This is a genomic window from Janthinobacterium sp. AD80, assembly GCF_002878455.1.
Classification (GTDB): Bacteria; Pseudomonadota; Gammaproteobacteria; order Burkholderiales; family Burkholderiaceae_D; genus Janthinobacterium.
In genome coordinates, this window is record NZ_NRDQ01000015.1 from 1 (window position 1) to 51,854 (window position 51,854).

The 51,854-nt window shown below is 63.2% G+C and carries 56 protein-coding genes and 1 other RNA gene; 35 read left to right on the forward strand and 22 right to left on the reverse strand.

Annotation, left to right across the window (positions count from 1 at the left end; translation table 11 throughout):
* Positions 1 to 434 (reverse strand): PhzF family phenazine biosynthesis protein (locus tag JaAD80_RS03285; protein WP_146012242.1); only part of this gene is annotated, 434 nt, incomplete at its 3' end.
* Positions 435 to 451: 17 nt separating this feature from the next.
* Positions 452 to 1,855 carry an MATE family efflux transporter gene (locus JaAD80_RS03290; protein WP_102292860.1) on the reverse strand — a complete coding sequence of 468 codons (1,404 nt, stop codon included), beginning with the start codon at positions 1,853 to 1,855 and terminating at the stop codon, positions 452 to 454.
* A 190-nt stretch (positions 1,856 to 2,045) separates the two neighbouring features.
* On the opposite strand from JaAD80_RS03290, the gene JaAD80_RS03295 reads away from it, so the two are divergent.
* From JaAD80_RS03295 to JaAD80_RS03320, 6 genes are all read left to right on the forward strand, one after another.
* The gene (locus tag JaAD80_RS03295; RefSeq protein ID WP_180979275.1) at positions 2,046 to 2,729 is read left to right on the forward strand and encodes a beta/gamma crystallin-related protein; all 684 of its coding nucleotides are present in this window, start codon (positions 2,046 to 2,048) and stop codon (positions 2,727 to 2,729) included.
* A gap of 177 nt (positions 2,730 to 2,906) precedes the next feature.
* Positions 2,907 to 3,860 (forward strand): beta/gamma crystallin-related protein, encoded by a 954-nt coding sequence (locus JaAD80_RS03300; protein WP_102292862.1) that lies wholly within the window; start codon positions 2,907 to 2,909, stop codon positions 3,858 to 3,860.
* A 51-nt stretch (positions 3,861 to 3,911) separates the two neighbouring features.
* Positions 3,912 to 4,886 (forward strand): beta/gamma crystallin-related protein, encoded by a 975-nt coding sequence (locus tag JaAD80_RS03305; RefSeq protein ID WP_102292863.1) that lies wholly within the window; start codon positions 3,912 to 3,914, stop codon positions 4,884 to 4,886.
* 156 nt (positions 4,887 to 5,042) lie between these two features.
* Entirely contained in the window at positions 5,043 to 5,720 is a 678-nt protein-coding gene (locus JaAD80_RS03310; protein ID WP_102292864.1) for a beta/gamma crystallin-related protein, read from the forward strand.
* 97 nt (positions 5,721 to 5,817) lie between these two features.
* A complete protein-coding gene (locus tag JaAD80_RS03315) occupies positions 5,818 to 6,738 on the forward strand; it encodes a DnaJ C-terminal domain-containing protein (protein WP_102292865.1) in 921 nt (306 codons plus the stop codon).
* A 3-nt stretch (positions 6,739 to 6,741) separates the two neighbouring features.
* Positions 6,742 to 7,053: a MerR family transcriptional regulator gene (locus JaAD80_RS03320; protein WP_102292866.1), complete on the forward strand. Its 312-nt coding sequence runs from the start codon at positions 6,742 to 6,744 to the stop codon at positions 7,051 to 7,053.
* 3 nt (positions 7,054 to 7,056) lie between these two features.
* On the opposite strand, the gene JaAD80_RS03325 is transcribed toward JaAD80_RS03320, so the two are convergent.
* Positions 7,057 to 7,284 carry a hypothetical protein gene (locus JaAD80_RS03325; RefSeq protein WP_102292867.1) on the reverse strand — a complete coding sequence of 76 codons (228 nt, stop codon included), beginning with the start codon at positions 7,282 to 7,284 and terminating at the stop codon, positions 7,057 to 7,059.
* A 175-nt stretch (positions 7,285 to 7,459) separates the two neighbouring features.
* Positions 7,460 to 8,374 carry a LysR family transcriptional regulator gene (locus JaAD80_RS03330; RefSeq protein WP_102292868.1) on the reverse strand — a complete coding sequence of 305 codons (915 nt, stop codon included), beginning with the start codon at positions 8,372 to 8,374 and terminating at the stop codon, positions 7,460 to 7,462.
* Positions 8,375 to 8,508: 134 nt separating this feature from the next.
* Here JaAD80_RS03330 and JaAD80_RS03335 point away from each other — a divergent pair, with 134 nt between their 5' ends.
* The gene (locus JaAD80_RS03335) at positions 8,509 to 9,114 is read left to right on the forward strand and encodes an FMN-dependent NADH-azoreductase (protein WP_102292869.1); all 606 of its coding nucleotides are present in this window, start codon (positions 8,509 to 8,511) and stop codon (positions 9,112 to 9,114) included.
* A 217-nt stretch (positions 9,115 to 9,331) separates the two neighbouring features.
* Here JaAD80_RS03335 and JaAD80_RS03340 read toward each other — a convergent pair whose 3' ends face one another.
* A complete protein-coding gene (locus JaAD80_RS03340) occupies positions 9,332 to 9,880 on the reverse strand; it encodes a DUF6714 family protein (RefSeq protein WP_102292870.1) in 549 nt (182 codons plus the stop codon).
* A 7-nt stretch (positions 9,881 to 9,887) separates the two neighbouring features.
* On the reverse strand, positions 9,888 to 10,337 hold the full coding sequence (locus JaAD80_RS31165) for a hypothetical protein (protein ID WP_219726774.1): 450 nt from the start codon (positions 10,335 to 10,337) through the stop codon (positions 9,888 to 9,890).
* A 1-nt stretch (position 10,338) separates the two neighbouring features.
* Here JaAD80_RS31165 and JaAD80_RS03350 point away from each other — a divergent pair, with 1 nt between their 5' ends.
* The gene (locus tag JaAD80_RS03350) at positions 10,339 to 10,593 is read left to right on the forward strand and encodes a hypothetical protein (RefSeq protein ID WP_102292871.1); all 255 of its coding nucleotides are present in this window, start codon (positions 10,339 to 10,341) and stop codon (positions 10,591 to 10,593) included.
* Here the strand turns inward: JaAD80_RS03350 and JaAD80_RS03355 are convergent.
* Positions 10,575 to 10,838 carry a TIGR02450 family Trp-rich protein gene (locus tag JaAD80_RS03355; protein ID WP_258002787.1) on the reverse strand — a complete coding sequence of 88 codons (264 nt, stop codon included), beginning with the start codon at positions 10,836 to 10,838 and terminating at the stop codon, positions 10,575 to 10,577. The genes JaAD80_RS03350 and JaAD80_RS03355 overlap by 19 nt on opposite strands.
* Before the next feature lie 57 nt (positions 10,839 to 10,895).
* Here JaAD80_RS03355 and JaAD80_RS03360 point away from each other — a divergent pair, with 57 nt between their 5' ends.
* Together JaAD80_RS03360 and pncB are read left to right on the forward strand one after the other, a co-directional pair.
* The gene (locus tag JaAD80_RS03360) at positions 10,896 to 11,759 is read left to right on the forward strand and encodes a cysteine hydrolase (protein WP_102292872.1); all 864 of its coding nucleotides are present in this window, start codon (positions 10,896 to 10,898) and stop codon (positions 11,757 to 11,759) included.
* A gap of 79 nt (positions 11,760 to 11,838) precedes the next feature.
* Positions 11,839 to 13,041, forward strand: a complete 1,203-nt coding sequence (gene pncB, locus JaAD80_RS03365; protein ID WP_102292873.1) for a nicotinate phosphoribosyltransferase — start codon at positions 11,839 to 11,841, stop codon at positions 13,039 to 13,041.
* A gap of 183 nt (positions 13,042 to 13,224) precedes the next feature.
* Here pncB and JaAD80_RS03370 read toward each other — a convergent pair whose 3' ends face one another.
* The 3 genes from JaAD80_RS03370 to JaAD80_RS03380 form a co-directional block, all read right to left on the reverse strand.
* The gene (locus JaAD80_RS03370) at positions 13,225 to 13,524 is read right to left on the reverse strand and encodes an antibiotic biosynthesis monooxygenase (RefSeq protein WP_102292874.1); all 300 of its coding nucleotides are present in this window, start codon (positions 13,522 to 13,524) and stop codon (positions 13,225 to 13,227) included.
* An 84-nt stretch (positions 13,525 to 13,608) separates the two neighbouring features.
* A complete protein-coding gene (locus JaAD80_RS03375) occupies positions 13,609 to 14,082 on the reverse strand; it encodes a host attachment protein (RefSeq protein ID WP_180979276.1) in 474 nt (157 codons plus the stop codon).
* Positions 14,083 to 14,185: 103 nt separating this feature from the next.
* Positions 14,186 to 14,629, reverse strand: a complete 444-nt coding sequence (locus JaAD80_RS03380) for a hypothetical protein (protein WP_102292876.1) — start codon at positions 14,627 to 14,629, stop codon at positions 14,186 to 14,188.
* Between the two features lie 195 nt (positions 14,630 to 14,824).
* Between JaAD80_RS03380 and JaAD80_RS03385 the strand changes: the two genes are divergently transcribed.
* The 4 genes from JaAD80_RS03385 to JaAD80_RS03400 all read left to right on the forward strand — a co-directional run bounded on the left by JaAD80_RS03385 (position 14,825) and on the right by JaAD80_RS03400 (position 18,238).
* The gene (locus JaAD80_RS03385) at positions 14,825 to 15,406 is read left to right on the forward strand and encodes a DJ-1/PfpI family protein (protein WP_102292877.1); all 582 of its coding nucleotides are present in this window, start codon (positions 14,825 to 14,827) and stop codon (positions 15,404 to 15,406) included.
* Between the two features lie 64 nt (positions 15,407 to 15,470).
* Positions 15,471 to 16,700 (forward strand): ATP-binding protein, encoded by a 1,230-nt coding sequence (locus tag JaAD80_RS03390; RefSeq protein WP_102292878.1) that lies wholly within the window; start codon positions 15,471 to 15,473, stop codon positions 16,698 to 16,700.
* 3 nt (positions 16,701 to 16,703) lie between these two features.
* The gene (locus tag JaAD80_RS03395) at positions 16,704 to 17,387 is read left to right on the forward strand and encodes a response regulator (RefSeq protein ID WP_180979277.1); all 684 of its coding nucleotides are present in this window, start codon (positions 16,704 to 16,706) and stop codon (positions 17,385 to 17,387) included.
* Between the two features lie 155 nt (positions 17,388 to 17,542).
* The gene (locus tag JaAD80_RS03400) at positions 17,543 to 18,238 is read left to right on the forward strand and encodes a Crp/Fnr family transcriptional regulator (protein ID WP_092798371.1); all 696 of its coding nucleotides are present in this window, start codon (positions 17,543 to 17,545) and stop codon (positions 18,236 to 18,238) included.
* A 16-nt stretch (positions 18,239 to 18,254) separates the two neighbouring features.
* On the opposite strand, the gene JaAD80_RS03405 is transcribed toward JaAD80_RS03400, so the two are convergent.
* The gene (locus JaAD80_RS03405) at positions 18,255 to 19,451 is read right to left on the reverse strand and encodes an MFS transporter (protein WP_102292879.1); all 1,197 of its coding nucleotides are present in this window, start codon (positions 19,449 to 19,451) and stop codon (positions 18,255 to 18,257) included.
* 90 nt (positions 19,452 to 19,541) lie between these two features.
* On the opposite strand from JaAD80_RS03405, the gene JaAD80_RS03410 reads away from it, so the two are divergent.
* Positions 19,542 to 19,994, forward strand: a complete 453-nt coding sequence (locus JaAD80_RS03410; protein WP_102292880.1) for a helix-turn-helix domain-containing protein — start codon at positions 19,542 to 19,544, stop codon at positions 19,992 to 19,994.
* Positions 19,991 to 21,199 carry a D-amino acid dehydrogenase gene (locus JaAD80_RS03415; RefSeq protein WP_102292881.1) on the forward strand — a complete coding sequence of 403 codons (1,209 nt, stop codon included), beginning with the start codon at positions 19,991 to 19,993 and terminating at the stop codon, positions 21,197 to 21,199. Before JaAD80_RS03410 ends, JaAD80_RS03415 begins: the two co-directional genes overlap by 4 nt.
* On the opposite strand, the gene JaAD80_RS03420 is transcribed toward JaAD80_RS03415, so the two are convergent.
* From JaAD80_RS03420 to JaAD80_RS03430, 3 genes are all read right to left on the reverse strand, one after another.
* On the reverse strand, positions 21,196 to 22,275 hold the full coding sequence (locus tag JaAD80_RS03420; protein WP_102292882.1) for a hypothetical protein: 1,080 nt from the start codon (positions 22,273 to 22,275) through the stop codon (positions 21,196 to 21,198). The two genes, JaAD80_RS03415 and JaAD80_RS03420, sit on opposite strands and share 4 nt — an antisense overlap.
* A gap of 66 nt (positions 22,276 to 22,341) precedes the next feature.
* Entirely contained in the window at positions 22,342 to 23,376 is a 1,035-nt protein-coding gene (locus tag JaAD80_RS03425) for a MerR family transcriptional regulator (protein ID WP_102292883.1), read from the reverse strand.
* A 69-nt stretch (positions 23,377 to 23,445) separates the two neighbouring features.
* Positions 23,446 to 24,360, reverse strand: a complete 915-nt coding sequence (locus JaAD80_RS03430) for a LysR substrate-binding domain-containing protein (RefSeq protein WP_102292884.1) — start codon at positions 24,358 to 24,360, stop codon at positions 23,446 to 23,448.
* A 96-nt stretch (positions 24,361 to 24,456) separates the two neighbouring features.
* On the opposite strand from JaAD80_RS03430, the gene JaAD80_RS03435 reads away from it, so the two are divergent.
* Positions 24,457 to 25,524, forward strand: coding sequence for an SDR family oxidoreductase (locus JaAD80_RS03435; protein ID WP_102292885.1), 1,068 nt, complete (start codon positions 24,457 to 24,459; stop codon positions 25,522 to 25,524).
* Positions 25,525 to 25,645: 121 nt separating this feature from the next.
* Here JaAD80_RS03435 and JaAD80_RS03440 read toward each other — a convergent pair whose 3' ends face one another.
* The 3 genes from JaAD80_RS03440 to JaAD80_RS03450 all read right to left on the reverse strand — a co-directional run bounded on the left by JaAD80_RS03440 (position 25,646) and on the right by JaAD80_RS03450 (position 27,665).
* Positions 25,646 to 26,590 (reverse strand): SMP-30/gluconolactonase/LRE family protein, encoded by a 945-nt coding sequence (locus tag JaAD80_RS03440; RefSeq protein WP_180979278.1) that lies wholly within the window; start codon positions 26,588 to 26,590, stop codon positions 25,646 to 25,648.
* A 77-nt stretch (positions 26,591 to 26,667) separates the two neighbouring features.
* Positions 26,668 to 26,910, reverse strand: coding sequence for a hypothetical protein (locus JaAD80_RS03445; protein ID WP_146012243.1), 243 nt, complete (start codon positions 26,908 to 26,910; stop codon positions 26,668 to 26,670).
* A 5-nt stretch (positions 26,911 to 26,915) separates the two neighbouring features.
* Positions 26,916 to 27,665: a hypothetical protein gene (locus JaAD80_RS03450; protein ID WP_102292887.1), complete on the reverse strand. Its 750-nt coding sequence runs from the start codon at positions 27,663 to 27,665 to the stop codon at positions 26,916 to 26,918.
* A gap of 106 nt (positions 27,666 to 27,771) precedes the next feature.
* Here JaAD80_RS03450 and JaAD80_RS03455 point away from each other — a divergent pair, with 106 nt between their 5' ends.
* The 3 genes from JaAD80_RS03455 to JaAD80_RS03465 all read left to right on the forward strand — a co-directional run bounded on the left by JaAD80_RS03455 (position 27,772) and on the right by JaAD80_RS03465 (position 30,596).
* Entirely contained in the window at positions 27,772 to 28,431 is a 660-nt protein-coding gene (locus JaAD80_RS03455) for a hypothetical protein (RefSeq protein ID WP_102292888.1), read from the forward strand.
* 56 nt (positions 28,432 to 28,487) lie between these two features.
* A complete protein-coding gene (locus tag JaAD80_RS03460; protein ID WP_102292889.1) occupies positions 28,488 to 28,730 on the forward strand; it encodes a hypothetical protein in 243 nt (80 codons plus the stop codon).
* Between the two features lie 255 nt (positions 28,731 to 28,985).
* Positions 28,986 to 30,596 (forward strand): sensor domain-containing diguanylate cyclase, encoded by a 1,611-nt coding sequence (locus JaAD80_RS03465; RefSeq protein ID WP_102292890.1) that lies wholly within the window; start codon positions 28,986 to 28,988, stop codon positions 30,594 to 30,596.
* Positions 30,597 to 30,959: 363 nt separating this feature from the next.
* Here the strand turns inward: JaAD80_RS03465 and ssrA are convergent.
* From ssrA to JaAD80_RS30090, 5 genes are all read right to left on the reverse strand, one after another.
* Positions 30,960 to 31,320, reverse strand: a transfer-messenger RNA (tmRNA) gene (ssrA, locus tag JaAD80_RS03470).
* Positions 31,321 to 31,439: 119 nt separating this feature from the next.
* A complete protein-coding gene (locus JaAD80_RS03475) occupies positions 31,440 to 32,144 on the reverse strand; it encodes an HAD family hydrolase (protein ID WP_102292891.1) in 705 nt (234 codons plus the stop codon).
* A gap of 66 nt (positions 32,145 to 32,210) precedes the next feature.
* Positions 32,211 to 32,906 carry a bifunctional 2-polyprenyl-6-hydroxyphenol methylase/3-demethylubiquinol 3-O-methyltransferase UbiG gene (gene ubiG, locus JaAD80_RS03480; RefSeq protein ID WP_102292892.1) on the reverse strand — a complete coding sequence of 232 codons (696 nt, stop codon included), beginning with the start codon at positions 32,904 to 32,906 and terminating at the stop codon, positions 32,211 to 32,213.
* A gap of 134 nt (positions 32,907 to 33,040) precedes the next feature.
* On the reverse strand, positions 33,041 to 33,751 hold the full coding sequence (gene ompA, locus JaAD80_RS03485) for an outer membrane protein OmpA (protein ID WP_102292893.1): 711 nt from the start codon (positions 33,749 to 33,751) through the stop codon (positions 33,041 to 33,043).
* A 164-nt stretch (positions 33,752 to 33,915) separates the two neighbouring features.
* Complete coding sequence (locus JaAD80_RS30090) at positions 33,916 to 34,311, reverse strand: hypothetical protein (RefSeq protein ID WP_146012244.1); 396 nt, start codon at positions 34,309 to 34,311, stop codon at positions 33,916 to 33,918.
* Positions 34,312 to 34,362: 51 nt separating this feature from the next.
* On the opposite strand from JaAD80_RS30090, the gene gyrA reads away from it, so the two are divergent.
* The 15 genes from gyrA (at position 34,363) to JaAD80_RS03565 (ending at position 51,686) form a co-directional block, all read left to right on the forward strand.
* On the forward strand, positions 34,363 to 37,041 hold the full coding sequence (gene gyrA, locus JaAD80_RS03490; RefSeq protein WP_102292894.1) for a DNA gyrase subunit A: 2,679 nt from the start codon (positions 34,363 to 34,365) through the stop codon (positions 37,039 to 37,041).
* A 115-nt stretch (positions 37,042 to 37,156) separates the two neighbouring features.
* Entirely contained in the window at positions 37,157 to 37,777 is a 621-nt protein-coding gene (locus JaAD80_RS03495; protein ID WP_180979279.1) for a DUF2059 domain-containing protein, read from the forward strand.
* Positions 37,778 to 37,803: 26 nt separating this feature from the next.
* Complete coding sequence (gene serC / locus JaAD80_RS03500; protein WP_102292896.1) at positions 37,804 to 38,895, forward strand: 3-phosphoserine/phosphohydroxythreonine transaminase; 1,092 nt, start codon at positions 37,804 to 37,806, stop codon at positions 38,893 to 38,895.
* 180 nt (positions 38,896 to 39,075) lie between these two features.
* Positions 39,076 to 40,146, forward strand: a complete 1,071-nt coding sequence (pheA, locus tag JaAD80_RS03510; RefSeq protein WP_102292898.1) for a prephenate dehydratase — start codon at positions 39,076 to 39,078, stop codon at positions 40,144 to 40,146.
* Positions 40,147 to 40,289: 143 nt separating this feature from the next.
* On the forward strand, positions 40,290 to 41,396 hold the full coding sequence (gene hisC / locus JaAD80_RS03515; protein ID WP_102292899.1) for a histidinol-phosphate transaminase: 1,107 nt from the start codon (positions 40,290 to 40,292) through the stop codon (positions 41,394 to 41,396).
* Positions 41,397 to 41,400: 4 nt separating this feature from the next.
* Positions 41,401 to 42,309 carry a prephenate dehydrogenase/arogenate dehydrogenase family protein gene (locus tag JaAD80_RS03520; RefSeq protein ID WP_102292900.1) on the forward strand — a complete coding sequence of 303 codons (909 nt, stop codon included), beginning with the start codon at positions 41,401 to 41,403 and terminating at the stop codon, positions 42,307 to 42,309.
* A gap of 18 nt (positions 42,310 to 42,327) precedes the next feature.
* Positions 42,328 to 43,683: a 3-phosphoshikimate 1-carboxyvinyltransferase gene (gene aroA, locus JaAD80_RS03525; protein ID WP_102292901.1), complete on the forward strand. Its 1,356-nt coding sequence runs from the start codon at positions 42,328 to 42,330 to the stop codon at positions 43,681 to 43,683.
* A gap of 111 nt (positions 43,684 to 43,794) precedes the next feature.
* Complete coding sequence (cmk, locus tag JaAD80_RS03530) at positions 43,795 to 44,463, forward strand: (d)CMP kinase (RefSeq protein WP_102292902.1); 669 nt, start codon at positions 43,795 to 43,797, stop codon at positions 44,461 to 44,463.
* Positions 44,464 to 44,582: 119 nt separating this feature from the next.
* A complete protein-coding gene (gene rpsA, locus JaAD80_RS03535) occupies positions 44,583 to 46,295 on the forward strand; it encodes a 30S ribosomal protein S1 (protein WP_071650172.1) in 1,713 nt (570 codons plus the stop codon).
* 17 nt (positions 46,296 to 46,312) lie between these two features.
* The gene (locus JaAD80_RS03540; RefSeq protein WP_008446215.1) at positions 46,313 to 46,618 is read left to right on the forward strand and encodes an integration host factor subunit beta; all 306 of its coding nucleotides are present in this window, start codon (positions 46,313 to 46,315) and stop codon (positions 46,616 to 46,618) included.
* 234 nt (positions 46,619 to 46,852) lie between these two features.
* The gene (locus JaAD80_RS03545) at positions 46,853 to 47,155 is read left to right on the forward strand and encodes a lipopolysaccharide assembly LapA domain-containing protein (protein ID WP_077400759.1); all 303 of its coding nucleotides are present in this window, start codon (positions 46,853 to 46,855) and stop codon (positions 47,153 to 47,155) included.
* A 46-nt stretch (positions 47,156 to 47,201) separates the two neighbouring features.
* Entirely contained in the window at positions 47,202 to 48,377 is a 1,176-nt protein-coding gene (gene lapB, locus JaAD80_RS03550; RefSeq protein WP_102292903.1) for a lipopolysaccharide assembly protein LapB, read from the forward strand.
* Between the two features lie 78 nt (positions 48,378 to 48,455).
* Complete coding sequence (locus tag JaAD80_RS03555; protein ID WP_102292904.1) at positions 48,456 to 49,823, forward strand: UDP-glucose/GDP-mannose dehydrogenase family protein; 1,368 nt, start codon at positions 48,456 to 48,458, stop codon at positions 49,821 to 49,823.
* Positions 49,820 to 50,773: a D-glycero-beta-D-manno-heptose-7-phosphate kinase gene (rfaE1, locus tag JaAD80_RS03560; protein ID WP_102292905.1), complete on the forward strand. Its 954-nt coding sequence runs from the start codon at positions 49,820 to 49,822 to the stop codon at positions 50,771 to 50,773. The genes JaAD80_RS03555 and rfaE1 overlap by 4 nt, the downstream gene beginning before the upstream one ends.
* 205 nt (positions 50,774 to 50,978) lie before the next feature.
* Positions 50,979 to 51,686 (forward strand): helix-hairpin-helix domain-containing protein, encoded by a 708-nt coding sequence (locus JaAD80_RS03565; protein WP_102292906.1) that lies wholly within the window; start codon positions 50,979 to 50,981, stop codon positions 51,684 to 51,686.
* The last annotated feature ends 168 nt before the right edge of the window (positions 51,687 to 51,854 follow it).

Consider the following 51,854-nt stretch of genomic DNA (forward strand, 5'->3'; position numbering starts at 1 on the left):
ATGCCGTCCAGCGCCGCTTGCAGCAGCGGCAGCAGCGCCGGGTCGAGGGCGCGCGCGGTGCAGGGCGGCGCCTGGAACGCCAGCATGCCGCCGGCCTGTCGTTCAATGTGCACCAGGCCGACGCCGCACTCCTGCACGATGCGCGCGCCTTTCGGCTGCATGCCCGCGTCGAGCAGCGCGTGCGCCGTGCCCAGGGTCGGATGGCCGGCGAACGGGAATTCCATCTCGGGCGAAAAAATGCGCACGCGGTAGTCGGCTGCCGGGTCGCGCGGCGCCAGCACGAAGGTGGTTTCCGACAGGCCCGTCCAGCGCGCGATCGCCTGCATCTGCGCGCCGTCGAGGCCATCGGCGCCGAGCACCACCGCCAGCGGATTGCCCATGAACGGCACCCGGCTGAAGACATCGACCTGCTTGAAGGGGCGCGGCTGCGGCATGGAAACTCCTGGTTGACTTAGCAAACTTGGTGCGCTGCGCGCAGGCGCTGCAGCGACAGCCGGTTCAAATACCAGGTCAGCAGCACGGCGGCCACCGTCAAGCCCGTGACCAGGCCGATCCAGAAACCGGCGGCGGCCATCGGCTCGGCCGGCGACCAGAGGAAGCCGGCCGGCGCCAGTCCCAGCACATAGCCGATGGGCAGCGAGAAGCCCCAGAACGCCAGCAGCTGGATCAGCATCGGCTGGCGCGTCACCTTGTAGCCGCGGATGGCGCACGAGGTGGCCACCTGCGTGGCGTCGGACAGCTGGAACAGGGCGGCGAACAGCAGCAGCTGCGCGCACAGGGTCTGCACTTGCGGATCGGACGTGTAGGCCTGCGCGATCTGGTGGCGGAAGACGGTGATCAGGGTGGCCGAGACGATGGCCGCCGTCAGCGACATGCCCACGCCGACCCATGAAATGAAACGCGCGCGGCGCAGATTGGCTTCGCCCACGGCGTGGCCCACGCGCGTGACCAGCGCGATGCCGAAGGTGAGCGGCACCATGAACACGACGGACGAAAAATTCAGGGCGATCTGGTGCGCCGATACCTGGATCACGCCGAAGCGCGCCACCAGCAGGCTGATGACACCGAACGCGCTCACCTCGGCAAAATAAGTCACGCCGATGGGCAGGCCCAGGCGCAGCATGGGGCCGATGGACGACATCTGCGGACCTTCCCAGTGCGTGAACGGGTAGGTGGCGCGGTAGGCGGGAGCGATGCGGATCCAGGCCAGCATGGCCAGCAGCATCATCCACACGCAGCAGGTGGTGGCCACGGCGCAGCCCACGCCGCCCAGTTTCGGCATGCCCCAGTGGCCGTAGATCAGCAGGTAGTTGACCAGGATGTTCAGCGCCAGCGCGGCCAGCGCGATGACCATCACGGGCTTGGTCTGGTTGATGCTGGTGCTGTAGCCGTACAGCGCGCGGTAGGCGGCGAACGGCGGCAGGGCGCAGCTGATGATGTGCACGAACAGCTTGGCCTTGGCGGCCACGGCCGGTTCCAGCATCAGGTGGTCGAACACCAGTGCCGCCATGTTCGTCAGCAGGCACGCCACCAGGCCGACCAGCAGCGCCTTCCACAGCGACTGGCGCACGATGTGCGGTACCTTGTCGTGGCGCGCGGCGCCGATTTCATGCGCCACCAGGGTATTGATCGCCATCATGATGCCGCTCACGGTGACCAGCACGATGGACCAGATGGCCGCGCCCAGGGACACGGCCGCCAGCTCCTCGGGATTCGTATGCCCGGTCATGGCCACGTCGGCCGCGCCCATGCCGACGGTGGCCAGCTGGCCGATCAGGATGGGCCAGGCCAGCTTCCAGAGCGACGAGACTTCATTGCGGACGGCGGGCAGGGTGAACGAGGTAGTGTGGGGCATGGGGACGCGGGCTGGACTAAACACGGGATTCTACTGATTTTCAGCGCGCTTGTCCGCCGCCGCGCCCCGGCGTGCCGGCGCGGTAATCATTTGTTACAGCTAAGAAGGGCGGCCGCGGCTAGACTGCGTGTTCTATTTGGCAAGATGACCAAATAGTCACACCGCAGTACCCTGACTATGGAGTATGACCATGTTGAAGAAAGCCTTGAACTGCGCCCTGCTGCTGGGCGCCGCCATGACGGCCGAACTGGCCGGCGCCGGCGAACTGACCCTGTATTCGCGCGACGATTATCACGGCCGCTCGCAGACCGTGCGCGACGCCGTCGCCGACCTTGACGATGTGCGTTTCAACGATACGACGCAAAGCATCCGCGTGCGTTCGGGCAGGTGGGAGGCGTGCGAGGAAGCGGATTTTCGCGGCGCCTGCTTCCTGCTCGAGGCGGGCGAATATCCGTCGCTGGATGGCCATGCCAACAAAATTACCTCGCTGCGCGAAGTGCGCGGCGGCTGGGGCGGCTATCCGGGCCGTGAGCGCGAGCATGACCGGGGCCGTGACCGGGATGGCGAGCGCGAGCAGGACGGTGACTGGGAGCGTGGGCGCGGCCACCGTCCGGGGCGCTCGCTGGGGGGCGAACTGACCTTGTACACGCGCGACGATTTTACCGGCCGCCAGCTGACCGTGCGCAATCGGGCGGGCGACTTGCGCGAACGCGATTTCAATGACACGGCACAGAGCGTGCGCGTGCGCGCCGGCTATTGGGAAGTGTGCGAGGACACGGACTTCCGCGGCCGCTGCCGCACGCTGGGACCGGGCGAATACGCGAGCCTGGAGCGCATGAGCAACCGTATTTCCTCGGTGCGCGAAGTGCGCTGACGCGCGCCGCAGCCTTGGAAACGCGCACTGGCCGGCCCCTGTCAGGGCTGGCCATTGCTTTTGGTAACAATTTGTTGTCCTTTTCCCATACTTTGTTACACCGTTTTTTCTGTGGATGGCTACACTGGCATCAGTTGTCAGCTTAATCACGCACTTATCCACACTGGAGCTCGCCCCATGAATCGTCCGCTGCGCCTTGCACTGCTGTGCGCCAGTTCGCTGTTGCTCCATTTCCCGGCGCATGCCGCCGAAATCAGTTTGTATACCGATGATAATTTCAAGGGCCGGGTGGTTGTGCTGCGCGACACGACGGACGATTTGTCGCGCATGAATTTCAATGACACGGTGTCGAGCATCAAGGTCGCTTCGGGCAGCTGGGAGGTGTGCGCGCATGCCAACTTCAAGGGTGAATGCAAGACCTTCGAGCGTGGCGATTACCGCTCCATGCCGGGCATGAATGACAAGATCTCCTCGGTACGTCTGGCGGACGGCAGGGGCGGCGGCCGGCCCGGAACGCCATCCTCGCCATCCTCGGCGGAACCATCGCCGTCGCCAGAACCGTCGCCGTCGCCAGAGCCGTCGCGGCCACCGCCGGAGCGCGAGCGCGGCGGGGCGCTGCAAGTGTTTGACAAGGCGGCGCAGGGCGGTGCCTCGGTCGACATCAACAGCGACCGCGACGACTTTGTCGATATCGGCTTCAATGACCGTTCCGCCAGCATCCGCGTGCGCCACGGCTACTGGCAACTGTGCAGCGACTCCAATTTCCACGGCAGCTGCCGCGTGTATTCTCCGGGCAGCTATGAATTGCCGCGCAACCTGCAAGGCAAGACTTCATCGGCGCGCCTGGTTGACCCGCGCGAGGAAAACCAGCCGGCCAGCGACGACCCGATGCTGCTGCTGTATCCGCGCTCCCACATGGGCGGACGGGGCCTGCCGGTGAATCGCGACATGAGCGATCTGGTACGCATGAATTTTAACGACCAGACCAACTCCATTGTCATCAATACTGGCGACTGGGAAGTGTGCGCCGATGCGCATTACGGCGGCCGCTGCGAGGTGCTCGAGCCGGGTATCTACAATACGCTCGATGCACTCGACGGCCGCATTTCGTCGCTGCGCCGCCTGCGTTGACACGGCACCGCAATACATGAAGAATGACGATAGATTAACCGGAGCTGAAAAATGATATCCCCTAGCCTGAAACTGGCGCTGTTTTCCAGCGCCATCCTGTTCACCCACCTGGGCGCCCATGCGAGCGAAATCACCCTGTTCGAGGATGATAACTTCCGCGGCCGCGCGGTGACCCTGCGCGAAACGACGGACGATCTGTCGCGCATGGGCTTCAACGACAAGGCGTCCAGCATCATGGTGCGTTCGGGTTCCTGGGACGTGTGCACCGATGCCGGCTTCCGTGGCAATTGCCGCACCCTGGGACCGGGTGAATACCGTTCGCTGCCGGGCATGAATGACGCCATCACCTCGGTGCGCGAATCGGGACGCGGCGATGGCCCGGGCCGCCCCGGACGCGATCCGGACCGTGGCAACGGCGGCTATGGCCGTGGTTCGACCCTGGAAGTGTATTCGGGCGCCGGCCAGAATGGCGGTTCGGCGCGCCTGAACCGCGACACGGACGATTTCGTCAATATCGGTTTCAACGACCGCACCAGCAGCATCGTCATCTACAACGGATACTGGCAGCTGTGCAGCGATTCGAACTACAACGGCACCTGCCGCGTGTTTGGCCCAGGCCGCCATGACGACCTGGGGCGCGGCCTCGATGGGCGCGTCTCGTCGGCGCGCATGGTCGATGAACGCGAAGCGCGGCGCCAGCAGCAATACGAGAACCAGTACCAGCGGCCGCAGTACGAGCAGCAATATCCGCAGTACCAGCAGCCGCAGTACCAGCAGCGCGGCGCCATCCTGCTGTTCCCCGATGCGGGCATGCGCGGCGAGCCGCTGGCGCTGGAGCGCAGCGCGGACGACCTGGTGCGCTTCAATTTCAACGACCGCGCTTCGTCCATCGTCGTCAATGAGGGCCAGTGGGAAGTGTGCAGCGATTCGAACTTCCAGGGCCGCTGCGAAGTGATCGGGCCGGGCGAGTATGGCCGCCTGAATGGCCTGGAAAATCAGATTTCCTCGCTGCGCCGCGTGCGCTGATGGCGCCACCAGTGCTGACTGGCCGCCCGCCGGGTGCATCCCGCCGGGCGGCTTTTACATTCCCTGCCGTGTGCTGACATTTGCTTGCCCTTTGTTACACTCGCCGCCTGCCGCCTGGTCTACACTGGCGAAAATGTAATCTGTATTGGAGTTGTCATGGTTCGATCTTTCCGTCCCGCGCTGTTATGCGTGGCTACCTTCCTTGCCCCGGCCTGCGCGTTCGCGGGCGAAATCACCCTGTTCGAGGATGCCGGTTTCCGTGGCCGTCCCGTCACCCTGCGCTCCGACGCGGGCGACCTGTCGCGCATGGGCTTTAACGACAAGACCTCCAGCATCATCGTGCGTTCCGGTACCTGGGAAGTGTGCAAGGACGCCAACTACCGCGGCAATTGCCGCACCCTGGGGCCGGGCCGCTACAGCAGCATGCCGGGCATGAACGACGCCATCTCCTCGGTGCGCGAAGCGGGCCGTCCCGGCCACGGCGGCGATCACCGCCCGTATCCGCCGCGCCCGCCGCGTCCGGAACCCGAGCGTCCGCATCCCGGCTATCCCGGCCATGGCGGCGGCCACCGTCCCGACGCCAACGGCGCCGTGCTGATGTTTCCCGATGCGGGCATGCGTGGCCGGCCCGTGCGCCTGGACCGCGAGGTGCGCGACTTGAGCCGCTACGGCTTCAATGACCGCGCCGAATCGATCGTCGTCAACTACGGCCGCTGGGAATTCTGCGTCGATGCCGACTTCCGCGGCCGCTGCGTGGTCATGGGCCCGGGCAGCTACGGCCGCCTGCACAATGGCCTGGACCGCCGTATCTCCTCGGTGCGCCGCCTGCGCTGATACGCCCGCGCGGGCGCCGTTGTATTGTGCGCACGCTGTGCTTCGGGCAATTCGTGTACTCTTCCCACAGGCGGTTCAACCATGGGGAGCAAGCACGGTGGAATACAAGGACTACTACAAGGAACTCGGCGTCGAGAAAACGGCGACCGAGGCCGAGATCAAGAAGGCGTACCGCAAGCTGGTACGCAAATACCATCCCGACGTCAGCAAGGAACCGGACGCCGACAAGCGCACCAAGGCCCTGAATGAAGCCTACGGCGTGCTGGGCGACCCTGAAAAGCGCGCCGCCTACGATGAACTGGGCCGCAACCAGGGCGCGCAGGGCCAGCCTTTCCGTCCGCCGCCGGACTGGGGATCGGGCTACGAATCGTCGGGCGTCGACGACAGCGATTTCTTTGCCGACCTGTTCGCCCACGTGGGCGGACGGCGCCGCGCCAACAGCACCTTCCAGATGCAGGGCGAAGACAGCCACGCCGCCATCACCATCGATTTGCAGGACAGCTACCAGGGCGCCAAGCGCCACATCGTCATGCGCGTGCCGGAAGCGGATGCGCAAGGCCATGTCGTCACGCGCGAGCGCACGCTGGAAGTGACGATCCCGAAAGGCGTCACGGAAGGCCAGCAGCTGCGCATGAAAGGCCAAGGCCATCCTGGCAGCGGCGGCGCGCCGGCCGGCGACTTGTATCTGGAAATCCGCTTCCAGCCCGATGCGCGCTACAAGGTGGAAGGGCGCGACGTCTTCGAGACCGTGCCCGTCACGCCATGGGAAGCGGCGCTGGGCGGCGAAATCGCCGTGCCCACGCCATCGGGCACCGTGGCCGTCACCGTGCCGCCCAATTCGCAGACGGGACGCAAGCTGCGCCTGAAAGGGCGCGGCATTCCCGCCGCCCAGCCGGGCGACCTGTATCTGCTGCTGGAAGTGGTGCTGCCGCCGGCGAACGACGACAAGGCGCGCGAACTGTATGCAACCATGGCGCGCGAGATGGCTTTCAATCCGCGCCAGAAGCTGGGAGGGTAAATCATGGCAAACAACGTAATTGGCGAATTGCTCGAAGACCGCGCCCTGAGCCTGGAAGAGCTGGCGCGCGCCTGCGCCGTGGAGCCGGACTGGGTGGTGCAGCATGTGCAGACGGGCGTGCTGCTGCAGGATGGCCCGCCGCCGGGGCAGCTGACTGCCTGGCGCTTCACCAGCCTGGACCTGGTGCGCGCGCGCCGCCTGCACGAGATCGAATCCGTGTTCGACGCCAATGCGGACCTGGCCGCGCTGGTGGTCGACCTGTCGGAAGAAGTGGCGCGTTTGCGGCGCCGCCTGCACGTGCTGGGCGTGGAGTAGTTTTTATTCAGGTTCGCCGTGGCGTGACACGGTGAGCCTGGCAATATAAAACTGCCCGTCGACGACGACCCGGTGCGGGATGCCGGCCACGTCGAAGCCGGGGCCGCCGTCCTCCATCCATTCCTGCGCCAGGGAGTCGAACTGCTGCGGCGTCATGCGCAGCATTTGCGCCGTGATGACGAAGCGCGCGCCAGGTTTTTGCTTGTTGACGAAGTCGTCGATGCCGGCCATGGTGTTTCCTTGTTAAAGTGTTACCCGCATCATACCTGTCTCCATTGCCAGCTCACAACGCCTAACAAAACCGTCGCGAGCGGCAGTGATTTGTGGCTAAGAAGCGCAACCGTACTCTAGTACGGTGAGCATCGCAGGCCGCAAAGCGCGACGCGCAGCAGGTTTTGTTCGGCGTTTAAAACCCCTGCACCAGCAACGGCAACTGCTGTGCAAACCGCTCCGCCAGCCATTTGCCCGCCTGGCCCGGCGGCGTGTCGGCGCGCTGGATCAGGTAGATCGGATAATTCTCGCCATTGTCGACGGCCAGCGGCAGGTGCACCAGGCGGCCATCGGCCAGGTCGTCGCGCACCATCGCCTCGGGCATGTTGCCCCAGCCCAGGCCCGCGCGCAGCAGGGCGTGCTTGGAACCGAGGTCGCCCAGGCGCCAGTTGCGCAGGCCCAGCACGCCGAAATCCTGGCCTTCCGTCAGCACGCTGCGGTCGCTCAGCACCAGCTGCACATGCTCGCGCGCCAGGCTGGAAGGAATCGGGCCTTCCAGCTGCGCCAGCGCGTGGCTGGGCGCGGCCACGGGAATCAGGCGCACGTGGCCGACAGCCAGGCGCTCGAAGACGCTGGCAGTGGCCGTCATCCAGCCGCCCAGGCCCAGGTGGCAGCTGCCATCCATCACCAGCTGCGCCACGGCGCCCATGGCTTCGATGCGCAGGCGCAGGGCGACGGTGGGAAACTGCGCCTGGAACGCTTCCAGTATGCGCACCAGCACGCAGGTGGGGAACATCACGTCGACCACCACCGACACTTCCGCTTCCAGCCCGCCCGCCAGCGCTTTCGCGCGGGCCCGCATGCCGTCCACTTTCAGGGCCACGGCGCGCGCGTCGGCCAGCAGGGCACGTCCCGCATCCGTCAGGGTGGGCTTGCGCTTGCCCCGGTCCAGCAGCACGACATTGAGCTGGTCTTCCAGGTTGGCGATGGTGTAGCTGATGACCGATTGCGTGCGGTGCAGCTGGCGCGCCGCATGGGCGAAACCGCCAGCGTCGATGACGGCGACAAACACGCGCAACTGGTCGAGCGAAGGTTGGCCCGGTTCTCTCATGGTGCGTCCATATCTAAAAATTCGATGCTATTCATTTATATTTACACGGTTTCATCGATATTAGACCCGAACTATGATGTGTGCAAGTGCAGCAAACGCCGCACCCCCATCTATCGTCTCTGAAGGAGTGCAGCATGGCCAAGGTACTACACATCAATAGCAGCGTCCGCAACAACGGTTCCCTGTCGCGTCAATTGTCGGGCGAGTTCGTCGCCAAACTGGCCGCGCAAGGCGCCAGCGTCGTCGAGCGCGACCTGGCGCAGAACCCCGTGCCGCACCTGACGGAAGAAGTGATGGGCGCGTTCTTCACGCCGGCCGACCAGCGCAGCGCGCAGGCGGCAGCGGCGGTGCAGCTGTCCGATACCCTGGTCGATGAATTGCTGGCCGCCGACGTGGTGGTACTGGCCGCGCCCATGTACAATTTTTCCGTGCCATCGACCCTGAAGGCGTGGATCGACCACGTGGCGCGCGCGGGCCGCACCTTCCAGTACACGGCCACGGGCCCCGTCGGCCTGGCGACCGGCAAGAAAGCGGTGATCTTCACGGCCAGCGGCGGCGTCTACAGCGAAGGCCCCGGCGCCGCGTATGACTACTTGAGCACCTATCTGCGCACGGCGCTGGGCTTCATCGGCATCACCGACATCGAGTTCGTGCAAGCCGAAGGCGTGGCCATGGGCGAGGAAGCCGTGGCCGGTGCCATCGCCAAGGGGCGCGCCTCGATCGAAGCCCTGGCCGCCTGATCCCGCCGGCACCGGAATCGCCAGCCCGGCGCGGCTGGCATCCGCTTGCCGGCGGCACGCCCGTGCCAGCCCGGCGGGCGCCACGCCTGTCCAGTCAAGCCCGCTCATGCCGGGCACCGGGGCTGGCCATCCCGCCAGCGCATTGCTCTTCGCCCGCCGCATGCCGGCGCGGCAGCAAAAAATCCACCGCATCATCAGCACCGGGCAGCGCCATGCGCTACGCCTGCCGCAGGCCGCTGGTATCCGCCGCAGGCGCGGCCTGGCGCCAGTAACTGTCCAGCGCCTGCGACGCTTCGGGCGCGACATTGGCCTGCGTATCGCTTTCGGCGAGAAAGACGAGGACCTGTGCGATGGCCATGCGCTGGCCTTCGTCCAGTGCGGCAAACCGGGCCAGCTTGTCATTGCGCGAGGATCCCGCGCGCGCCGGTGGCGTCAGGGCGGCAAGCGTCATGCCCGCCACGTCGCACTGCCAGAACGGCACGTGCAAATGGCTGAGCACATGGCGCAGGTAGGCGGGCAGGAAGTAGCGGAAATCGTCAGCCGGCATATGTGCCAGCACAACCTGGCCGGCTTCCAGTTCGGCATCGGCGATGTCTTGCCAGGCGGCGTCCGTGCGCTGCCGGCCCGCCGCGTTCCATTCCCGTTCGGGGAAGTCGTCGTCCATGCCGTGCAGGTCGGTCAGCTGGAACTGGCGCAGCGACGTGTCGGTGCGCGGCACGCCGTCAAAGGCCCGTTCGATGGCGGTAATCAGTGCTTCGGTGTGCATCGGCGGTTCAATCCTGTGGCAATTCGCGAATTTCCAGCGTACCACCTGCGTTCAGTACGGGGTTTCCTATTAACAATCTTTTAGCATCGTCTATACTTTCAGCTTGCACGCGGATATAGCCAGACAAGTGTGGCGTCACCTCCCTGGCCTGGCCGGAGCGGTGCACGCAGACACCGGCGTCGATGGAACTGCCGCCGCAGAAGCGGCCGCTGGCACGCAGCATGGCAAAGTAGCTGTCCCATGCGGGCGTGGCGACATCCACCGGTGTCTCCGTATCATCGTGCATGAAGATGATGTAGTCATTCATCTGTTTTCTCCTGTGTCGCATGATAAAAATAAAGAGCTCAATGAGTATCTTGAGCAAGCGTTGAGCAAGTGCGCGCACATGGTTTTTACTTTTTACCGCGTCAGTCCGTAGAGACAAGCTGTCCGGCCATGCCAATTTTGGAGCAAACATCGTGCCGATAAAGTATGTTGATTTTTATGAGGTGAATTACACGGCGGAGCCCTTGCGGGGCTGCAAGCTGTGGGGCGCCTACGTCGCCATCTATGCGCCGTCGCCCAACCCCATGCACCGCATGAATCTGGTGAAAAAGCGCCGCGTCTCGGCCGACCAGCCATTTGCGACGGAAGCGGACGCCGTCGCCGAAGCGGGCGACGTGGCGGTCAAGCTGGTCGAGCGGCGCCGGCGCCGCTATGTCTTCCACCCCTGATGCCATAACGCACCATCCTGCAGGGCGCGCCAGGGCAGGATCTGCACGCGCCCGGAATGCACGGCTTCCAGCGCCACGTGCGTGACGGGAGCATCCGGCGACTCCGCTGAATCCGGCGCGCACACCTTGACGACCAGGAAATGTTTTTCCTTGTTGACGGGCGTGACAGCCGTCCACTTGCTGTTCAATAACTTGTTTGGATGCAATTCGTTGCGATTTGGAAGGTTCATGGCGGACACTGGCATGGCGAGATGGCGAAGTTGCCATTATCATGCAAGTTCCCGCCACGCACGAGGATCACCATGAAACGCCAGCTGCACCTGCTCGTCATCGACCCGCAAAACGATTTCTGCGACTTGCCGCCCGACTGGCTGCCCACAGGGGACGCGCCCGCGCTACCCGTGGCCGGCGCGCACCAGGACATGCTGCGCGTGGCGCAGCTGATCCGCGAAGGCGGCGCTGGCCTGACGCAGATCAGCATCACCCTCGACGCCCATCACCGCTACGACATCGCCCACCCGACGTTCTGGCGCGCGGGCGATGGCGGCGCCGTGGCGCCATTTACGCAGATCAGCGCGCAGCAGGTGCGCGACCGCCTGTATCTGCCGGCCGCCGCCGATGCCTTGCCGCGCGCGCTGGCCTATCTCGATGCGCTGGAGCAGGCCGGGCGCTACCGCCTGATGGTGTGGCCCGTGCACTGCGAGATCGGTTCCTGGGGACAGAATATCCATGCGGCCGTGCGCGCCGCCTACAACGGGTGGGAAGTGGCAAAGCTGCAAGTAGCTGCCAAACTGAGCAAGGGTTCGAACCCGTGGACCGAGCATTACTCGGCCGTCATGGCGGAAGTGCCCGATGCGCAGGACGCCGCCACCCAGCTCAACCGTCCCTTCCTCGACACCCTGCTGCCGGCGCAGCAGATCTATATCGGCGGCGAGGCGGGCAGCCATTGCGTGAAGGCCAGCACGGAACATATCGCCGACTACCTGCAGGACCAGCAGGGGCCGCAGGCCGTGGCGCGCCTGGTGCTGCTGACGGACTGCATGAGCCCGGTGACAGGTTTTGAAACGCAGCAGCGCGACTTCCTTGCAGCCATGCAAGCGCGTGGCGCACGGCTGGCCACGGCGGCCCAGGTCTTGCCTGAATGGCTGGCCAATGCGGACGCTTGAGGGGATTTCTTCAGCAGGCCCAGCCGAAACGCCGGCGGTGGCGTACTATTCTGGCTTCAGGAAGTTGGAGAAAACACACATGACCCCGATAGTGCGCAGTTTGCTGGAAACCGATCTGTATAAATTTACAATGTGGCAAGCCTTGCTGCACGGTCATCCGAACACCCATACCGAATACGAATTTGTCTGCCGCAACAAAACCGCCTTCCCGCTGGCCGAACTGAAGGCCGAGCTGGAAGAGCAGCTCGACCACCTGTGCGCGATGTCGTTTGCCGACGACGAACTGGCCTATCTGCGCACCCTGCGTTTCATGAAGAGCGATTTCGTCGACTTCCTGACGGTGTTCCGCTTCCAGCGCAAGTTCATCGACGTGAGCACGGATGGCGACACCTTGCTGGTACACGCGGCCGGGCCGCAGGTGCATGTGATGGGCTTCGAGATTTTCGTGCTGTACATCATCAACGAACTGTATTTCCGCCGTTTCGACCTGGACGCGGCCATGCGCGAAGGGCGCCACCGCCTGGGCTTGAAAGTGGCGGCCGTCAAGGAGTTCGGCAAGCTGCCGCGCCGCAAGCACCCGTTCGAGTTTTCCGATTTCGGCGTGCGCCGGCGCTTCTCCGGCGCCTGGCACGACGAGGTTGTGCAGCGCCTGGCGCGCGAAGTGCCCGAGTATTTCAAGGGCACGTCGAATGTCTACCTGGCGAAAAAGCTCGGTATCGTGCCGATCGGCACCATGGCGCATGAGTACATGCAGTCGTTCCAGTCGTTTGGCGTGCGCCTGCGCGATTTCCAGAAGGCGGCGCTGGAAGACTGGGTGCAGGAGTACCGGGGCGACCTGGGCATCGCCCTGACGGACGTGGTCGGCATGGATGCGTTTCTGGCCGACTTCGACCTGTATTTCGCCAAGCTGTTTGACGGCTTGCGCCACGATTCGGGCGACCCCGTCGAGTGGGGCGAAAAGGCGCTGGCGCACTATGCGGCCCTGCGCATCGACGCCAACACCAAGCGCCTGGTGTTTTCGGACGGCCTGGACCTGGACAAGGCCTTTGCCCTGTACCAGCACTTCGCCGACCGCATCATGACGGGCTTTGGCATCGGCACCAATCTGACCAACGATGTCGGCCTGACACCGCTCAACATCGTCATGAAACTGGTGCGCTGCAATGGCCAGTCGGTGGCAAAACTCTCCGACTCGCCCGGCAAGACCCTGTGCAAGGATGAAACCTTCCTCGCGTACCTGCGACAGGTGTTCCACCATCCTGCCGTCCAGGCGCCTGTCTAGTAGGGGAGGTCGGATTAGCGGGGTCGCCGAGGTGCGGCAAAGCCGCGCGTAATCCGACAAGCCCGCCAAACCCGCCAAACCTGGCAAGGCGGGCGCCACGCAGTGTGCCCAGCGTAGTTGATCCGGCCCGCGATGGTGATGCGTGCCGGCCCGCCGTTCACGCTCCCTGGCTAAAAAGCCGACTCAAAACCCCGTCACCACCGTATTCATGTGCTCCACCTGCGGCGGCGCGGCAAAGAACTCGCCCACCAGGGCGCGCCATGCCTGGAAATCGTCGCTGCCGCGGAAATGCACGGTATGGTCTTCCAGTGTCGTCCAGCCCACCACCAGGCGGTAGGCATCGCCATTTTCGATCGAGCGCTCCAGGCGCATCGACTCGCAGCCGCGTGCGCGCTGGAACAGGGGCACGGCTTGCGTCACGGCCGCTTCGAAGGCAGCGTGCGTGGCGGGCTTGATCTGGATATGGGCAATTTCAAAAATCATGGCAAGTTCCGGTTCTGAAAGAAAGAACGCTGATCTTGCCACAGATTGTGCCCGCTTGCGGACGGGCGATGGCGCCCATGCCGCTCAGTTGGCGTCGGCCGGCTTGTCCAGGGTCTGCTGCAGATACGTTTCCAGTTGCGGCACGTTCATGCTGGCCACGTCGCGGGCCAGCGCATGGCGCACGTGTTTTTCCACCTGGGTGTCCAGGCTGTGGCGCAGTTGTCCCAGGAACTTGGGCGCGGCCACCAGGCACAGCTTGCTGTAGCGCTGCTGCTGCAAGCCCTGTAGCAGCAGCTGTGCGATATGCCGGGCAAACCGTTCGTTTTCGTGCTCGACCGGCGTGACCCGGGGCTCGGTCGTGTGTGCCTGCGTACCTGCTTGCGTGCCCGAGCGCATGCCGCCGCCGAAGCGCCCGCTTTCATCGCTGTTGAGTGCGTTGTCGTTGGTGTGGCCGGCGGGGTTGACCAGGTCCTGCAGTTCGCCCAGCTGGTTCTGCTGTCCCAGCACAAAGAACCGCGCCCTGCTGCTGTCGGCCACCACTACCCAGGTTGCGTCCATGCCCGTCCTCCTTGCCTTGTCTTTGCGATGTCCATGCGATGTCCATGCCGGTTCCTGTTCCACGCGCCTGCCCTTGCTAATTTTGCTGATTTCGCTGATTTCGCTAATGGCGTAAAGACGCTGCGCCGCCATGCCCATTCTGGTTGCCCGGGCCGCTGCCCGCCGCATGGCATTGGGCTGTGCGCTGCTCGATATCGCTGCCGCCGCAGGCGTGCAGGATGGCTTGCGCGCGCGCCTGTTCCTCGGCGTGGCGCGTGGCCACGATCAGGCGCGACATGCCGCGAAACGCCGTCTTGCCATCGTTGCGCTGGTACGCATGGTTGTCGCCCCCGAACACGGCATGGACGGCCCGCCCGAGCCAGCTGGTGATGGTGTCGTAGTTGCCGACCGTGAAATTGCCCTGCACCGGCCCCGCCTCGTCGTCAGCCGTATGCAGCTGCACGGCATGCGCCGCAAAACCATCGGCCAGCAAGGCCGTACGGGCACGTTCGGCATCGGCGAAATGGTCGAAGATGCGTATCAGGGTGACGCTATGGCTGCTGTTCATGGCCCGGCTTTCAAAGGTGGTCGTTTGAATTTGACCGGCGAGCCTTGAAATAATTCTGCCTCAGCCTCTAAATTCCTGCATTAAGGCGCAAAAGTTTGATAAATATCCAGTATGGCTGCCAAGTCGCGCTAAGATACGCCTTGCGGTGCGTCCGGCAGGCCAGGATGCGGGATCAAACTTTCATAGGAGAACCAAATGGCAGCGAAGAAAATTCTGTTTTTGACCGGCGATTTTGTAGAAGATTATGAAACGATGGTGCCATTCCAGGCCCTGCTGATGCTGGGCCATACCGTGCATGCCGTCTGCCCCGGCAAGAAAAGCGGCGAGACGATCAAGACGGCCATCCACGATTTCGAGGGCGACCAGACCTACACGGAAAAACCGGGCCATCTGTTTACCCTGAACGCCAGCTTCGACGAGATCGACCCTGCCGGCTATGACGCCGTGATGATCGCCGGCGGCCGCGCCCCCGAATACCTGCGCCTGAACGAGAAAGTCATCGCCGCCGTGCGCCATTTCGCCGAGGCGGGCAAGCCTGTCGCCGCCGTCTGCCACGGCGCGCAATTGCTGGCCGCCGCCGATGTCATCCGTGGCAAGCGCATTTCCGCCTATCCCGCCTGCGCGCCGGAAGTCAAACTGGCAGGCGGCACGTATGCCGACATCGCCGTCACGGACGCCGTCACGGATGGCCAGTTCGTCACGGCGCCCGCCTGGCCCGCGCATCCTGCCTGGCTGGCGCAGTTCGTCAAGCTGCTGGGTACCGAGATTCATTTATAACGTTTTTGCCCGGCGTGCCGCAGTCGCGCGGCCGGGCGTTTCACTTTTCAGATTCGAGCTTTTCATGCATGCGCCGCGCAGTCAACCTTCCCGCAAACAACTTCCCGCTTCGCGCTGGCGCCAGCGCCGCCTGGCGCAATCGTCGGGCCTGAGCGCCGCGCAGGAGCGCCAGCTGGCCACCCTGCACGACATTTCCACCTTGCTGGCAGGCCAGCATGCCATCGATGACCTGTGCCGCGGCTTCCTGCGCCACGTGATGCAGTTCGCGCAGGCCGAAGGCGGCACCGTGCGCATCCTCGATCCGCAGCAGGACACCGTGCACATGATCGTGCACGAAGGCATTTCCGATGCCATGGTGGAAGAGGAACACTGCATCCGCAACAACGATTGCCTGTGCGGCGCGGCCGTGGCGCAGGGCGTGATCCAGATCCGCGATTTCCGCCAGGCCGGTGCACTGCAGCGCTTCCGTTGCCAGGATGAAGGTTTCATCGCCATCGCCGTCTTCCCCATCCTCGCGCGCGAGCAAGTGGTGGGCAGTTTTTCGCTGCACTTTGCGCGCCCGCAAACCGCGCAGGCGCAGCAGCAGGGCTGGCTGGAAACCCTGGGCCAAAGCCTGGGCATCGCGATTGAAAACCAGCGCCTGATCGCGCGCGAAAAGGAATTCGCCGTGGCGCGCGAACGCAGCCTGCTGGCCGAAGGCTTGCATGACAGCATCGCGCAAAGCCTCAATTTCATCAGCCTGCAAGTGCAGATGCTCGACGATTCCGTGCGCCGGGGCCAGCTCGACGAAGCGGCCGAAGTGCTGCCGCTGATGCGCATGGGCGTCGAACAGAGCTACCAGGATGTGCGCGAATTGCTGGTCAATTTCCGCACGCGCTGGCATGGCAGCGACCTGGAAAGCAAGCTTGCGGAAGTGCTGGCCAAGTTCGAGCTGCAGACGGGCGTCGTCGGCACCCTGGACATGAGCGGCAATGGCGCGCCGCTGGCGCCCGAGCAGCAGCTGCAGATCCTCTTCATCGTGCAGGAAGCGCTGTCGAATATCCGCAAGCATGCGCAAGCGGGCACGGTGGCCCTGCGCGTGGAAAACGGACGCGATTTTTCGCTGCAGGTGCGTGACGATGGCGAAGGCTTCGCGGCCAACCTGCGCGACAAGAAAACGGAATTGCAGATCGGCTTGCGTATCATGCAGGAGCGGGCCGAGCGGCTCGGTGCGCAATTTGCCATCGACAGCACGCCCGGCGGCGGCACGACGATCTCGCTGGCCTTGCCGGCGGCCCGGCGCCAGGCCGCGTAACAGATGACTCAAACTTATCAAGCAGAAGAACTCAACATAGTGAACGCACCAATCAAAATCCTGCTGGTCGACGACCACACCTTGCTGCGCAGCGGCGTCAAGCTGCTGCTGCAGCGCAATCCTCTGTTCCAGGTGGTGGGCGAGGCATCGAACGGGCTCGACGGCGTGCGCCTGACAGCCGAGCTGCAGCCTGACGTGGTGCTGATGGACTTGAACATGCCTGGCGTGTCCGGCGTGGAAGCGCTGCAGCTGATTCTGCAAGACCTGCCGCAGATGGTGGTGCTGATGCTGACCGTGTCGGAAAACGCGGCCGACCTGGGCGCGGCCCTGCGCGCGGGCGCACGCGGCTACTTGCTGAAAAATATCGAAGCCGAGCAGCTGGGCCAGGCCATCCTGCGCGCCGCCGCCGGTGAGTCCGTGATTGCCGACGCCATGACGGCCAAGCTGGTGTCGCAGTTCCGCGCCGGCCAGAGCGCGCCCGAAGCGGACTACGATAAACTCACGCCGCGCGAGCGCGAAGCCATGGCCTGCCTGGCGCGCGGCCAGAGCAACAAGGAAATCGCGCGCCAGCTGGACGTGGCCGAAAGCACGGTGAAAATCCACGTGCAAAACATCCTCAAGAAGCTTAAGCTCAGCAGCCGCGTGCAGATCGCCGTCTACGCCGTCGAGCGTGAGCTGGGCAAGTAAATGTCAAACAATGCGCAAATATTCCGCAGAGAATGCGCGATTATTTGACCTGCATGGCGTTCCGGCCTAGACAACCCTAGTTCCTTTGACGTATGGCCTTGACCGTGCGTGCGCATTACACTCTTAGTCATTCGCTAATCTAATAAGAGAGTGTCATGCATAAGGTCAACGTCGATGGCTTGCTATCGAGCCAGGCTCTGTTCCGCCATATTTCCCCTTCGCAATTAGAGCAATTGCGCCAGGATGTGGTGCGCGTCGAAGTGGAAAAAGGCAAAGTGCTGTTCCGCAAGGGTGAAGTGGCGGAAGGCGCCTATGTGGTGGTCTTCGGCCTCGTCAAGCTCAGCGTGTTTTCCATGGAAGGCACGGACAAGGTGCTGGAACTGATCCGTCCGGGCCAGAGTTTCGGCGAAGCCATGATTTTCCTCGATGAACCGTACCCGTTCTGCGCCGAAGCGCTCGAGCACTGTTTGCTGCTGCGCATCCCGCCGCACGCACTGCTGCGCCTGCTGGACCAGTCGCCGCGCATTGCGCGCCAGATGATGAACAGCCTGTCGCACCATCTGATGGGTTTTATCCGCAACGTGGAGCGCTGCTCCGTGCAGAATGCCACCCAGCGCGTGGTCGAGTACCTGTTGCAGGCGTCGGACCAGCAGCGTTCGAACGAAGTCAAGCTGGACCTGAAGAAAAGTTTATTGGCATCGTTCCTGAACCTGGCGCCCGCCACCCTGTCGCGCGTGCTGCACCAGCTGACGGACTTGCACCTGATTAAAGTCAGCGGTTCATTGATCCAGATCCAGCCCGATGCCTTGAAGACGTATCGCCATGGCTCCGCCACGGCGCTGTTGAATTAAGCGTTGAATTAAGCGTTTATCGTTCAGCTTTTTCAGCAGGCAGGGTCAGCCGCCAGAACAGCAGGGCGAGCAAGCTGACCGCCGCGCCCAGCGCGCACACCCCATGCCAGCCCGCCAGCGCATACACGCTGGTGGCGGCAATCGCACCGAGTCCGCTTCCCACCGCATAAAACAGCATGTAGCACGCCACCAGGCGGCTGTGCGCATCGCTGTCGTCCTTGAAGATCAGGCTCTGGTTCGTCACGTGGATGGCCTGGCCCGCCAGGTCCAGCGCGATGATGCCGACGATTAACGGCCACAGGGCCGTACCGGCAAAGCCCAGCGGCATCCAGGCGGCCAGCAACAGCAGCAGGGCCGCGCCCGTCGTCCACTGCGCGCGGCCCTGGTCGGCCATGGCGCCCGCGCGCGCCGCGCCCAGCGCACCGATCACCCCTACCAGGCCGAAGGCGCCGATGGCCGTGTGCGTATAGCCTTGCGCCGTCAGCGGCAGCACCAGCGCGCTCCAGAAAATATTGAAGACGGCAAACATCAGCAGGGCCAGCATGCCGCGTACGCGCAAGACCTTGTTGTGCTTCAGCATGGCCAGCATGGACAGCAGCAGGGCGCCATACGCGAGCTTTTTTTGCGGCAAAGCCGGGGGCGGCAGCATGCGCCACAGCAGCAACAGCAGGGCGCCAGCGATGCTTGCCGAAACGATATACACGGCGCGCCAGTCGGCCACGTCGGCCACCACGCCGGACAGGGTGCGCGCCAGCAGCAAGCCGATCACCACGCCACCCTGCGCCATGCCGACGACACGCCCCCGCTCATGGCTGGCCGCGGCGCTGGCCGCATAGGCGATCAAGCCCTGCGTCATGGCCGTGCCCAGCAAGCCCACCAGCAGCATGCCGGCCAGCAAGGCAGACGTGGAGCGGGCACCGGCCAGCGCCGCCAGGGCGAGCGCCAGCATGCCCAGCTGGAACAGGGTCAGGCGGCGCCGGTTCAGCATGTCGCCCAGGGGCACCAGCAGCAGCAGGGCCAGTGCGCAGCCGATCTGCGTGGCCGTGATGACCATGCCGCTGGCCGCCTCCGTCATGCCGAACTCGTGTGCGAGAGTGGCGAGCAAAGGCTGGGCGTAATACACATTGGCCACGCTGAGGCCGGCCGCCGTGGCAAACAGCCAGACGAGGGTGGGGGGAAGGGCTGTCGTGATGGGGGGATTTGTATCGCGCATGGATGTGGGTTAAGTGGTTTCAAATTAAAACTAGTTGGAGTCTACGGCGAAGAGTTTTAAAATGCAACCACTTAATCCTGGAGCACGACGATGGCCAAGCGCAAGAGCCTGAAAACCGACCCCTGTCCCGTGGCGCGCGCGCTCGACGTGATCGGCGAGCGCTGGTCGCTGCTGATCGTGCGCGATGCCTTCGACGGCATGCGCCGCTTTGGCGAATTCCAGAAAAGCCTGGGCGTGGCGAAGAACATCCTGGCCGACCGCCTGCATACCCTGGTGGAAGAGGGCATCTTTTCGGTTGCCCCCGCCTCCGATGGCACGGCCTACCAGGAATACGTGCTGACGCCGAAGGGACTGGCGCTGTTCCCCGTCGTGGTCGGCTTGCGCCAGTGGAGCGAGGCGCAGCTGTTCGACGCGGGCGAGGCGCATTCGACCTTGCTGCAACGCGGCTCGAACCTGCCCGTGCGCCGCATGGAGGTGCTGGCGCCCGATGGCCGCGTGCTGCAGGCGGACGACACGGTCGTGCACAAGGTGTTGCCGCAATGAGGCGCGTGGCCGTGCTGGGCGCAGGGATTACGGGCGTGACGACGGCGTATGCGCTGGCCAAGCGGGGCGTGGACGTGACCCTGATCGAGCGCCACCGCTACACGGCCATGGAAACCTCGTTCGCGAATGGCGGGCAACTGTCGGCTTGCCATGCGGAAGTGTGGAACCACAAGGCAACGATTTTGAACGCCCTGAAATGGATGGCGCGGCGCGATGCGCCCCTGCTGCTGCATCCATGGCCCAGCTGGCACAAGCTGAGCTGGTTTGCGCAATTTCTCGCCGCCATGCCGCATTACGAACGCAACACCGTCGCCACGGCGCGCATGGCGCTCGCCGCGCGCGAGCATCTGTTTGCCTGGGCGGCAGAAGAGAACATCGCTTTCGACCACCGCCGCGCCGGCATCCTGCATGTGTACCGCGACAAGGCCGGCTTCGAGCGGGCGGCTGGCGTCTCGCGCCTGCTGGCGCAGGGCGGCTTGCAGCGGCGCGCCGTGAACCTGGAGGAAATGCGCGCCATCGAACCGGCCCTGCAAGGGAATTTTTACGGCGGCTACTACACGGACAGCGATTCCACGGGCGACATTCACAAGTTCACCAGCGGCCTGGCCGATGCCTGCGCGCGCCTGGGCGTGGCCTGCCGCTATGGCGCCCAGGTCACGGCACTGGCGCGCGAGCACGGCAAGGTGCGTGTCGCCACGGGCGAGGGCAGCGACCTGTTCGACGCTGTCGTCGTCTGCGCGGGCACGGCCAGCCGCGCCATGGCGGCAAGCCTGGGCGACCATGTCAATGTGTATCCGGTGAAAGGCTATTCGATTACCGTGCAGCTCGATGACGCAGGCAGCCGCGCGGCGGCGCCGGCCGTGAGCCTGCTCGACGATGCGACCAAGCTGGTCAGCAGCCGCCTGGGCGAGGACCGGTTAAGAGTGGCGGGCACGGCCGAATTCAACGGCATCAACCACGACATCCGCGCCGACCGCATCCGCCCGCTGCTGCAGTGGGTGGAACAGTGTTTTCCCGGCGTGCAGACGCGCAAGGTGGTTCCCTGGGCCGGCTTGCGCCCCATGCTGCCAGACATGCTGCCGAAGGTGGGACGCGGCAAGGCGCCGGGCGTGTACTACAACACGGGCCACGGCCACCTGGGCTGGACCCTGGCGGCCGCCACGGCGCAGATGGTGGCAGAGGCGGTGGACAAGGCGGGTGGCTAGTTCTTCGGCAATAAATCGCTGAGCGCGGCGCGCCCCTTGACGGTGAGGAAAGGGCCGACCTTGTTGTAGGGCAGTAAAAAGTCATTTTCGCAGCCGCTGCCGTTCGGGTCTTCCCAGAAAGACACGCCTTCCGGCTTCAAGGACAGGTGGAAGCGGCCACGGCCGTCGTAATCCGTGCCCTTGCATTCGGCGTCGATGGTCACATTTTTAAAAAGGGCCTGGCGCAGGCGGTCCGGCAATTCGGCCTTGTCGTCGCCATCGCTGGCGCTGGCGCCGAACCAGTTCCACACATCCGTTTCCTGGCCCGTCTTCACGTCCCAGGTGCGGAACTTGATGGAAATGCCGCTGGCGCCATAGCCGGCCGCCCAGCGGTAGAACTTCATCGTCACCCAGCGCGGCGACCAGTAGGTGGGCTCCGCATACACTTCGTCCTCCGTCGCGAAACCGTTGCGGCCCAGGTATTCGCGCCGCGTGGCATAGTAGTCTTGCAGGTCTTTTTTATTCTTCGCCAGCACGCCGCGCAGCTGCGCATTGATTTTCGCGATGCCGTCGCCCTGCGCCAGCAATTCCACGGTGATGGTGTCGCCCACTTGCAGGTTGCGGTACTGCTTGCCTTCAAAGGCAACGGGTTTGCTTACCTTGGTGGCGGGAAAATCTTCCAGTGCCAGGTTGTAGGCATCGCTGGCGCAGGACGGGTGTTCGCGGTCGCCCGCCGCTTCCAGCAGGGTCAGGGCCAGCGGCAGGGTCTTGCCGCTTTTCGGCTCCGTCCACGTACCGGCCAGCTTGCCGCCCTGCGGCGCGCCCAGGCTCCATGTGCCCGTCGTATTGTCTTTGGCGTCGAGTTCCTGCCACAGTGTCTTGCCGTTCGGCTTGGCCAGCATGATGGGCGTCTTGTAGCGCGTGTAGTAATAGCTGCCGCTGCGGTCCGACCCTTGCGTGGGACTGGGCTGGTTGAAGCAGGCCACGATATTGGCCTTGCCCACGGTGCCCTGCCAGACGCCTTGTACGGGCATGTCGCCGGCCATGGCGGTATGCAAGGCGGGCAGGGTCAGGCAAGCAAGTAAAAAGCGGCGCATCGGGTTTTCCTGTGGTGGGCGATGGCCGATTCTACATGGCCACGCCCGGGAAATGCCACACGCCAATTATTTCGCTGGCTTTTCCTGCGCCACGATGGCCATCGCCGCGCCCAGGTACCGCAGCATGGCGGCATCGACGAAACTGCCTTCCATCAAACGCGGTTCCTGCTGGTGCGCCTGGCGAAATTTCAGCTGCGTGGCCGGATTCGTGCCCGCGTAGGAGCGGAACAGTTCCAGCCACTGCCGCGCCAGCGCCAGCACGGCTGCATCGGCGTGTGCCGTGCGCGCATCCATGGCGGCGCGCACGGCGGCGATCAGGGCCGGCCATTCGCCCGAGCGCTTGCCATAGTTGGCCACCAGGTGCGCGTATTCGTGCTCATCGAGGAAGGGTTGGTACAGCGCCATGCGCGAGGCATTGAAGGCGGCGAGGATGAACTCCATCACGTGAGCATCGATGCTGGTCGTCGCCTGCATGGATGGCTCCTGCGCATGCATGGCGTTCAGGCGCGCGAACAGTCCCGGGTGGGCGCCCGTGTCGCGCACGAGCTTGACCATCCATTCCGTGCCCAGCGCCTGCGCCCGCGCGTCGCCGGGAGCGGCGCCCGTCGCCTGCAGCGCGCGCACCCTGGCGACGAGCGCCTGCCATTCCTGTTCCACGGCCGCGTCGGACAGCAGCGGCAATTGCTTCAGTTCTTCGGGGGTAAAGTATTTGTCGTACATGCTCATCAACTCCATCGTGGTGAGCCACTCGGCCAGCGCCGGTTGCTGTCCCTGTGCCAGTTGCGCCTGCAAGGTGCGCAGGCGATCGCGCAAGGTGGCAGCCTGCGCGATCTGCTGGTCCAGCATGGCGACCTGCCGCGCCACGATGGATGCCAGGGGCAGCTCGGGGCCGGCGAGGGCGGTGGCGATATCGGCCAGCGACAGCCCGAACCTGCGCAGCGCCATGATCCGGTGCAGCCGGTCCATGTCGCCGTGCTGGTACAGGCGGTAGCCAGCCTGCGTGCGCGCCGAAGGCGAAAGCAGGCCGATGCTGTCGTAGTGGTGCAGGGTGCGGATGGTCAGGCCCGTGAGCCTGGCCAAATCACCGATTTTCAACAGCATCGCATGCTCCTTTTCTGGTGCGTGCAAGCAGGATCACGCCTGACGCAACGTCAGGGTCAACAAGTATTTTCATTGTATCGTCAGCCGCTGCCGCAGTTCCTGCAGCAGGGTGCCCGTTTTCGGCGTCAGCTGGCGCGCCAGCGGCCAGGCCAGATACAAAGGCAAGCCTGGCGTGGCCAGCTGCGGCAGCACGGCCACGATGGCGCCCGTGGCCAGGTGCTCTTCCACCAGCCAGGTGGCCAGCTGCGCCACGCCCAGTCCCGCCAGCACGGTGGCCGTGCGCGCCTCGGCGTCGCCCACCGTCATGCGCGGCGCCGCCAGCCGGTATTCCTGCTGGCCGCCCTTGTCCACGTCCGGGAACAGCCAGGGCATGGGCGAGCCGTCGCCACGGCCGTAGGCGATGCAGTCGTGCTGCTCCAGTTCCCCCAGCGATGCGGGCGTGCCGCGCCGCGCCAGATAGGCGGGCGCCGCGCACAGGATCAGGCGTTCCTGTCCCAGTTGCATCTGCCCCAGCGCGGCGGGCCAGTGCGATGGCGCGCCGATGCGCACGGCGATATCGATGCGCTCCTCGAACAGGTCGACAAAGCGGTCGCTGAAGGCAATCGACGGCTGCAGCTTGGGATACTGCGCGCACAATTCCAGCAGCGCCGGCATCACGCGCAGGCGGCCATACGAGGCGGGCACGCCGATGCGCACCTTGCCGGCCAGTTCCGCCGCGTGCTCGCCCAGCACGTCTTCCGCATCCGCCAGCTCCTGCAGCACGCGCTTGCAGGTGGCGTAATAGGCGCGCCCCGCCTCGCTCAGCTTCAGGCGGCGCGTGCTGCGCTGGAACAGCAGCACGCCCAGCCGCTCTTCCAGCCGTGCCACGCTCTTGCTGACGGCCGAGCTGCTCAGGTGCAGGCGCTCGGCCGCGCGGGTAAAACTGCCCGCGTCCGCCGTGGCGAGAAATGGCGTGATGCCCTTTAAATGTTCCGATGAAAACATGATTCGGGAATTTTATTCATGAATAAGATGAAATAGTATCGCGGATAAGAATTTTGGTCGCGGATATGATGGGGTTTTCTTTGGAGGTACGCTCTCATGCAACGACACGCCCTCATCATCGGCGCCAGCGGCGTCATCGGCAGCAATCTGGCCAGCCATTTGCTGGCGCAAGGCTGGACCGTCACGGGCGTCTCGCGCGGGCGCACGCCCGTGCCTGCCGGCTGCGCCTCCCTGCAGCTCGATGCGACGGATGGCGCGGCCGTCAGCGCCGCCCTGGCGGGCCTCGATGCCAGCCACGTCTTCTTCACGGCCTGGGCGCGCCAGGCAAATGAACAGGAAAACATCCGCGTCAATGGCGCCATGGTGGCCAACGTGCTGGCCGCGCTGGGCCCGGCCGGCCACCTGCGCCACGCGGCGCTGGTGACGGGCCTCAAGCATTACCTGGGGCCGTTCGATGCCTACGGCAAGGGCAGCGTGCCCGTCACGCCATTCCGCGAAGAGCAGGGCCGCCAGGACGTGGAGAATTTTTATTATGAACAGGAAGACCGGCTGTTCGCGGCGGCCGCGCAATATGGTTTTACGTGGAGCGTGCACCGCCCGCACACCATCATCGGCTACGCGCTGGGCAACGCCATGAACATGGGCTTGACCCTGGCCGTGTACGCCAGCCTGTGCAAGGCCAGCGGCCAGCCTTTCGTTTTCCCCGGTTCCTCCGCGCAGTGGCATGGCATCTCCGACGTGACGGACGCAGGCCAGATCGCCCGCCACCTGGCATGGGCGGCGGACAGCCCCGCCGCGCGCAACGAGGACTTCAATATCGTCAACGGCGACGTCTTCCGCTGGAAGTGGCTGTGGCCACGCCTGGCCGCGTATTTCGGCGTGGAAGCGGCGGACTTGCCCGCGACGATGGCGCCCCTGGCTGGCCGCATGCAGGACGCGCCGGCGCAGTGGCGCGCCATCGCGCAGCAGCACCAGCTGGTGGAAGCGGACATCAGCCGCCTCGCCTCATGGTGGCACACGGATGCTGACCTGGGACGGCCGATGGAAGTCATGACAGACATGGGCAAGAGCCGCAAGGCGGGTTTTCTCGATTACCAGGAGACGCAGGATGCCTTCTTTAATCTGTTCGAAAAACTGAAGGCGCAGCGTGTCATTCCACGCTGATCCGGTTGCGGCCAACCATGTTGTCGGCTTACGCCGTTCCGGCTAAGCCGACCTACGCGGCAATCGTCGCAGGTGCGTAGGTCGGCTTAGCGCGCAAGCGCGTAAGCCGACATCCCCTCTGCTATTCGGGCTTGCTGCGTTCCTGCGCCCGCTGCCACTCCAGCCCCGGCCGGTCGACGCGAAATTGCAGCAGCCGCCCTTGCACCACTTCCGTCACGTAGGCCGTGCGGCCATCGGGACCGCCGAAGGTGATGTTGCTGGGCTTGGCGCCGGGCACGCTGATCTCGCGCAGGATGCGTCCCTGCGGCGACAGTTTCACCACCGTGCCCTTGCCGTAGCGCGTCACGTACAGGTTGCCGTCGACGTCCACGCGCATGCCGTCCATGCCGAAATCATCGAACTTGATCAGCAGGCGCTTGCCGCTCAGGCTGCCGTCCGCAGCGATGTCATACATCCAGATATTGCGCTGCACGCTTTCATTCACATACAGGATCTTGCCATCGGGGCTCACCTCGATGCCGTTCGCCGTGCCCATGGTGTCGAGCGCCAGCGTGACCGTGCCATCCTGCGCGATGCGCCACACGCGGCCCGTGTTTTCCTTCCAGTTCGGGTCGCTCGCATACAGCACGTCGTCCCGCGTGATGGCGATATCGTTGGGCTGCGTCATGCGCGGTTCGCGCGCGTGGATGGTCAGCGCGCGCGTGGCCGGATCCACCAGATAGATCGTATGCTCCATGTAGTCGGCCAGGTACATCTGGCCACGGCTGCCGAAGCGAATGCCGTTGGCGATGCTGGTGCCGGGCAAGGTCAGCCACACTTCGCCGCTGCCGTTCGGACGCACCTTGCCGATGGTTTGCTGGCGCGCAAAGTTCACGGCATAGATATTGCCATCCGCATCCACGGCCGGGCCTTCGATGCCCTTGGTGAACGAATGCGGGGCCGTCACGGTGGTGGTGAGAAACAGCGCTTCGTGCGCGGGCGGACTGGCGCAGGCGGACAAGGTGGCCAGCGGCATGGCCAGCAAGGCCGCGCGCAGCCACGGCAGGGCGGTTCGGGAATCGGGCATCAAGAGTTCTCTGTAAATCAGCGGTGGCGTATGTTACCTGAGGCGCGCCGGCCGGGGCGCCAGTCTATGCCGCCACCCTAGGCCGCCACGACGACGAGGTCGGGGAAATCGTCCTGCCAGCCATCCCACTCGTCTTGCAGATGCGCGTGCATGCCGGCACGTTCCTGCGCCTGATCAAACGTGTCCGCGCTGGCCAGCAGAAAATGGGCGATGGCGCGCAGGGTGGCCGGATCGGCGTGGATGGTCACGTCGGAGCAGGGCAGCGCCTGCTCGGACGGCGTATCTTGCAAGTAGCAATGCAGGGAAAGGTGTGGGTTCATGGGTATCAATTGTTGATGTACGCGCCGAGCATGGCGTGCGCGTTCAGGGCTGCGCGGGCCGCTTCCAGTTCTTCGGGCGGCAGGTGCCAGAAGGTCAGGCCGGCGTGCGCTTCGCAGCGGCCATAGGCGTGCATCGCGTCGCGCAGCGCTTGGCGGCGCCCGTGCGGCAGCGCATCCAGTCTGGCTTGCGTGAAACCATTGATGTGATAGACATCGCGCAGGTGCGAATCTTGCAGACCGCGCCGCTTGATGGCGGCCCAGTTATTTGCGGGGCAAGGAATGCCAAAGGTCATCGGATGGGCTTCATCGAGCTGCCGGTAGCCGAGTGCGTAGCCGGTGCCATAGCCCTGCGTTTCAGCGTAGCAGTACACATACTCGCAATGCTCGAACAGGCCGGGTATGGCCCGCGCAGCGTCGAACAACGGCGCCAGCGCAAGCTTGCTGGCGCGTATGGCCAGCACGAACAACGAGCCCGATGAATACACGGCAAGCGCGTCGCAGTTGGTGGTTTCGTCGGCTTCGTCGGGCGGCACGATGCGCGGTGAAAACAGCTCGATGCTGTCGGTCTCTGGCGTAAACAGCATCTTCTCGTAATTTCGCTGTGAGAACTTGACGACCTTGCCGCGCTTGTTGCCGTAGCGCTCGACGGGTTCGCCGATCTGCGCGAACCAGGCGAACAGCTGGGCGCTGGCGGCCGCGGGATCAAAGGCGGTATTTTTCTTGAATTCGCCTACCAGGAAGTGATATTGGTCCATGTGCTGCAAGATTGAATGTGCAACGCGCATGATGCCATGCGCCTGGCCATACGGCTAGCGTGCGCGTGCGCTGAGGGATAATGCGGTTTTGATGAAAGGTGGATGCATGACGGCCCAGGCCATGGATATTGTGTTTCGCGAAGATGTCGCCCTCGATAGCGCGCCCGCCTGGCCTTGTCCGAACTGCGGTGCGGCGGCGCTGGCGCTGCTGCGCGCATCGTTCCATTGCATGGAAACGGCCCACAGCCTGGCGCAAAGGCGGATGGACGGCTGGACACCCGACTGCGTGCAATACCGTTGCAGCGGCCTGCTGCGCTGCGGCGCCTGCGGCGACGTGGTGGCCATGGGTGGCGATGGCGGGGCGGAAGCCGAGGGCGATGGTGTCACGTATGCCGATTTTTTCAGCCCCCGTTATTTTCTTCCCGCGCTGCCTTTGACGACGGCCCAGTTCCGTCACGCCGTGCCCGCCGCCGTTCAGCAAGCGCTGCAGCGCGCCTTTGCGCCATTCTGGAGCGATCCGCGCGCCTGCCATGTCGCCATGCAAGCCGCGCTGCAAGCGATGCTGGACGCACAGGGTGCGCGGGATGCACGATTGGCCGGCGCAATGGACGAGTTCAAGCGTATGATGGAAACACAGATGTGGCTGCCGTCAGACGGCGCACCCGGCACGGGTATTGCACGCCGCAGCGACATCCTGCGCGGCTTCGCGTGGCTCGACGGCTGGCTGAGCGAGCTGTATCCGCCGCTGCATGCGCCGGCGGAGTGACTGATTGTTTTCGTGGTTTTGGCATTCATTGGCAGTAACGACAACGAGGAGACATCATGGAAAAGCCCGAATTCATCTTGGCCGCCAAGGCCATGGAAACCCTGGAGATGTACCAGACCTTCTACGGTCACTCCGCCGAATACCAGGCGCATCAGCAGGAACTGCTGAAGCTGCTGCGCCACAAGGGCGCGTCCCTGCTGGTTTCCGAGCATGGTCCGGCGAAGTTCCTGCTGGCGTTTGCCGATGCGCTCGAGGTGGCGGGGCAGCCGGGGGAATATGTGCCGCTGAGCAGGCGCTAGAGGGTACGCTTCCCATCGCGCAGCGCGGATGGGCCCGGCCCATTTCCTTCGCTGCGATGCCCGTGCCGGAACGGCCCGCGACCTGCGCCGCCGCCAGGCCGGCACTGCGCGTATCTCATGCATTGCCCGAGATGGACTTCGTCCTGGAACCGCGTCAAGCCGGCGTGGGCGCTTGCAGGCTCTTGTGACGATGTGTGAGTTTCTGGCTGCGAATTTGGTGCACACTTTGCCGGTTAGCCAACCGGGAGCTGCACCATGACCAGGTCACATCGCCTGCCGCAACGCCTGCCAGGCAGCGGCGCCCGGGGTTTTTCGCTGCAGACCCTGGCCATCTCTTTTGTCGTCTTGGTGTGCCTGTCGCTGCTGGCGATCCAGTTATGGATGACCTGGCGCGCACGCGAAGTACAACTGGACGAAGCCGCCCGGGGAAGTTCCAATCTGGCGCAATCCGTTGCTCAGCATGCTTATGACACCATCAAGGAGGCCGACACCGTATTGGTGGGGGTGGTGGAGCGCATGGAACATGACAGCGTCGACAGCGTTGGCAACGCCGAGCTTGAGCGTCTGCATGACTTACTGGTGCTGCGGGTAGCGGAGTTGCCGCAGCTGCATGGGATTTTTATCTATGACAAAGACGGCAACTGGCTGGCGAACTCCCAGAAGACGCTGCTGAAAAACCTGAATAATGCCGATCGGGAGTATTTCAAATATCATCAACTGCATGCTGACCGCGGCCCCCATGTCGGCCCGCCCGTGCGCAGTAAATCCACCGGCGACTGGATCGTGACGGTGTCGCGCCGTATCAATCTGTCCGATGGCAGTTTCGGCGGCGTCGTCCTGGCAACGATCAATATGCAGTATTTCAGGGAGTTTTATGAGCGTTTTGCCATAGGCGAACACGGCGCGATTTTTATTGCCAGCGGTAATGGCATTCTTTTGTTGAGAAGGCCATTCGACGAGAGTTATCTGGGACGGGATATTTCAAAGCTTCCCGTATTCCATGATTATTTGCCCAAGAGCCCGGTTGGAACCGCCGTCATCAAGTCGGGGGTGGACGGCGTGACCCGGATCAACAGCTATCGCAGAATCAGCGGCTACCCCCTGGTGGTGTCTGCCGCATTCTCGCAGGATGAAGTGCTGGCCGAGTGGCGCCTTGACGCGGTGCTGCAAAATGCGGTGGGCGGGGTCCTGGTATTGCTGATTGCCTTCATCGGCTATCGCGTCGTGCGGCAAATCGATTTGCGGGAAAAGAGCGAAGCGGGACTGCTGGAGGCGCGTAACGAACTGGAATTGATTAATGAAACCCTGGCGCGTCTTGCCAACCAGGATGGATTGACCGGACTGGCGAACCGGCGCCATTTCGACCAGTCGCTCAGCGCCGAATTTAGCCGTGCACAGCGTGAAGATAGCGCGCTTGGACTGGTATTGCTCGATGTCGATTTCTTCAAGCAATACAACGACATCTATGGCCATGTGGCCGGGGATGAATGCCTGAGAAAAATTGGCAAGGTGGTGGCCTACAGCATGCGCCGGCCGGGTGACCTGGCAGCGCGTTATGGCGGCGAGGAAATGGTGGTGTTATTGCCGGGTACGGATCTGGCGGGCGCGCTGGCGGTGGCCGAAGGCGTCCGCCAGGCCGTGCAATCGCTGGGCATCGCGCATAGCGGCAATCCGCTCGGTGTCGTCACCGTGAGCATAGGCGTGGCCTCGTTGACGCCGGTGCATCTGAAAAATGAAGCAGTTGAACTGGTTGAACTTGCCGACAAGGCCTTGTATAAGGCGAAGGATGCAGGACGCAATCAGGTCTGTTCCCAGGCGCCGTCCTGGAGTACAGGACAGGCGGAAAACATGTTTGCTTTTCGATAGGCATTGCTGACGCAGCGGCATCGGCCTAACGGTGATTCTTGAATAATGAAGCGTCCCCCGATGGCAGACCTGAGTCCGGGGGAAGGAGCAGGGCGAGGGTCAGGTCCGTTATTCATACACGGCCTGAGCTATTGATGTCATCGTTAGGAAACCGCCTGCGGCGCAAGAGCCAGTCAGAGGAATCGGAGAGGGTTGCGCTTGCAGGCGCAACCCGGTTTAGCGGCGCCGAGTTGCGCTCGCCGAAGGCCCCGCAAAACCCCCGCGCCCGTCCAGGACGCGGATGCGACGCCCGCGCTCTGCATGCATGGAATAAATAAAAAGGGCCTCCCCGCCAAAACGGGGAAGCCCTTTTTATTTATTCAGTGGTGGAGACGGCGGGAATCGAACCCGCGTCCGCAAGCACTCCACAGACAGTTCTACATACTTAGCACTATCATTTAATTTAACTCAGCCAGCACGGATGTGCACGTTATGGGCAAGCGAGTTACCTATTATTTAGTCGGACGCTAAGTAACCCAGCATACGACGAGTCCCTGTAAATGACTCTAGAGCTTTTGACGGCCCACCCCAGGGACGAGGTGTTCTAGAGCTAACAGCGATTAAGCTGCCAGTGCGTACGAGTTATCGTTTGCAGTTAAGTTTTTTCTGGGTGTATTTACGAGGTAACCAGCCCTCGGTATGCCCTGCGCTGCTTTGCAACCCACGTCGAAACCAGGTCGTCCCCACAGAACCTTCATTGTAGCGCAATCTTCACACTCTTGCATGATGCATTCGCGCCATCGACGTGAGGGGTCTGATCCGCTGTGTCAGACCTCAGCTTTCCACCGTGAAAAGGCATGCGCCTCAAGCCGCCAGTTGCCGCTCCTGCGCCGCCTTCACCACCACGCTCACCAGTTCCAGCAAGGCTTGCGGCGTGTCCAGCAGATGGTCGGCGTTCCAGTGCTGCGGCTCGACGGGGCCGCAGTAGCCCCAGGCGCAGGCCACCGTGCGCATGCCGGCGGCGTGGCCGGCCTGGATGTCGCGCAGGTCGTCGCCCACGTACCAGCAATCCTGCGGCGCCAGGTCCAGGCGGCGGGCCGCTTCCAGCAGGGGGGCGGGGTGGGGTTTCGGGTGCGCCATGGTGTCGCCCGAGATCACGCAGCCGGCCGCGCCCAGGCCGATCTGGCCGACCAGCGGGTCGGTGAAGCGGGCCGCCTTGTTGGTGACCACGCCCCAGGCCAGGCCCAAGGCTTGCAGCCCTTCCAGCAGGGCGGGGATGCCGTCGAACAAACGGCTTTCCACCGCCAGGGCCGCTTCGTAGTTGGAAAGAAAGGCGTCCTTCAGGGCTTCGTAGCCGCTTTCACCGGGTGCGATGCCATACGACGCGCCTATCATGCCGCGCGCGCCGGCCGAGGCGGTGGGGCGCAGGATGTCGTACGGCGTGGGCGCCAGGCCGGCGCGCGAACGCAGCAGGTTGATGGCGGCCGCCAGGTCGGGCGCGGTGTCGGCCAGGGTGCCGTCGAGGTCGAACAGGATGGCGCGCGGGGCTGGCAGGAGGTCTGTGGTCATGGCGGCAATTGTGTCAAGTAGGAATGAAAAATGGCGGCCGCAGCCGCCTTGTTTTGTGCGTGATGGTTACACAGGCCGGGTGCAGGCCACCAAATAATTGACGCTGGTGTCGTTATTAAGTGAGTAAATCTTGGTCAAGGGATTGTAGCCCATGCCGCGCATGCTGTTGACGTCCAGGCCGGCGCTGCGCACGTACTGCGACAGTTCCGCCGGGGTGATGAATTTGTCGTAGTCGTGCGTGCCCTTGGGCAGCAGGCGCAGGATATATTCCGCCCCCAGGATGGCGAACAGATAGGCTTTCGGGTTGCGGTTCAGGGTCGACAGGAAGACGTGGCCGCCCGGCTTCACCAGCGTCGCGCAGGCCTTGACGATGGCGGCCGGGTCCGGCACGTGCTCGAGCATTTCCATGCAGGTGACGACGTCGTACTGGCCCGGCTCTTCCTCGGCCATGGCTTCGGCGGCGATCAGCTTGTAGCGCACCTTGGCGCCCGATTCCAGGCTGTGCAGGTCGGCCACTTTCAGGGCCTTGTCGGACAGGTCGATGCCCGTCACGTCGGCACCCTTGCGGGCCATCGATTCGGCCAGGATGCCGCCGCCGCAGCCGATGTCGATCACGCGCTTGCCGGCCAGCGGCACTTTCGCGTTGATCCATTCCAGGCGCAGGGGGTTAATTTCGTGCAGGGGACGAAACTCGGAAGTGGGGTCCCACCAGCGGTGGGCCAGCTCACTGAATTTTTGGATTTCAAGAGGGTCGGCGTTCATAGGTCGAATAATAGCGGCAATTTTACAATTGGGCAGCCACGGACGAAAAAAAACCCCGCCGTAGCGGGGTTTTTTCATGCAGTCCTTGACTTGCGCGGTAACTTGCGGCAAGCGTCCGGTTAGCGGCTCAGCTATTACTTGTTGCGGGTACCGACAACTTCGATTTCCACGCGACGGTTTTTAGCACGGCCTTCAGCGTTAGCGTTGCTAGCGACTGGTTGTTTTTCGCCTTTGCCTTCGGTGTACACGCGGTTGCTTTCAACGCCTTTGGAAACCAGGTAGGCTTTGACAGCATCAGCACGACGTACCGACAGTTTTTGGTTGTAAGCATCGGTGCCGACGGAGTCGGTGTGACCCACAGCGATGATGACTTCCAGGTTGATGCCGCCCAATTGTGCGGTCAGCTCGTCCAGCTTCGCTTTGCCTTCTGGCTTCAGCGTCGCTTTGTCGAAATCGAAGAATGCATCAGCAGCGAAGCTGACTTTTTCCGAGGTAGGAGCAACGACGACTGGTACTGGTACCACGACGACTGGTGCTGGGGCAACGACTGGTGGCGGAGGTGGAGCCACGCATTTGCCGTCTTGCAGAGTTTCTGGCTCTACGCACAGGGGTACGTCGCAACCTGGCACCGCGTCAGCAGGTGTCCAGTAACCGGTACGCCAGCACAGGCCGAATGGGTCACGCACGATAACGCCGCGAGCATCTTGCACGTAAGCGCTTTTTGGGCTTGGTGCTTTGATGTCAGTAGTAACTGGCGCGAACGGTGGGGAGGTTGGGGTTTGGGCCGAAGCCGAGCCAGCAATCACTGCGGATGCAGCGAAAAACAGCGTTACAAATTTATTCATTCTTTTTTCCTTTCGGGGGGTGATATCCGCAGAACAACACTGCGCTACTGGTGCTACGTGCCAAGATTTTATCATGTAGACCATATGCGCTCGTTTCAGATTGCGAAACTAGCAATTAACTTCCCAGTCATTTTGCCACACGCATCAGGGGCACACGACCGTGGTTAAATCAAAGCTTGCCCGATTTTAGACCGCACGTTGTTTTTGCGCAACGGAAATGCCCATTTGTAACGCGTCTGTAACAATTGATCGCTTTTTTTGCCACTTTTAAGGGCAGAAGTGTTGAACTGATATTGCCATTGTGCATTATCGACAAGCAGCCACGCACACCGACGGTGCAAACTGACAATATTGCTGGTCTGGCCAATTTGTACAGTGAGCCGGGCGCGCATGCTAAAATCGTGCGCTTGACTGTTACGATTACCAAACAAAAAGTGCACGGCGGCGCGGCATGGCCTGGACGTACCGACGGTACGGCTGGCGGCTTTGTCCCTGTCCTGTCCATTTTTTGCTTGGCACTCCGCCATAACAGCCACCCAGGATATGCAGTATTGCGTCATACATTGCGTAGCAGATAAGTTAACCACAGCCTGAGAGCAGTCGAACCGCCAATGGATCAATTCGCAAAAGAAACAATTCCAATTTCCCTCGAAGAAGAGATGCGCAAGAGCTACCTCGATTACGCCATGAGCGTGATCGTCGGGCGCGCCTTGCCGGATGCGCGCGATGGCTTGAAGCCAGTGCACCGCCGCGTCTTGTTCGCGATGCATGAAATGAACAACGTGTGGAACCGCCCTTACGTCAAGTGCGCCCGCGTGGTCGGCGAAACCATGGGTAAGTATCACCCCCACGGCGACGCCTCGATCTACGACACCTTGGTGCGTATGGCGCAAGATTTTTCGCTGCGTTACACCCTCGTCGATGGCCAGGGCAACTTCGGTTCCGTTGACGGCGACGCCGCCGCCGCGATGCGCTACACCGAGTGCCGCCTGGACAAGATCGCCGCCGAGCTGCTGGCCGATATCGACAAGGACACCGTCGACTTCCAGCCCAACTATGACGGCAAGGAAAAGGAACCGACGGTCTTGCCGACGAAGATCCCGAACCTGCTGATCAATGGCTCGTCCGGTATCGCGGTCGGCATGGCGACGAACATTCCGCCGCACAACATCACCGAAGTGATCGATGGCGCGCTGCACGTGCTGCGCAATCCGGAATGCACGATCGATGAACTGATCGAGCTCATTCCCGCGCCCGATTTCCCGACCGCCGGCATCATCTACGGCGTGTCCGGCGTGCGCGACGGCTACCGCACGGGCCGTGGCCGCGTGGTCATGCGCGCCAAGACGCACTTTGAAGAATACGGCAAGGATGGCGGCCGCATCGCCATCATCGTCGACGAGCTGCCATTCCAGGTCAACAAGAAATCCTTGCTCGAACGTATCGCCGAAAACGTGCGCGACAAGAAGCTGGACGGCATTTCCGACATCCGCGACGAGTCCGACAAGTCGGGCATGCGCGTGGTGATCGAGCTGAAACGCGGCGAAGTGCCGGAAGTGGTGCTCAACAATCTGTACAAGCAGACGCAGCTGCAAGACACCTTCGGCATGAACATGGTGGCGCTGGTCGATGGCCAGCCGAAGCTGCTGAACCTCAAGCAGATGCTGCAATGCTTCCTGTCGCACCGCCGCGAAGTCGTCACGCGCCGCACCGTGTTCGAACTGCGCAAGGCGCGCGAACGCGGCCACGTGCTCGAAGGCCTGGCCGTTGCCCTGGCCAACATCGATGACTTCATCGCCATCATCAAGGCCGCGCCGACGCCGCCGATCGCCAAGGTCGAGCTGATGGCGCGTCCATGGGATTCGTCCGTCGTGCGCGAAATGCTGGCCCGCACGGGCGACGGCAATACGCCAGGCGGCGTGGATGCCTATCGTCCGGAAAACCTGCCGAAGCACTACGGCATGCAGGCCGATGGCCTGTACAAGCTGTCGGACGACCAGGCGCAGGAAATCCTGCAGATGCGTCTGCAACGCCTGACTGGTCTGGAGCAGGACAAGATCGTCAACGAGTACAAGGACGTGATGGCGCACATCGCCGACTTGCTCGACATCCTGGCCAAGCCGGAGCGCGTCACCGTCATCATCACCGATGAAATGACCCTGGCGAAAAACGAATACGGCGTCGGCAACAAGGACGTGCGCCGCTCGCAGATCGAACTGAACGCGACCGACCTGGAAACGGAAGACCTCATTACGCCGCAGGACATGGTCGTGACCCTGTCGCACACCGGCTACATGAAGGCGCAGCCGATTTCCGAATACCGCGCGCAAAAACGCGGTGGCCGCGGCAAGCAGGCGATGGCGACGAAAGAGGAAGACTGGATCGACCAGCTGTTCATCGCCAATACGCACGACTATATCCTGTGCTTCTCGGATCGTGGCCGCATGTACTGGCTGAAGGTATGGGAAGTGCCGCAAGGCTCGCGCAACTCGCGCGGCAAGCCGATCGTCAACATGTTCCCGCTGCAGGACAACGAAAAGATCACCGTGATCCTGCCGCTGTCGGGCGAGAACCGCACCTTCCCGGAAGACCATTACGTCTTCATGTCGACCAGCCTGGGTACCGTGAAAAAGACGCCGCTGAAGGACTTCAGCAATCCACGCAAGGCCGGCATCATCGCGGTCGACCTGGACGACGGCGACTTCCTGATCGGCGCCGCGCTGACCGATGGCCAGCACGACGTGATGCTGTTCTCCGATTCGGGCAAGGCAGTGCGCTTTGACGAAAACGATGTGCGTCCGATGGGCCGTACGGCGCGCGGCGTGCGCGGCATGAACCTGGAAGAAGGGCAGCACGTGATCGCCCTGCTGGTGGCCGAGAACGAGCAGCAGTCGGTGCTGACGGCCACGGAAAATGGCTACGGCAAGCGTACGCCGATCACCGAGTACACGCGCCATGGCCGTGGCACGAAAGGCATGATCGCCATCCAGACCAGCGAGCGTAACGGTAAAGTGGTTGCCGCGACCCTGGTCGACACCAGCGATGAAATCATGCTGATCACCACCGGTGGCGTGCTGATCCGCACCCGCGTGTCGGAAATCCGCGAGATGGGCCGCGCGACGCAGGGCGTGACCCTGATCGCCGTGGAAGACGGCACCAAGCTGTCCGGCCTGCAGCGCGTGGTGGAGACGGATATCGACGAAGTCGAGCTGACGACGGAGGCGGGCACGGATGCCGCGCCGGCGCCGGCTGAACCAGCCGAACCTGTCGACCCGGCCCAGCCGGAGTAAGATGATTGGGGCTCTTTCGGGAGCCCCAATTGCTATTGGCGCGCCATGTGCGCGCCAGCAGCGTTTCGTAGGTCGGGTTAGCCCGTCGGGCGTAACCCGACATGCATCGCCGGCAATGTCTATTTACAAGTCACTCAACATCCCGCAAGCCATGAGAAAAATCGTCGCCACCTTCTTCGCCGCGTTTTCGCTGGCCTTCCTTGCGACCCTGCCGGCCCTGGCCCAGAGCGCGCAAGCCACGCCGGCCCGCCAGGCAGCGCCCAGTCCCGCCATGAAAGTGGCCGTGCGGCGCATGCTCGACGCGATGCAGTTCCCGCAACTGACGCGCAATATCTTCGACCAGATGCTGCAATCGGTGCCGGCCATGATCCGCCAGTCGGCGCAGCAGCAAATCAGCATGGATCCGAAGCTCGATGCGCAGCGCAAGGCGCGCGCGCTGGCCAACGCCGAGGAAGAGATCCCCCTGGCCATCGCCACCCTGACGCAGGTGCTGGCCGACCCGACCCTGATCGAGGAACTGGGCGACGAGATGGTGCCGCTGTACGCGCGCTTTTACACGGTGCAGGAAGTCGAGCAGCTGACAGCGTTCTACCAGACACCGCTGGGACGCAAGATGCTCTCCACCATGCCGCAGCTGTCGGCCGAATCGATGGCCATCAGCCAGCGCGTGCTGATTCCGCGCGTGAACGCCGTGCTGGACCAGGTCATGCGGGCGGCCACGCAGTCGCCTCAATAATTCCCATTTTTGCCAAGGACCGTATCGTGAGCCACATCTATAATTTTTCCGCCGGCCCTGCCGTGCTGCCCAAGGAAGTGCTGGCGCAAGCGGCAGCCGAGATGCAGGACTGGCATGGCAGCGGCATGTCGGTGATGGAAATGAGCCACCGTGGTCCCGAGTTCATCTCCATCTACCAACAGGCCGTGGCCGACCTGCGCGAACTGCTGGCCGTGCCGCAGAACTACAAGATCCTGTTCCTGCAGGGCGGTGGCCTGGGCGAGAACGCCATCATTCCCATGAACCTGGTGGGCCATGGCGCCACCCAGCCGGCGACCGTCGACTTCGTGCACACGGGTTCGTGGTCGGGCAAGTCGATCCAGGAAGCGGCCAAGTATGCCAACGTGAACGTGGCGGCATCGTCCAAGGCCGCCCATTTCACGGGCGTGCCGCCCGTCTCCGAATGGCAGCTGACGCCAGGCGCCGCCTACCTGCACATCTGCACCAATGAGACCATCGATGGCGTGGAATTCCAGCAGGCGCCAGCCGTGCCGGCAGGCACCACCATCGTGGCCGACATGTCTTCGCACATCCTGTCGCGCGTGATCGACGTGTCGCAGTACGGCGTCATCTTCGGCGGCGCGCAAAAAAATATCGGACCGGCCGGCCTGACGGTGGTCATCGTGCGCGAAGACTTGCTGGGCAAGGCGCTGCCGATCTGCCCGTCCGCTTTCGACTGGACCATCGTGGCCGAACATGAGTCGATGTACAACACGCCGCCCACCTACGGCATCTATATCGCCGGCCTGGTTTTCCAATGGCTCAAACGCCAGGGTGGCGTTGCAGCCATGGAACAGCGTAATATTGAGAAAGCGGCTCTGCTGTACGCGGCGCTCGACGCGGACGACTTCTACCAGAACCGGGTCGCCCCTGAATACCGCTCGCGCATGACCATCCCGTTCTACCTGCGCGATGAAAGTCTGAACGACGCATTCCTGGCCGGCGCCAAGCAGCGCGGCCTGCTGCAACTGAAGGGCCACAAGTCCGTCGGCGGCATGCGTGCATCGATCTATAACGCGATGCCGATCGAGGGCGTGCAAGCCCTGGTCAACTATTTGAACGAGTTTGCCGGACGCTAGAACGCCTGCCAAAAAGTCCAGGGCGCTGTTGCATTGCCTTGCCGTACCTTCGTACTGCCAGCGGCAACGCGCCTAGCCCTGATCATTTTGTCCGGCATTCTCATGAATATGCGCGCCGGCCCGCCGCCGGCGCAGGCCGCGCGGCAATGATTGAAGTACAGCTGACGAAACAAACCAACCATGACCGATAAATTGAAACCGCTGCGCGAACAGATCGATGCGATCGACGCGCAAATCCTCGAGCTGCTGAACCGCCGCGCGCAAATCGCCCAGGAAGTGGGCCATGTGAAGGCCGAGACCCAGGCGCCCGTGTTCCGTCCCGAGCGCGAGGCGCAAGTGCTGCGCGGCGTGGCCGAGCGCAACCCCGGTCCCATGGGCGACCGCGAAGTGCAAACCATCTTCCGCGAAATCATGTCGTCCTGCCGCTCGCTGGAGAAACGGGTTACCGTGGCCTATCTTGGCCCGGCCGGCACCTTCAGCGAACAGGCCGTGTACCAGCAGTTCGGCAGCGCCGTCGAAGGCTTGCCGTGCGCGTCCATCGATGAAGTATTCCGTTCCGCCGAAGCGGGGACGGCGGACTTCGGCGTCGTGCCGATCGAGAACTCATCGGAAGGCGCCGTCAACCGCACCCTCGACATGATGCTGCAGACGAGTCTCATCATCAGCGGCGAGGTGGCGATCGCCGTGCACCACAGCCTGATGACGAAGAGCGGCAACATGGATGGCGTCACGTCCATCTGCGCCCATTCGCAGGCGCTGGCGCAGTGCCAGGTGTGGCTGAACCAGAATTACCCGCACATCGAGCGCCGCGCCGTGGCCTCGAACGCCGAGGCGGCGCGCATGGCCGGCGAAGATGGCACGGTGGCCGCCATTGCCAGCGAACTGGCCGGCGCACAGTACAAGCTGGGCGTGGTGAAAGGGCATATCCAGGACGACCCGCACAACCGCACGCGCTTTGCCGTCGTCGGCACCTTGCAGACGGCGCCGTCTGGCAAGGACCAGACCTCGCTGGTATTGGCCGTGCCGAACAAGGCGGGCGCCGTGTACCAGCTGCTCGCGCCCCTGGCCAGGCACGGCGTGTCGATGACGCGCTTCGAGTCGCGCCCGGCGCGCATGGGCAGCTGGGAGTATTATTTCTATGTCGACGTGGAAGGCCACGTGCACGACGCCGCCGTCGCCCAGGCGCTGGGCGAGCTGCAGAGCAATGCGGCGTTTTTCAAGGTGCTGGGGTCGTATCCGGTCAGTCTGTGACTTCGATTGATGCCGGTGGTGGTGTCGGATTACGCTCCGCTAATCCGACCTACCCGACATACGGTAAGCTGTAGGTTGGGTTAGCGCAGCGTAACCCAACAACAGCCACCAGCCTGATCATTCACCAACTTTTAAAGAACACCATGTCTAAAAATATCGGTCCAGAATACGTCCGTGCCATCGCCCCTTACCAGAGCGGCAAGCCGATCGCGGAAGTCGCACGTGAATTTGGCCTCGACGAGGCAGCCATCGTCAAGCTGGCGTCGAATGAAAACCCGTACGGCATGCCGGCATCGGCCAAGCAGGCGATGATCGCCGCCATCGATGACCTGGGCCGCTACCCGGACGCCAACGGCTTTGACCTGAAGGCCGTGCTGTCGAAGCGCTATGACGTGCCGGCCGACTGGATCACCCTCGGCAACGGCAGCAACGATATCCTGGAAATCGCCGCGCACGCGTTCGTGCAGCATGGCCAGTCCGTCGTGTATTCGCAGTATTCGTTCGCCGTGTATGCGCTGGCCACGCAAGGCCTGGGCGCGCGCCACATCGTCGTGCCGGCGCAAGCCTACGGCCATGACCTCGACGCCATGGCGGCGGCGATTGCCGACGACACGCGCCTGGTCTTCATCGCCAACCCGAACAACCCGACCGGCACCTTCCTGACGGCCGCGCAGCTGGAAGCGTTCCTGCAAAAAGTGCCGGCGCACGTCGTCGTCGTGCTGGACGAGGCCTACAACGAATTCCTGTCCGCCGACGACCAGTACGAGTCGACGGCGTGGGTGCGCCAGTATCCGAACCTGGTGGTGTCTCGCACCCTGTCGAAGGCGTACGGCCTGGCCGGTTTGCGCATCGGTTTCGCCATCGCCCAGCCGGCGCTGACGGACCTGATGAACCGCATCCGCCAGCCGTTCAACGTCAACTCGCTGGCGCAGGCGGCCGCGATTGCCGCCCTGAACGACAAGGCCTTCCTGGAGCAGAGCGCGCGCAACAACGCTGCCGGCTACCAGCAGTTCACGGAGGCGTTTGCGCAACTGGGCCTGGAATTCGTGCCGTCGCACGGCAATTTCGTGCTGGTGAAAGTGGGCGACGACGATGAAGCGGGCGCGCGCGTCAACCTCGCGCTGCTCAAGCAGGGCGTGATCGTGCGTCCCGTGGGCAGCTATGGCTTGCCGCAATGGCTGCGCATTTCCATCGGCCTGCCGCAGGAAAACGCCATCTTCATCGCCGCGTTGACGAAAGCGCTGGCCTGACGATATGACGACGCCCGCACTGAACAAGGTAGTTATCTTTGGCGTAGGCCTGATCGGCGGCTCGTTCGCGCGCGCCCTCAAGCACGCGGGCGCGGTCGGCACGGTAGTTGGCATGGGCCGCTCGCCGGCGTCGATGGCGCGCGCGCTCGAACTGGGCATCATCGACGCGATCGGCGGCGACATGGCGCAAGCCTTGCATGGCGCCGACCTGGTGCTGCTGGCCGCGCCCGTGGCGCAGACGGGCGCCATCCTGGCATCCATCGCGCCGCACCTGCAGCCGGGCACCATCGTCACCGATGCGGGCAGCACGAAGAGCGACGTGGTGGCGGCCGCGCGCGCGGCCCTCGGTGGCAAGGTGGGGCAATTCGTGCCCGGCCACCCCATCGCGGGCCGCGAGACGAACGGTCCCGATGCCGCCATCATCGACCTGTATCAAGGCAAGAAGGTGGTGCTCACGCCGCTGGCGGAAAACGCCGCGGACGACGTGGAACGGGTGGCGGCCGCATGGCGCGCCTGCGGCGCCATCCTGCACATCTTGAGCCCCGAAGAACATGACAAGGTGTTTGCCGCCGTCAGCCATCTGCCGCATCTGCTGGCCTTTGCGCTGGTCGACGACATCGCCAACAAACCGCACGCGGGCCTGCTGTTCCAGTACGCGGCCAGCGGCTTTCGCGACTTTACGCGCATCGCCGGCTCATCGCCGGAAATGTGGCGCGACATCAGCCTGGCCAACCAGCCGGCGCTGCTGCACGAACTGGACGCCTACCTGGCGCAGTTGACGACCTTGCGCGCCCACCTGGCCGCCAACGACGGCGCCGCCATCGAGGGCGTGTATGCGAACGCCCAGCACGCGCGGCAGCAATGGATCGAGGCGATTGAAACGGCGGAAGTTCCAGCCGCGCCCACACGATAAATACTCAAGGATTCCAGCATGACCCAGACCAAGCACTACCCCCACCACATCGATCTGAAACCGGTGATGCACGTCGAAGGCACGGTGCGTCTGCCCGGCTCGAAAAGCATTTCCAACCGCGTGCTGCTGCTGGCCGCGCTGGCCAAGGGCAAGACGAAGATCGTTGACCTGCTGGCCTCCGACGACACCTTCGTCATGCTCACGGCACTGACGTCGCTGGGCGTGAAATGGACGCAGGACGAGCTGCAGGGCGACCCGGCCACCGCGCACCAGATCCACCACGTGGAAGGCTGCGGCGGCGTCTTCCCGCACCACGAGGCGGACCTGTTCATGGGCAATGCCGGCACGGCCATCCGTCCGCTGACGGCGGCCCTGGCCGTGATCGGCGGCGACTACACCCTGCACGGCGTGTCGCGCATGCACGAGCGCCCCATCGGCGACCTGGTCGACGCGCTGAATGCCGTCGGCACGCAGATCGAATATACGGGCGAGCAGGGCTTCCCGCCGCTGCGCATCCGCCGCGGCCACATTCATGCGCAGCGCATCGCCGTGCGCGGCAATGTGTCGAGCCAGTTCCTGACGGCCCTCTTGATGGTGGCGCCGCTGATGGCACGCGACCATGCGGTCACCATCGATGTGACGGGCGAGCTGATCTCGAAGCCCTACATTGAAATCACCCTGAACCTGATGCGCCGTTTCGGCGTGACGGTCGAGCATGACGGCTGGCAGTCGTTCACCGTGCAGCCGGGCCAGCAATACCAGAGCCCGGGCACCATCCACGTTGAAGGCGACGCCTCGTCGGCATCGTACTTCCTGGCGGCCGGCGCCATCGGCGGCGGTCCCGTGCGCGTGGAAGGCGTTGGGCGCGACAGCATCCAGGGCGACGTGCGTTTCGTCGAAGCCTTGCAGCAGATGGGCGCGACCATCACCATGGGCGAGAACTGGATCGAAGCGCGCTCGAACGGTCCCTTGAAAGCCGTCGACATGGATTTCAACCACATTCCCGACGCTGCCATGACGATCGCCGTGGCCGCCCTGTATGCGGATGGCACCTCGACCTTGCGCAACATCGCAAGCTGGCGGGTGAAGGAAACGGACCGCCTGGCCGCCATGGCGACGGAATTGCGCAAGCTGGGCGCGGAAGTGGAAGAGGGCGCCGACTACCTGCGCGTGACGCCGCCGGCTGAAATCCAGGCTGCCACCATCGACACGTATGACGACCACCGCATGGCCATGTGCTTCTCGCTCGCATCGCTGGACGGTGCCGCCCGCCGCGGCAACGAGATGCGCATCAACGACCCGAAATGCGTGGCCAAGACCTTCCCCGAGTATTTCGCCGCGTTCGCGGGGATTGCCAAGGATAGTCTTATTTAACCGAAATCCGGGGTCAGACCCTCTCCACCAGTAACGCCAGTTCAGGCGTTGACTCAAGTGGGGGTCTGGCCCCAGCCCTAACGGGTTTAGTTTTTTTAAAGTGACAAAATAATGCCGACCTCTCACATCCCAGTCATCGCCATCGACGGCCCCACCGCTTCCGGCAAGGGCACGGTGGCGCACCGCGTGGCCGACAAGCTGGGCTTTCATTATCTGGACTCGGGCGCGCTGTACCGCCTAACGGCCCTGTCGGCCCTGCGCCGCGGCACGGACTTGCGCGATGAGCACGCGCTGGCCAAGCTGGCCGAGCACTTGCCATGCCACTTCGCCGGTGGCGAAATCCTGCTGGCCAACGAAAACGTCACCGAGCAGATCCGTGCCGAAGAGGTGGGCAATACGGCGTCGAAAATTGCCGTGTTGCCAACGGTGCGCCATGCGCTCGTCGGTTTGCAGCTGGGCTTTCGCAAGACGCCGGGCCTGGTGGCCGACGGGCGCGACATGGGCACGGTGATCTTTCCGCACGCCCCGCTGAAGGTGTTTCTCACGGCCAGCGTTGAGGCGCGCGCGCAACGGCGCTACAAGCAATTGATAGACAAGGGTTTTTCTGCTAATATGGAAGACCTTCTGATGGATTTGCAGGCGCGGGACGAACGTGATACTCACCGTGCGATTGCGCCGCTGGTTCCCGCGGAAGGGGCGCATGTCCTCGATACGTCGGCAATGACGGCTGATGAAGCCGTTGAAACCGTGTTGAAATGGTATGCGTCAGTTGCAAAATAGTGTGATTACTATGCTATGTGGTGCCCGTTGACGGCTCCTGGCCTGTCCGGGTGTGTCAAAAACCTAACCCAGTTTAAGTCGCATCGTGCGATCTCTGCTGGATAACCTGTGTGAACCCTATGTCTACTGTTACAACTAACGAATCTACCGGTATGGAAAGTTTTGCTGCGCTCTTCGAGGAATCGTTGTCGCGTCAAGATATGCGCTCCGGCGAAGTTATTTCCGCTGAAGTCGTGCGCCTCGACCACAATTTCGTGATCGTGAACGCTGGCCTCAAATCCGAAGCATTCATCCCTGTCGAAGAATTCAAGAACGACCACGGCGAACTGGAAGTCAAAGTTGGTGACTTCGTTTCCGTGGCGATCGAATCGCTGGAAAACGGTTTCGGCGATACCATCCTGTCGCGCGATAAAGCCAAGCGTCTGGCTTCGTGGCTGGCTCTGGAAAAAGCGATGGAATCGGGCGAAATCGTCGTCGGTACCGTCAATGGTAAAGTCAAAGGCGGCCTGACCGTGTTGACCAACGGCATCCGCGCATTCCTGCCGGGCTCGCTGGTTGATACCCGTCCTGTCAAAGACACCACCCCATTCGAAGGCAAAACCCTCGAATTCAAAGTGATCAAGCTGGATCGCAAGCGTAACAACGTGGTTCTGTCCCGCCGCGCCGTCATCGAAGCTTCGATGGGCGAAGAGCGTCAGAAACTGATGGAAACGCTGAAAGAAGGCACGGTCGTGACCGGCGTCGTCAAAAATATCACCGACTACGGCGCGTTCGTGGATCTGGGCGGTATCGATGGCCTGCTGCACATCACCGACCTGGCATGGCGCCGTGTACGTCACCCGTCGGAAGTTCTGACGGTTGGCCAGGAAATCACCGCCAAGGTCCTGAAGTACGATCAAGAGAAAAACCGTGTTTCGCTGGGCGTGAAACAACTGGGCGACGATCCTTGGACCGGTCTGTCCCGTCGTTACCCACAAAGCACCCGTCTGTTCGGTAAAGTAACGAACCTGACCGACTACGGCGCGTTCGTTGAAGTGGAACAGGGTATCGAAGGTCTGGTACACGTTTCCGAAATGGACTGGACGAACAAAAACGTTGCTCCTAACAAAGTTGTCCAACTGGGCGACGAAGTAGAAGTGATGGTTCTGGAAATCGACGAAGAGCGTCGTCGTATTTCGCTGGGCATGAAACAGTGCAAAGCCAATCCATGGGACGACTTCGGTGTTACCCATAAGAAAGGTGACAAAGTCCGCGGCGCGATCAAATCGATCACCGACTTCGGCGTGTTCATCGGCCTGGCCGGCAACATCGACGGTCTGGTGCACCTGTCCGACCTGTCCTGGACCGAAACCGGCGAAGAAGCCGTACGTCGCTTCAAGAAAGGTGACGAACTGGAAGCCATCGTTCTGGCCATCGACGTTGAGCGCGAGCGCGTTTCCCTGGGCGTCAAGCAACTGGAAGGTGACCCATTCAACAACTTCGCAGCCATGAACGACAAAGGTTCGCTGGTTACCGGTACCGTTAAATCGGTTGAGCCTAAAGGCGCCGTGATCCAACTGTCCGAAGAAGTTGAAGGCTACCTGCGCGCTTCCGAAATCTCGCGCGACCGCGTTGAAGATGCTGGTACGCACCTGAAAGTCGGCGACACCGTTGAAGCAATGGTCCTGAACATCGACCGCAAAGCCCGTGGCATCCAACTGTCGATCAAAGCGAAAGACAACGTTGAAACCCAGGAAGCCATGCAGAAGATGGCAGCTACCGACAACAACGCAGCTTCGGGCACCACCAGCCTGGGCGCATTGTTGAAAGCTAAGTTCGATAACAAGAACTAAGACTGCGGATACGGCAGATGACAAAGTCCGAGCTGATCAACCGCCTCGCTGAGCGTTATTCTCAGCTGGTGGCGAAAGATGCGGAGTATGCCGTCAAGACCATTCTCGATGCGATGACCAACGCCCTGGCGACGGGACAGCGCATCGAGATCCGCGGTTTTGGCAGTTTTGCCCTGAACAGCAGGCCCCCGCGCATTGGCCGCAACCCGAAATCCGGCGACAAAGTGATGGTTCCTGAAAAACGGGTGCCCCACTTCAAACCGGGCAAACAGTTGCGCGAGCGGGTGGACGCGATGGTCGGACAACCGATCATCGAGGATTAATCGTCTGCTGGAAGGCGACATAGAAAGCGGCGTCCTTGGATGCCGCTTTTTTTTGTTAATATGCTGAGAATACCTGACATAAGCTACTGCGCGTCGCGCTTTGCGGCCTGCGATGCTCACCGTACTAAAGTACGGTTGCGCTTCTTGGCCACAAATCACTGACGCTCGCTACGCTTCTGCCAGGCATTCCAAGGTTGTGCCGTACGGCATTTTTTGTACTTTCTGGGCGTATCGATGAAAATCATCTCCACCATCGTTGGCTGTGTTCTTTTCGTCCTGTTCTTCAGTTTTGCGCTGAAGAATGCGCAGGTTGTCGACCTGCATGTTTTCCTCAATTATGAAATTCGCGGTCCCCTGGTGCTGATGCTGCTGGGCTTTTTTGTCGCTGGCGCCAGCCTGGGCGTCCTGGCCCTGACGCCGACCGTGTTCCGTCACCGCCGCGAAGCGAGCAAGCAAAAAACCACCATCGCCGCGCTGCAGACCGTGGGCGTGGCCAGCAATGTCCAGCCGCAACCGGACAGCGTGAGCGCGCAGTAAGCGGCGCCGTCGCTCCTATCTCTCTTACACGAATAAAAACAATCGCATGGAATTTGAACTCTGGTGGCTCTTGGGTATCCCCGTGTTTTTCGCGCTGGGCTGGGTTGCCGCGCGTGTTGACATTCATCAACTGGTGTCCGAATCGCGCAGCCTGCCGCGCAATTATTTCAAGGGCTTGAACTTCCTGCTCAACGAGCAGCACGACAAGGCCATCGACGCCTTCATCGAAGTGGTCAAGCTGGACCCGGAGTCGGCCGACATGCACTTCGCGCTGGGCAACCTGTTCCGCCGCCGCGGCGAGACGGAGCGCGCCATTCGCGTGCACCAGAACTTGCTGGCGCGTCCCGACCTGCCGCTGGAGCAGCAGGGCCATGCCGCCTACGAGCTGGGCATGGATTACCTGAAGGCCGGCTTGCTGGACCGCGCCGAGGAAACCTTCAACAGCCTGGTCGACACGCAATATGCGGCCCAGGCGCGCCGCGCACTGCTGGAAATCTACCAGCGCGAAAAGGAATGGCCGCGCGCCATCGAAGCGGCCGTCGGTCTGCAGGAATCGGGCGCCGGTGCGCGCCAGAAGGAAATCGCCCAGTTCTATTGCGAACTGGCGCATGACGCGCTGGTGCACATGAAGCCGGACGACGCCATGCCGCTGCTGGAAAAAGCCCTGCAGACGGACCGCAAGAGCGTGCGCGCCACCATCCTGACGGGCGACGTGCTGCTGGCGCGTGGCGACGTGGAAGGCGCGCTGACCACCTGGCGCCGCGTGGAGCAGCAAAGCGTGCCGCACGTGGCCCTGGTGGCGCAGCGTCTGATGGATGGCTACACGAAAGTGGGCCGTGCGCAGGAAGGCGTCAACCTGCTGCGCTCCTACCTGGAAGAGGCCTCGTCGATCGACCTGATCGAAGTCGTCTTCAAGGCCGTCATCGAACTCGACGGCGTGGAAGCGGCCAAGCAGCTGGTCAGCGCCGAACTGCGCCGCACGCCGACCTTGCTGGGCCTGGACAAGTTGCTGGAAGCGCGCATGATGGATGCCCCGGCAGCCATCTGGTCGGAGCTGTCGATGGTGAAAAACCTGGTGCACGGATACACGCAAAAGCTGGCCCGCTACCAGTGCAGCCATTGCGGCTTCAAGGCACGCCAGTTCTACTGGCACTGCCCGGGCTGCAACAAGTGGGAAACCTATCCACCGCGCCGCACTGAAGAGCTCAACGTCATGAATTAACCGTACACGCCACCTTGCCCCGCTCAACGTGGCGTGTACTCGTTTGCAACATCTATATTTCAGAAATACGGCACAACCATGAAAATCACCATTATCGGCACGGGCTATGTTGGCCTCGTGACCGGCGCCTGCCTGGCGGAGCTGGGCAATGACGTTTTTTGCCTCGACCTGGATGCACAAAAGGTGGCCCTGCTCAATAGCGGCGGCATCCCCATCCATGAGCCGGGCCTGGAAGAAGTCGTGGCGCGCAACCGCGCCGCCGGCCGCATGACCTTTTCCACGGACGTGGAAGCGGCGGCCGCGCATGGCGTGATGCAATTTATCGCCGTCGGCACGCCGCCCGACGAAGACGGTTCGGCCGACCTGCAATACGTGCTGGCCGCCGCGCGCGGCATCGGCAAATACATGACGGACTTCAAGGTCATCGTCGACAAGTCCACCGTCCCCGTGGGCACGGCTGAAAAAGTGCGCGCCGCCATCCAGGGCGAACTTGACGCGCGCGGCGTGGCCGCCACGTTCTCGGTGGCCTCGAACCCGGAATTTCTCAAGGAGGGCGCGGCCGTCGAAGACTTCATGCGCCCGGACCGCATCGTCATCGGCGTCGATGCCACGCCCGAGGGCGAGCGCGCGCGCGACTTGCTGAAAAGCCTGTACGCGCCGTTCAACCGCAACCATGAGCGTACCTACTGGATGGATGTGCGCTCGGCCGAGTTCACGAAATATGCGGCCAATGCCATGCTGGCCACGCGCATCTCGTTCATGAATGAACTGGCCAACCTGGCCGACAAGGTGGGCGTCGACATCGAAGCCGTGCGCCACGGCATCGGTTCCGACCCGCGCATCGGCCACAGCTTCCTGTATGCGGGCTGCGGCTATGGCGGTTCGTGCTTCCCGAAAGACGTGCAGGCGCTCGAGCGCACGGCACGCGGCCATGGCCAGGAATTGCTGATCCTGCGCGCCGTCGAAGCCGTCAACGACAAGCAGAAACACATCCTGGGCGGCAAGGTCGTCAAGCGCTTCGGCGCCGACCTGACGGGCCGGCATTTCGCCGTCTGGGGCCTGGCCTTCAAGCCGAATACGGACGACATGCGCGAAGCGTCGGCGCGCGTGCTGCTGGGCGACTTGCTGGCGCGCGGCGCCACGGTGGCCGTGTATGACCCCGTCGCCATGGCCGAGGCGCGCCGCGTGCTGCAGCTGGACCTGGCACCGGAACAGTTGGCCCGTGTGCGCTTTGCCGACAGCCCGCAGGATGCGCTGCTGGACGCCGATGCGCTGGCCATCGTGACCGAATGGAAAGCCTTCCGCAGCCCCGATTTCGAGCAGATCAAGGCACGCCTGAAGGAGGCCGTGATTTTTGACGGCCGCAACCTCTTCGAGCCGGCCGTCATGGCCGAGAATGGCATCGAATACCACGGGATCGGTCGCTCGATCCTGACACGCGCATGAGCGCCCGTGAGGTGGCAGCCTTGACGGCGCCGGCCGCACTGGCCCAGGTGCGCCTGCTGGTGGTGGGCGACGTGATGCTGGACCGCTACTGGTTTGGCGACGTCAGCCGTATCTCGCCGGAAGCGCCCGTGCCCATCGTGCGTATCGAGAAGCGCGAAGAGCGCCTCGGCGGCGCGGCCAACGTGGCGCGCAATGCGGCCGCGCTGGGCGCGAAGACAAGCTTGCTGGGCGTGGTCGGCGACGACGAGGCCGGCAGCCAGGTCGAGCGCCTGCTCGAAGGCGGCGGCATCCACAGCTATCTGCAGCGCGATGCGGCCATTTCCACCATCATCAAGCTGCGCGTGATCGGCCGCCAGCAGCAAATGCTGCGCATCGATTTCGAGGATGCCCCCAGCGATACGGTGCTGCGCGACAAGCTCAAGCAATTCAATGCCCTGTTGCCGCAATACGATGTGGTGATCCTGTCCGACTATGCCAAGGGCAGCCTGGTAAACGTGGCCGAGATGATCAAGGCGGCGCGCGCCGCCGGCAAGATCGTCATGGTCGATCCGAAAGGCGATGATTTCAGCCGCTACACGGGAGCGTCAGTGCTCACTCCGAATAAATCGGAATTGCGCCGCGTAATCGGCAACTGGAGCACGGAAGAGCAGCTCACGGAACGGGCGCAGCAGATGCGCGCGCAGCTGGGGCTGGAAGCCTTGCTGCTGACCCGCTCGGAAGAAGGCATGAGCTTGTACACGGCCAATGAGGTGCTGCACATGCCCACCGACGCGCGCGAAGTGTTCGATGTCTCGGGCGCCGGCGACACGGTGATCGCCACCATGGCGGCCATGCTGGGCGCCGGCATGAGCCTGAGCGACGCCGTGCGTACGGCCAACCGCGCCGGCGGCATCGTCGTCGGCAAGCTGGGCACGGCCACCGTCACGCGCGACGAGCTGTTCCCGCAGTAAGAGCCACACCTTTGAAGCGGCGGCTCTCAGCCGCCGCCTTTTTCGCATTGCGCCTGCGCCCCTTCGTTTGATCTGGCGCAGGCTTTCCCCTCCTGCCGTGCTCCCGTCTTGTCAACCGTATCACGTCCCAGCCGTTAAAGCCGTTAAGGCGCTGTTCCTCCCTTGCGTTCGAGTCACCTTGAAACCACATCACGGAGAGATACCCATGTTTAAAAAAATACTGCTGGCCATTGCCACCCTGATAGCGACGATGGGCTTTGCCTTTGCCCAGGTCGACGTCAACAAGGCGGACCAGGCGGCACTCGACAGCGTCAAGGGCATCGGCCCCGTTACCTCGAAAGCCATCATCGACGAGCGTGCCAAGGGCGGCGCCTTCAAGGATTGGGCCGACTTTGAAAGCCGCGTGAAGGGCATCGGCCCGAAAAGCTCCGTGAAGCTGTCGGAAGCGGGCCTGCAGGTGAATGGCCAGGCCAAGTCCGGCGCACCGGCCGCCCCGGCACCGGTGGCGAAAGCGGCCCCGGCAAAAAAGGACGCTGCTGTGAAGGAAGTTGCAGCGAAAGAAGCCGCACCGAAGCCAGCTGCTGTGACCGACACCGCTGCGGCGCCAGCCAAGACGGCCGCTGAAACGAAGAAGGAAGCTGCTGCTGCGAAGAAAGAAGCCAAGGCCGCCGCTGCCGCCGCGAAGAAAGAAGCGGCCGCCGCCAAGGTGGTTCCTGCCGCCGCTACCGTGCCGGCAGCCGCGGCTGACGCCGCAACCGTGAAACCGGCTGCCGAAACGAAGAAGGAAGCGGCTGCCGCGAAAAAGGCGGCAACGGCGGCGAAAAAAGAAGCCAAGGCTGCGGAAGCGGCCGCGAAGAAGGAAGCCAAGCTGGCTGCGGCCGATGCGAAGAAGGCTGAAGCCGAGAAAAAGTAAGCGTGTTGTTGTGAAGCGTGCTGCGTGGTGGTGCCGCGCAGCATTGCAAGAAAACCCCGCGCGGTACCGGCCGCGCGGGGTTTTTTTATGCCGGAGAGTAAGTGCTCAGTCTGCCGATGCGGGCGGGGCTGCGGGTGCCGCTGCCGGCATCACGGCGGCAGGCGCGCG

Coding starts and splice junctions, on each gene's coding strand:
- JaAD80_RS03305 (WP_102292863.1), top strand. CDS start 3,912: ATGATATCCCCTAGCCTGAAACTGGCGCTGTTTTCCAGCGCCATCCTG.
- JaAD80_RS31165 (WP_219726774.1), bottom strand. CDS start 10,337: ATGTTTGCTCCAAAATTGGCATGGCCGGACAGCTTGTCTCTACGGACT.
- JaAD80_RS03555 (WP_102292904.1), top strand. CDS start 48,456: ATGAAAATCACCATTATCGGCACGGGCTATGTTGGCCTCGTGACCGGC.
- JaAD80_RS03370 (WP_102292874.1), bottom strand. CDS start 13,524: ATGATTTTTGAAATTGCCCATATCCAGATCAAGCCCGCCACGCACGCT.
- JaAD80_RS03330 (WP_102292868.1), bottom strand. CDS start 8,374: ATGAGAGAACCGGGCCAACCTTCGCTCGACCAGTTGCGCGTGTTTGTC.
- JaAD80_RS03360 (WP_102292872.1), top strand. CDS start 10,896: ATGAAACGCCAGCTGCACCTGCTCGTCATCGACCCGCAAAACGATTTC.
- JaAD80_RS03545 (WP_077400759.1), top strand. CDS start 46,853: ATGAAAATCATCTCCACCATCGTTGGCTGTGTTCTTTTCGTCCTGTTC.
- JaAD80_RS03395 (WP_180979277.1), top strand. CDS start 16,704: ATGACTCAAACTTATCAAGCAGAAGAACTCAACATAGTGAACGCACCA.
- JaAD80_RS03440 (WP_180979278.1), bottom strand. CDS start 26,590: ATGCCCGATTCCCGAACCGCCCTGCCGTGGCTGCGCGCGGCCTTGCTG.
- JaAD80_RS03420 (WP_102292882.1), bottom strand. CDS start 22,275: ATGCGCCGCTTTTTACTTGCTTGCCTGACCCTGCCCGCCTTGCATACC.
- aroA (WP_102292901.1), top strand. CDS start 42,328: ATGACCCAGACCAAGCACTACCCCCACCACATCGATCTGAAACCGGTG.
- JaAD80_RS03335 (WP_102292869.1), top strand. CDS start 8,509: ATGGCCAAGGTACTACACATCAATAGCAGCGTCCGCAACAACGGTTCC.
- ubiG (WP_102292892.1), bottom strand. CDS start 32,906: ATGAACGCCGACCCTCTTGAAATCCAAAAATTCAGTGAGCTGGCCCAC.
- JaAD80_RS03310 (WP_102292864.1), top strand. CDS start 5,043: ATGGTTCGATCTTTCCGTCCCGCGCTGTTATGCGTGGCTACCTTCCTT.
- JaAD80_RS03320 (WP_102292866.1), top strand. CDS start 6,742: ATGGCAAACAACGTAATTGGCGAATTGCTCGAAGACCGCGCCCTGAGC.
- JaAD80_RS03475 (WP_102292891.1), bottom strand. CDS start 32,144: ATGACCACAGACCTCCTGCCAGCCCCGCGCGCCATCCTGTTCGACCTC.
- JaAD80_RS03405 (WP_102292879.1), bottom strand. CDS start 19,451: ATGCGCGATACAAATCCCCCCATCACGACAGCCCTTCCCCCCACCCTC.
- JaAD80_RS03540 (WP_008446215.1), top strand. CDS start 46,313: ATGACAAAGTCCGAGCTGATCAACCGCCTCGCTGAGCGTTATTCTCAG.
- JaAD80_RS03375 (WP_180979276.1), bottom strand. CDS start 14,082: ATGGACGCAACCTGGGTAGTGGTGGCCGACAGCAGCAGGGCGCGGTTC.
- ompA (WP_102292893.1), bottom strand. CDS start 33,751: ATGAATAAATTTGTAACGCTGTTTTTCGCTGCATCCGCAGTGATTGCT.
- JaAD80_RS03460 (WP_102292889.1), top strand. CDS start 28,488: ATGGAAAAGCCCGAATTCATCTTGGCCGCCAAGGCCATGGAAACCCTG.
- JaAD80_RS03425 (WP_102292883.1), bottom strand. CDS start 23,376: ATGCTGTTGAAAATCGGTGATTTGGCCAGGCTCACGGGCCTGACCATC.
- pncB (WP_102292873.1), top strand. CDS start 11,839: ATGACCCCGATAGTGCGCAGTTTGCTGGAAACCGATCTGTATAAATTT.
- JaAD80_RS03290 (WP_102292860.1), bottom strand. CDS start 1,855: ATGCCCCACACTACCTCGTTCACCCTGCCCGCCGTCCGCAATGAAGTC.
- JaAD80_RS03410 (WP_102292880.1), top strand. CDS start 19,542: ATGGCCAAGCGCAAGAGCCTGAAAACCGACCCCTGTCCCGTGGCGCGC.
- JaAD80_RS03340 (WP_102292870.1), bottom strand. CDS start 9,880: ATGCACACCGAAGCACTGATTACCGCCATCGAACGGGCCTTTGACGGC.
- JaAD80_RS03495 (WP_180979279.1), top strand. CDS start 37,157: ATGTCTATTTACAAGTCACTCAACATCCCGCAAGCCATGAGAAAAATC.
- JaAD80_RS03380 (WP_102292876.1), bottom strand. CDS start 14,629: ATGAACAGCAGCCATAGCGTCACCCTGATACGCATCTTCGACCATTTC.
- JaAD80_RS03400 (WP_092798371.1), top strand. CDS start 17,543: ATGCATAAGGTCAACGTCGATGGCTTGCTATCGAGCCAGGCTCTGTTC.
- JaAD80_RS03520 (WP_102292900.1), top strand. CDS start 41,401: ATGACGACGCCCGCACTGAACAAGGTAGTTATCTTTGGCGTAGGCCTG.
- JaAD80_RS03325 (WP_102292867.1), bottom strand. CDS start 7,284: ATGGCCGGCATCGACGACTTCGTCAACAAGCAAAAACCTGGCGCGCGC.
- lapB (WP_102292903.1), top strand. CDS start 47,202: ATGGAATTTGAACTCTGGTGGCTCTTGGGTATCCCCGTGTTTTTCGCG.
- rpsA (WP_071650172.1), top strand. CDS start 44,583: ATGTCTACTGTTACAACTAACGAATCTACCGGTATGGAAAGTTTTGCT.
- JaAD80_RS03445 (WP_146012243.1), bottom strand. CDS start 26,910: ATGAACCCACACCTTTCCCTGCATTGCTACTTGCAAGATACGCCGTCC.
- JaAD80_RS03455 (WP_102292888.1), top strand. CDS start 27,772: ATGACGGCCCAGGCCATGGATATTGTGTTTCGCGAAGATGTCGCCCTC.
- hisC (WP_102292899.1), top strand. CDS start 40,290: ATGTCTAAAAATATCGGTCCAGAATACGTCCGTGCCATCGCCCCTTAC.
- JaAD80_RS03390 (WP_102292878.1), top strand. CDS start 15,471: ATGCATGCGCCGCGCAGTCAACCTTCCCGCAAACAACTTCCCGCTTCG.
- JaAD80_RS03430 (WP_102292884.1), bottom strand. CDS start 24,360: ATGTTTTCATCGGAACATTTAAAGGGCATCACGCCATTTCTCGCCACG.
- JaAD80_RS03435 (WP_102292885.1), top strand. CDS start 24,457: ATGCAACGACACGCCCTCATCATCGGCGCCAGCGGCGTCATCGGCAGC.
- cmk (WP_102292902.1), top strand. CDS start 43,795: ATGCCGACCTCTCACATCCCAGTCATCGCCATCGACGGCCCCACCGCT.
- JaAD80_RS03450 (WP_102292887.1), bottom strand. CDS start 27,665: ATGGACCAATATCACTTCCTGGTAGGCGAATTCAAGAAAAATACCGCC.
- JaAD80_RS03300 (WP_102292862.1), top strand. CDS start 2,907: ATGAATCGTCCGCTGCGCCTTGCACTGCTGTGCGCCAGTTCGCTGTTG.
- JaAD80_RS03465 (WP_102292890.1), top strand. CDS start 28,986: ATGACCAGGTCACATCGCCTGCCGCAACGCCTGCCAGGCAGCGGCGCC.
- gyrA (WP_102292894.1), top strand. CDS start 34,363: ATGGATCAATTCGCAAAAGAAACAATTCCAATTTCCCTCGAAGAAGAG.
- pheA (WP_102292898.1), top strand. CDS start 39,076: ATGACCGATAAATTGAAACCGCTGCGCGAACAGATCGATGCGATCGAC.
- JaAD80_RS03295 (WP_180979275.1), top strand. CDS start 2,046: ATGTTGAAGAAAGCCTTGAACTGCGCCCTGCTGCTGGGCGCCGCCATG.
- JaAD80_RS03565 (WP_102292906.1), top strand. CDS start 50,979: ATGTTTAAAAAAATACTGCTGGCCATTGCCACCCTGATAGCGACGATG.
- JaAD80_RS03415 (WP_102292881.1), top strand. CDS start 19,991: ATGAGGCGCGTGGCCGTGCTGGGCGCAGGGATTACGGGCGTGACGACG.
- JaAD80_RS03385 (WP_102292877.1), top strand. CDS start 14,825: ATGGCAGCGAAGAAAATTCTGTTTTTGACCGGCGATTTTGTAGAAGAT.
- rfaE1 (WP_102292905.1), top strand. CDS start 49,820: ATGAGCGCCCGTGAGGTGGCAGCCTTGACGGCGCCGGCCGCACTGGCC.
- JaAD80_RS03355 (WP_258002787.1), bottom strand. CDS start 10,838: ATGCCAGTGTCCGCCATGAACCTTCCAAATCGCAACGAATTGCATCCA.
- JaAD80_RS30090 (WP_146012244.1), bottom strand. CDS start 34,311: ATGACGCAATACTGCATATCCTGGGTGGCTGTTATGGCGGAGTGCCAA.